This is a genomic window from Crocosphaera sp. UHCC 0190 (genome assembly GCF_034932065.1).
In the GTDB taxonomy this organism is placed as follows: Bacteria; Cyanobacteriota; Cyanobacteriia; order Cyanobacteriales; family Microcystaceae; genus UHCC-0190.
The window spans coordinates 1-57,671 of record NZ_JAYGHP010000001.1; the positions used below are offsets into that span (position 1 = coordinate 1).

Annotated in this window: 55 protein-coding genes (1 of these 55 running past the window's edge); 21 read left to right on the plus strand and 34 right to left on the minus strand. The window is 38.7% G+C overall.

The window, feature by feature from the left end; all coding sequences use genetic code 11:
* Window positions 1–49: 49 nt before the first annotated feature.
* Window positions 50–1,255: an AAA-like domain-containing protein gene (locus VB715_RS00005; protein WP_323299147.1), complete on the minus strand. Its 1,206-nt coding sequence runs from the start codon at window positions 1,253–1,255 to the stop codon at window positions 50–52.
* A gap of 431 nt (window positions 1,256–1,686) precedes the next feature.
* Here VB715_RS00005 and VB715_RS00010 point away from each other — a divergent pair, with 431 nt between their 5' ends.
* On the plus strand, window positions 1,687–2,316 hold the full coding sequence (locus tag VB715_RS00010; RefSeq protein WP_323299148.1) for a hypothetical protein: 630 nt from the start codon (window positions 1,687–1,689) through the stop codon (window positions 2,314–2,316).
* Here the strand turns inward: VB715_RS00010 and VB715_RS00015 are convergent.
* Window positions 2,251–3,036 (minus strand): hypothetical protein, encoded by a 786-nt coding sequence (locus VB715_RS00015; RefSeq protein ID WP_323299149.1) that lies wholly within the window; start codon window positions 3,034–3,036, stop codon window positions 2,251–2,253. The genes VB715_RS00010 and VB715_RS00015 overlap by 66 nt on opposite strands.
* A gap of 400 nt (window positions 3,037–3,436) precedes the next feature.
* On the opposite strand from VB715_RS00015, the gene VB715_RS00020 reads away from it, so the two are divergent.
* Entirely contained in the window at window positions 3,437–3,880 is a 444-nt protein-coding gene (locus VB715_RS00020) for an Hsp20/alpha crystallin family protein (RefSeq protein ID WP_323299150.1), read from the plus strand.
* Window positions 3,881–3,914: 34 nt separating this feature from the next.
* Here VB715_RS00020 and VB715_RS00025 read toward each other — a convergent pair whose 3' ends face one another.
* The 3 genes from VB715_RS00025 to deoC all read right to left on the minus strand — a co-directional run bounded on the left by VB715_RS00025 (window position 3,915) and on the right by deoC (window position 6,715).
* Window positions 3,915–5,477: a glycoside hydrolase family 3 N-terminal domain-containing protein gene (locus VB715_RS00025; protein WP_323299719.1), complete on the minus strand. Its 1,563-nt coding sequence runs from the start codon at window positions 5,475–5,477 to the stop codon at window positions 3,915–3,917.
* Between the two features lie 71 nt (window positions 5,478–5,548).
* Window positions 5,549–5,941 carry a 30S ribosome-binding factor RbfA gene (gene rbfA, locus VB715_RS00030; protein ID WP_323299151.1) on the minus strand — a complete coding sequence of 131 codons (393 nt, stop codon included), beginning with the start codon at window positions 5,939–5,941 and terminating at the stop codon, window positions 5,549–5,551.
* 96 nt (window positions 5,942–6,037) lie between these two features.
* Complete coding sequence (gene deoC, locus VB715_RS00035) at window positions 6,038–6,715, minus strand: deoxyribose-phosphate aldolase (protein WP_323299152.1); 678 nt, start codon at window positions 6,713–6,715, stop codon at window positions 6,038–6,040.
* A gap of 518 nt (window positions 6,716–7,233) precedes the next feature.
* Between deoC and VB715_RS00040 the strand changes: the two genes are divergently transcribed.
* Both VB715_RS00040 and VB715_RS00045 read left to right on the plus strand, forming a co-directional pair.
* Window positions 7,234–7,671, plus strand: coding sequence for a pentapeptide repeat-containing protein (locus VB715_RS00040; protein WP_323299153.1), 438 nt, complete (start codon window positions 7,234–7,236; stop codon window positions 7,669–7,671).
* 127 nt (window positions 7,672–7,798) lie between these two features.
* Window positions 7,799–8,260, plus strand: coding sequence for a VOC family protein (locus tag VB715_RS00045; RefSeq protein ID WP_323299154.1), 462 nt, complete (start codon window positions 7,799–7,801; stop codon window positions 8,258–8,260).
* Between the two features lie 10 nt (window positions 8,261–8,270).
* On the opposite strand, the gene VB715_RS00050 is transcribed toward VB715_RS00045, so the two are convergent.
* Window positions 8,271–8,441: a hypothetical protein gene (locus VB715_RS00050; RefSeq protein WP_323299155.1), complete on the minus strand. Its 171-nt coding sequence runs from the start codon at window positions 8,439–8,441 to the stop codon at window positions 8,271–8,273.
* Window positions 8,442–8,521: 80 nt separating this feature from the next.
* On the opposite strand from VB715_RS00050, the gene yaaA reads away from it, so the two are divergent.
* Window positions 8,522–9,280, plus strand: a complete 759-nt coding sequence (yaaA, locus tag VB715_RS00055) for a peroxide stress protein YaaA (protein WP_323299156.1) — start codon at window positions 8,522–8,524, stop codon at window positions 9,278–9,280.
* A gap of 69 nt (window positions 9,281–9,349) precedes the next feature.
* Here yaaA and VB715_RS00060 read toward each other — a convergent pair whose 3' ends face one another.
* The 3 genes from VB715_RS00060 to VB715_RS00070 form a co-directional block, all read right to left on the minus strand.
* Entirely contained in the window at window positions 9,350–9,886 is a 537-nt protein-coding gene (locus VB715_RS00060) for an NYN domain-containing protein (RefSeq protein ID WP_323299157.1), read from the minus strand.
* A 147-nt stretch (window positions 9,887–10,033) separates the two neighbouring features.
* The gene (locus VB715_RS00065) at window positions 10,034–10,858 is read right to left on the minus strand and encodes a sulfurtransferase (protein ID WP_323299158.1); all 825 of its coding nucleotides are present in this window, start codon (window positions 10,856–10,858) and stop codon (window positions 10,034–10,036) included.
* Between the two features lie 23 nt (window positions 10,859–10,881).
* Complete coding sequence (locus tag VB715_RS00070) at window positions 10,882–11,310, minus strand: anti-sigma regulatory factor (RefSeq protein ID WP_323299159.1); 429 nt, start codon at window positions 11,308–11,310, stop codon at window positions 10,882–10,884.
* Between the two features lie 216 nt (window positions 11,311–11,526).
* Between VB715_RS00070 and VB715_RS00075 the strand changes: the two genes are divergently transcribed.
* Window positions 11,527–12,666 carry a PP2C family protein-serine/threonine phosphatase gene (locus tag VB715_RS00075; protein ID WP_323299160.1) on the plus strand — a complete coding sequence of 380 codons (1,140 nt, stop codon included), beginning with the start codon at window positions 11,527–11,529 and terminating at the stop codon, window positions 12,664–12,666.
* Between the two features lie 14 nt (window positions 12,667–12,680).
* Here the strand turns inward: VB715_RS00075 and VB715_RS00080 are convergent, their stop codons facing one another.
* From VB715_RS00080 to VB715_RS00095, 4 genes are all read right to left on the minus strand, one after another.
* A complete protein-coding gene (locus tag VB715_RS00080) occupies window positions 12,681–13,004 on the minus strand; it encodes an STAS domain-containing protein (protein ID WP_323299161.1) in 324 nt (107 codons plus the stop codon).
* Between the two features lie 29 nt (window positions 13,005–13,033).
* Window positions 13,034–14,914, minus strand: coding sequence for an ATP-dependent zinc metalloprotease FtsH (gene ftsH, locus VB715_RS00085; protein WP_323299162.1), 1,881 nt, complete (start codon window positions 14,912–14,914; stop codon window positions 13,034–13,036).
* Window positions 14,915–15,048: 134 nt separating this feature from the next.
* Window positions 15,049–16,746, minus strand: coding sequence for a DUF3685 domain-containing protein (locus VB715_RS00090; protein ID WP_323299163.1), 1,698 nt, complete (start codon window positions 16,744–16,746; stop codon window positions 15,049–15,051).
* 31 nt (window positions 16,747–16,777) lie between these two features.
* A complete protein-coding gene (locus VB715_RS00095; RefSeq protein WP_323299164.1) occupies window positions 16,778–17,233 on the minus strand; it encodes a Fur family transcriptional regulator in 456 nt (151 codons plus the stop codon).
* A 498-nt stretch (window positions 17,234–17,731) separates the two neighbouring features.
* Here VB715_RS00095 and VB715_RS00100 point away from each other — a divergent pair, with 498 nt between their 5' ends.
* From VB715_RS00100 to VB715_RS00115, 4 genes are all read left to right on the plus strand, one after another.
* Window positions 17,732–20,854 carry a PAS domain S-box protein gene (locus VB715_RS00100; RefSeq protein ID WP_323299165.1) on the plus strand — a complete coding sequence of 1,041 codons (3,123 nt, stop codon included), beginning with the start codon at window positions 17,732–17,734 and terminating at the stop codon, window positions 20,852–20,854.
* A gap of 71 nt (window positions 20,855–20,925) precedes the next feature.
* The gene (locus VB715_RS00105; RefSeq protein WP_323299166.1) at window positions 20,926–23,397 is read left to right on the plus strand and encodes an EAL domain-containing protein; all 2,472 of its coding nucleotides are present in this window, start codon (window positions 20,926–20,928) and stop codon (window positions 23,395–23,397) included.
* A gap of 340 nt (window positions 23,398–23,737) precedes the next feature.
* Window positions 23,738–26,536, plus strand: coding sequence for a protein kinase domain-containing protein (locus tag VB715_RS00110; protein WP_323299167.1), 2,799 nt, complete (start codon window positions 23,738–23,740; stop codon window positions 26,534–26,536).
* Window positions 26,537–26,559: 23 nt separating this feature from the next.
* Window positions 26,560–27,477, plus strand: a complete 918-nt coding sequence (locus VB715_RS00115; RefSeq protein ID WP_323299168.1) for a histone deacetylase — start codon at window positions 26,560–26,562, stop codon at window positions 27,475–27,477.
* A 20-nt stretch (window positions 27,478–27,497) separates the two neighbouring features.
* Here VB715_RS00115 and VB715_RS00120 read toward each other — a convergent pair whose 3' ends face one another.
* Window positions 27,498–28,364 carry a shikimate dehydrogenase gene (locus tag VB715_RS00120; RefSeq protein WP_323299169.1) on the minus strand — a complete coding sequence of 289 codons (867 nt, stop codon included), beginning with the start codon at window positions 28,362–28,364 and terminating at the stop codon, window positions 27,498–27,500.
* Window positions 28,365–28,595: 231 nt separating this feature from the next.
* Window positions 28,596–29,399 (minus strand): PEP-CTERM sorting domain-containing protein, encoded by an 804-nt coding sequence (locus VB715_RS00125; protein WP_323299170.1) that lies wholly within the window; start codon window positions 29,397–29,399, stop codon window positions 28,596–28,598.
* 195 nt (window positions 29,400–29,594) lie between these two features.
* Here VB715_RS00125 and ndk point away from each other — a divergent pair, with 195 nt between their 5' ends.
* The gene (ndk, locus tag VB715_RS00130; RefSeq protein WP_323299171.1) at window positions 29,595–30,044 is read left to right on the plus strand and encodes a nucleoside-diphosphate kinase; all 450 of its coding nucleotides are present in this window, start codon (window positions 29,595–29,597) and stop codon (window positions 30,042–30,044) included.
* A gap of 70 nt (window positions 30,045–30,114) precedes the next feature.
* On the opposite strand, the gene VB715_RS00135 is transcribed toward ndk, so the two are convergent.
* Both VB715_RS00135 and VB715_RS00140 read right to left on the minus strand, forming a co-directional pair.
* Window positions 30,115–30,867: a TerC family protein gene (locus tag VB715_RS00135; RefSeq protein WP_323299172.1), complete on the minus strand. Its 753-nt coding sequence runs from the start codon at window positions 30,865–30,867 to the stop codon at window positions 30,115–30,117.
* Window positions 30,868–30,990: 123 nt separating this feature from the next.
* On the minus strand, window positions 30,991–31,962 hold the full coding sequence (locus VB715_RS00140) for a stage II sporulation protein M (RefSeq protein WP_323299173.1): 972 nt from the start codon (window positions 31,960–31,962) through the stop codon (window positions 30,991–30,993).
* Window positions 31,963–32,043: 81 nt separating this feature from the next.
* On the opposite strand from VB715_RS00140, the gene VB715_RS00145 reads away from it, so the two are divergent.
* From VB715_RS00145 to VB715_RS00155, 3 genes are read left to right on the plus strand one after another with little or no spacing between them, the layout of a single operon-like run.
* Entirely contained in the window at window positions 32,044–32,988 is a 945-nt protein-coding gene (locus tag VB715_RS00145) for a hypothetical protein (RefSeq protein ID WP_323299174.1), read from the plus strand.
* Between the two features lie 33 nt (window positions 32,989–33,021).
* Window positions 33,022–33,810 carry an RDD family protein gene (locus VB715_RS00150; protein WP_323299175.1) on the plus strand — a complete coding sequence of 263 codons (789 nt, stop codon included), beginning with the start codon at window positions 33,022–33,024 and terminating at the stop codon, window positions 33,808–33,810.
* Window positions 33,811–33,826: 16 nt separating this feature from the next.
* Window positions 33,827–34,144, plus strand: coding sequence for a hypothetical protein (locus VB715_RS00155; protein WP_323299176.1), 318 nt, complete (start codon window positions 33,827–33,829; stop codon window positions 34,142–34,144).
* A 10-nt stretch (window positions 34,145–34,154) separates the two neighbouring features.
* Here VB715_RS00155 and VB715_RS00160 read toward each other — a convergent pair whose 3' ends face one another.
* Genes VB715_RS00160 through VB715_RS00170 form a run of 3 tightly spaced genes read right to left on the minus strand, consistent with a single transcriptional unit; the run spans window position 34,155 to window position 37,547 of the window.
* Window positions 34,155–35,657: an Ig-like domain-containing protein gene (locus VB715_RS00160; protein WP_323299177.1), complete on the minus strand. Its 1,503-nt coding sequence runs from the start codon at window positions 35,655–35,657 to the stop codon at window positions 34,155–34,157.
* 3 nt (window positions 35,658–35,660) lie between these two features.
* Entirely contained in the window at window positions 35,661–36,476 is an 816-nt protein-coding gene (locus VB715_RS00165) for a TIGR03943 family putative permease subunit (protein ID WP_323299178.1), read from the minus strand.
* 33 nt (window positions 36,477–36,509) lie between these two features.
* The gene (locus tag VB715_RS00170) at window positions 36,510–37,547 is read right to left on the minus strand and encodes a permease (protein WP_323299179.1); all 1,038 of its coding nucleotides are present in this window, start codon (window positions 37,545–37,547) and stop codon (window positions 36,510–36,512) included.
* 412 nt (window positions 37,548–37,959) lie between these two features.
* Between VB715_RS00170 and VB715_RS00175 the strand changes: the two genes are divergently transcribed.
* Together VB715_RS00175 and VB715_RS00180 are read left to right on the plus strand one after the other, a co-directional pair.
* A complete protein-coding gene (locus VB715_RS00175; RefSeq protein WP_323299180.1) occupies window positions 37,960–38,676 on the plus strand; it encodes a Crp/Fnr family transcriptional regulator in 717 nt (238 codons plus the stop codon).
* 515 nt (window positions 38,677–39,191) lie between these two features.
* Window positions 39,192–39,560: a hypothetical protein gene (locus VB715_RS00180; RefSeq protein WP_323299181.1), complete on the plus strand. Its 369-nt coding sequence runs from the start codon at window positions 39,192–39,194 to the stop codon at window positions 39,558–39,560.
* Here VB715_RS00180 and VB715_RS00185 read toward each other — a convergent pair.
* The 5 genes from VB715_RS00185 to VB715_RS00205 form a co-directional block, all read right to left on the minus strand.
* Window positions 39,557–40,267, minus strand: a complete 711-nt coding sequence (locus VB715_RS00185) for a Crp/Fnr family transcriptional regulator (RefSeq protein ID WP_323299182.1) — start codon at window positions 40,265–40,267, stop codon at window positions 39,557–39,559. The genes VB715_RS00180 and VB715_RS00185 overlap by 4 nt on opposite strands.
* 365 nt (window positions 40,268–40,632) lie before the next feature.
* Window positions 40,633–41,883 (minus strand): precorrin-6y C5,15-methyltransferase (decarboxylating) subunit CbiE, encoded by a 1,251-nt coding sequence (gene cbiE / locus VB715_RS00190; RefSeq protein ID WP_323299183.1) that lies wholly within the window; start codon window positions 41,881–41,883, stop codon window positions 40,633–40,635.
* Between the two features lie 19 nt (window positions 41,884–41,902).
* On the minus strand, window positions 41,903–42,523 hold the full coding sequence (locus VB715_RS00195) for a cobalt-precorrin-8X methylmutase (protein ID WP_323299184.1): 621 nt from the start codon (window positions 42,521–42,523) through the stop codon (window positions 41,903–41,905).
* A 120-nt stretch (window positions 42,524–42,643) separates the two neighbouring features.
* Window positions 42,644–43,438 (minus strand): LysM peptidoglycan-binding domain-containing M23 family metallopeptidase, encoded by a 795-nt coding sequence (locus VB715_RS00200; protein ID WP_416336899.1) that lies wholly within the window; start codon window positions 43,436–43,438, stop codon window positions 42,644–42,646.
* A 70-nt stretch (window positions 43,439–43,508) separates the two neighbouring features.
* Window positions 43,509–44,807 (minus strand): homoserine dehydrogenase, encoded by a 1,299-nt coding sequence (locus VB715_RS00205; RefSeq protein WP_323299186.1) that lies wholly within the window; start codon window positions 44,805–44,807, stop codon window positions 43,509–43,511.
* Between the two features lie 171 nt (window positions 44,808–44,978).
* Here VB715_RS00205 and VB715_RS00210 point away from each other — a divergent pair, with 171 nt between their 5' ends.
* Complete coding sequence (locus VB715_RS00210; RefSeq protein WP_323299187.1) at window positions 44,979–45,542, plus strand: Uma2 family endonuclease; 564 nt, start codon at window positions 44,979–44,981, stop codon at window positions 45,540–45,542.
* Between the two features lie 23 nt (window positions 45,543–45,565).
* Here the strand turns inward: VB715_RS00210 and VB715_RS00215 are convergent, their stop codons facing one another.
* Both VB715_RS00215 and VB715_RS00220 read right to left on the minus strand, forming a co-directional pair.
* The gene (locus VB715_RS00215; RefSeq protein ID WP_323299188.1) at window positions 45,566–46,732 is read right to left on the minus strand and encodes an AAA family ATPase; all 1,167 of its coding nucleotides are present in this window, start codon (window positions 46,730–46,732) and stop codon (window positions 45,566–45,568) included.
* 175 nt (window positions 46,733–46,907) lie between these two features.
* On the minus strand, window positions 46,908–47,822 hold the full coding sequence (locus VB715_RS00220; protein WP_323299189.1) for an alpha/beta fold hydrolase: 915 nt from the start codon (window positions 47,820–47,822) through the stop codon (window positions 46,908–46,910).
* Window positions 47,823–48,063: 241 nt separating this feature from the next.
* Between VB715_RS00220 and infC the strand changes: the two genes are divergently transcribed.
* The 4 genes from infC to VB715_RS00240 all read left to right on the plus strand — a co-directional run bounded on the left by infC (window position 48,064) and on the right by VB715_RS00240 (window position 52,222).
* Window positions 48,064–48,600, plus strand: a complete 537-nt coding sequence (gene infC / locus VB715_RS00225) for a translation initiation factor IF-3 (protein ID WP_323293465.1) — start codon at window positions 48,064–48,066, stop codon at window positions 48,598–48,600.
* Between the two features lie 101 nt (window positions 48,601–48,701).
* The gene (locus VB715_RS00230) at window positions 48,702–49,160 is read left to right on the plus strand and encodes a DUF6174 domain-containing protein (RefSeq protein ID WP_323299190.1); all 459 of its coding nucleotides are present in this window, start codon (window positions 48,702–48,704) and stop codon (window positions 49,158–49,160) included.
* Between the two features lie 16 nt (window positions 49,161–49,176).
* Entirely contained in the window at window positions 49,177–50,898 is a 1,722-nt protein-coding gene (locus tag VB715_RS00235; protein WP_323299720.1) for a diflavin flavoprotein, read from the plus strand.
* A 70-nt stretch (window positions 50,899–50,968) separates the two neighbouring features.
* Window positions 50,969–52,222: a hypothetical protein gene (locus VB715_RS00240; protein WP_323299191.1), complete on the plus strand. Its 1,254-nt coding sequence runs from the start codon at window positions 50,969–50,971 to the stop codon at window positions 52,220–52,222.
* A gap of 183 nt (window positions 52,223–52,405) precedes the next feature.
* Here VB715_RS00240 and VB715_RS00245 read toward each other — a convergent pair whose 3' ends face one another.
* From VB715_RS00245 to VB715_RS00275, 7 genes are all read right to left on the minus strand, one after another.
* The gene (locus VB715_RS00245; RefSeq protein ID WP_323299192.1) at window positions 52,406–52,657 is read right to left on the minus strand and encodes a hypothetical protein; all 252 of its coding nucleotides are present in this window, start codon (window positions 52,655–52,657) and stop codon (window positions 52,406–52,408) included.
* Between the two features lie 25 nt (window positions 52,658–52,682).
* On the minus strand, window positions 52,683–53,159 hold the full coding sequence (locus VB715_RS00250; RefSeq protein ID WP_323299193.1) for a hypothetical protein: 477 nt from the start codon (window positions 53,157–53,159) through the stop codon (window positions 52,683–52,685).
* An 83-nt stretch (window positions 53,160–53,242) separates the two neighbouring features.
* Window positions 53,243–53,533, minus strand: coding sequence for a ferredoxin III, nif-specific (fdxB, locus tag VB715_RS00255; RefSeq protein ID WP_323299194.1), 291 nt, complete (start codon window positions 53,531–53,533; stop codon window positions 53,243–53,245).
* A 16-nt stretch (window positions 53,534–53,549) separates the two neighbouring features.
* Entirely contained in the window at window positions 53,550–55,505 is a 1,956-nt protein-coding gene (gene modB, locus VB715_RS00260) for a molybdate ABC transporter permease subunit (RefSeq protein ID WP_323299195.1), read from the minus strand.
* A 310-nt stretch (window positions 55,506–55,815) separates the two neighbouring features.
* Window positions 55,816–56,067, minus strand: a complete 252-nt coding sequence (locus VB715_RS00265; RefSeq protein ID WP_323299196.1) for a FeoA family protein — start codon at window positions 56,065–56,067, stop codon at window positions 55,816–55,818.
* Complete coding sequence (locus VB715_RS00270; protein WP_323299197.1) at window positions 56,068–57,534, minus strand: nucleoside recognition domain-containing protein; 1,467 nt, start codon at window positions 57,532–57,534, stop codon at window positions 56,068–56,070.
* On the minus strand, window positions 57,500–57,671 hold the 3' end of the coding sequence (locus VB715_RS00275) for a FeoB small GTPase domain-containing protein (protein ID WP_323299198.1). Its footprint extends 455 nt past the window's final position; 172 of the gene's 627 nt are visible here — the last part of the coding sequence; the start codon falls outside the window, past its right edge; it ends in the stop codon at window positions 57,500–57,502. Before VB715_RS00275 ends, VB715_RS00270 begins: the two co-directional genes overlap by 35 nt.

Sequence of the window (57,671 nt, forward strand, 5' to 3'; positions counted from 1 at the left end):
GCTTTAATCAAGTCAGGTTGAGATTATGTCTTGCAACCCCGTCATAAGTTCATTTGTTTGCCCACTGAGTTCTAGCGGGGTTCCAAGCCATAATCTTTTTTGGGACGAAAGATGTGCGGAATGTGGGATAAATATGATTAGGTGACTGAAAATCCGTCTTTAAAATACATTCTAATTTGACATCTTTGCGCCAAACATAATATAGTGCCAGGCGTATTAAATAAGGATGTCCCCCTACCAAATCCATCAATTTATTGACTTGTTGTAATGACCAACTTAACTCGTACCGTTTCGCTAAATCTTGTACTTGTTGAGGCGTTAACATCGGTAATTCAATAGGAATACCCACATTAAAGGGAGAGTGATTCACATTGAGAGGAATATAAACCTCAGAAGAATGTGCAACAACTAACCGTAGTTTTTTCCAAATATCTCGGTTTTTTCCTTCTTCATGCCAAGCTCTTAATAAAGCAAAAAAATCATCCGCTAGATCGGGATATTGAAAGAGACGATCTACATCATCCAATGCTAAAACTAAGGGGGTTTTAAGATTAGCTAAAATGTACTGTTCAAAATAAATTTTACAACTAATTTTACTGCCAAATAAATCATCCCAATAATCAGCAATCTTGTTGGGAATGTGTAAACTAAGACTAATATTTGCACAAAACCATTTAAGAAACTTATCTAAATCTTGAAATAAATTTTTATCTGCCAACTGTAAACTTAAAGAAACAGAAGAACAGCCATTATTAATCCCATAATTAACAATTTTCGCTAATAGAGAGCTTTTTCCCATTCGTCTTGCTGCTTTCAACCGAATTAAGGCCCCAGGCTGTAAAATAGCCTTATAACAGTCTGATTCGACTGGCGATCGCTCAACATAAAATTGTGAATTCAGGGGAACTTGGCCTTCGGGTAATTCGGGTTCAAGGAGAAGGGGTTGCTCTACTTCTGTGCTGGATAATTCAGGACGATAAAAGTCTTGAGCCGTTAAACTGAGATTAAACGCTTTAAAACAGGTTTTCAGGGTTTGTTTATCAACCCCTGATTCACAGGCGAAAACTTTCATTAAAGTATCAACCGCTAACTCCGTTTTAGCACTTAACACTTCTAAAGTGTAGCGATTTCCGTGATTGTCTAGATATTCAGCATCAGATTTAGCCTTTTGGAGTTTTTCTAATCCTTGTTGAGTTAGAATTACTCCCCGTCTGCGTCTACTTTTACTTGACTTTGACTGCGCCATAACCGTCATATAGATTCCTCGGACGCTCTCTCAACGATGGTATTACAGGATGTTAAATTTATTCAAGAGTTTTAAGCAAAATTCCCGAAAACAACCGTCTTTTGTTAAGATTAACTTGTTTATTTTAGCCAATAAGTAGCTTAAATGCACGACAGCCCACCAGATTTCTGTCTAATTTCCCAAGTTAAGCAGACCAAGATCCGATCTTAAGACTTTAAACAATTTAACTGAGTTGCAAGATTAAGAACTCAACTCCTTGAAACGACAAGCATTTAGCCTTTATGGAATTAACTTTCTTAAGTTCTTACTTAAATGCCAAAACTTTGGTTGTTTTCTGGGACTGCTAGAGACACACTTATGGTTAGATAAAGCGTGTTGAGTAATCTCAAAGCTTAACCGCCCTACTTTACGAATCCATTTGAACTCAGGGGGTTACACTGATGGCAAAACAAACACAACAGTTACAATCATTTTGGCGTAAGCGTTTGGTCAAAGAATTGCCTCAGTACAACAGAAATCAACGTCATGGTATTGTTAGCTGGTTGCTTAATTATAACCTATCTTTCACAACAACTCAAGAATTAAGTGTTGATGAATTGACCACACTTAACCAAAAAATAGAATATCGCTACAGTCTTTTACGCAGACGTTATTTAACAGTCAATTATACTGAAGGATATCGGACTTTAATTAGTCGTTTAAGTTCGGTGACAGCAAAATACTGCTCAGTTTTGCGGATGAAATGCTGTCAAAAATCTCAACGGGAAATCGTTAACTTAATTCAACAAGTCATTCAAACATTAATGAATCATGATCCTTATTTAAAAGCACAGTTTGAGCAAATTTCTCAAGAGATTTCAGATCGTCAATTGCGCGAAGCATTAGTTTTGGCTACGGTGGAAGAATATTGTTTACATCCTGTGAAAAACAAGCCTTTCTTCCTTCATTGTTTGCGTCAGCATCTCAGTCAAACACCTTTAACATTAGCTGAGAACTTAATGAATTCAAGCTGTCTTAATGAAGCGAATAATTTCTCTTACTTGGTGGAGAAAGTTGCTGTCTTCGGTTAATTGAGAGATCGCGTTTTTGGCTTGCTGAGCAATCTCTTCATGCTCAATTTGATTTTTGACTTCCAATTGGTCAAACTTGACGGTTATTAGGGCAACCTCTTTTGAGGTTGCTTTCCATTTATTTTGTTGTTGATTAATCCAAGATTCTTCCTTACTTAAATCTAATTTTGCTTCAATTTGTTTGATACTATCTACTAATTGATTAACTTGACTTCGTAATTCTAAGATATCTTCACGGGGATATTTTATTTGTTCTCGAATAACAGAAAGACGATAAGCTAAGTATTGATATGCTCTAATGGCGGGACGTAATGCGGTTAATAATAAGGTAGCAATAGAACTAATATAACCCACTGGACTAATGCCTAAAGAAGCAAGTTTATAGAGTCCGAATGCTGACAAGAAATGTAAGGTGATCGCAGTTAATAATGCTCCTCGACTAACGGTTTTGACATAATTCAATTGTTTATTGTCAACAGGAATTCCTTTATCTTGAGAGGTTGCTGCTTCTGAAATGACTTCTTTTGCATCAAAATAAACATTCCAAGGAACAGTAACAATGACCATTAACCACCAAAAACTCCCTACTCCAATTACCCAATCAATTAAATTTCCGGCAGGAATTTGTAACCATTGTAAAACAAAAAAAGCCACTAAAATTAAGAAGCCAAACCCCGCACTAAAACTAAAATATCCATAGTAACGATAGGAATTAGCCATAATTTTACTTCCTGCCTCTTTTGTAATCCTATTCCTAGTTTGACAGCTTTCTTGTGAGATTAGGCTTGGTTTGTGACGCTTTTTTAACTGTTCTAGAACAAAGGTAAAAGGCAATAGAGACTCTTTGTTAAATAGATATTAACATAATATTTTAGTTCGTAGTAAAGGCTTTAGCCTTGCTTAATAAGCTCTTTAGAGCTTACTACAAACTGAAAAAATGATGGGGAAAACCGAACTTATATTTCTGGTTTTCCTAACTTCTTTTTCTATCTAAATTTAAGGGTGTAAATTACACCATTCTCAGGGGAAAAACCGTATTGTCTGATAAATTTATTGAAGTTAGGATGAAGTCAACAAGCAAAAACAAGGTAACACGCAGATAAGAAAGGAGATAACTATTATGGCACTGGTTCGTTATAACCCTTGGAAAGAAATGAACTCCTTACAACGTCAAATCAATCAACTATTTGATGATGGTGTATTAACTAATTTAGGACGAGACTTAAAAGAACTAAGTTTCTCACCTTCTGCGGAAATTTCCGAGACTGATGAGGTAATTTTTCTCAAATTAGAACTCCCTGGAATTAAAGCAGAAGATGTGGATATTCAGGTAACAAAAGAAGCGGTTTATCTTACCGGAGAACGCAAAGAAACCGCAAAATCTGAGGAAAATGGTGTAACTCGTAGTGAGTTCCGTTATGGTAAGTTTTCCCGTGCGATCGCTTTACCTACCCTCATTAATAATACCAATGTTACCGCAGAATATAAGGATGGAATTCTACATCTAACTTTACCTAAAGCTGAAGATGAAAAGAACAAAGTGGTTAAAGTTAGTTTAGGTTAGGTACTTGTAGGGGTCAACGGCCGTTGGCCCCTGCTTAAATAAAAACATCTCCTAAACTTTCGGATATATTCCCTAATTCTGATGCTGATAAATTAAACAATATTTGACAAGCGATCGCCTGACTTTCTGCCATCTGTCCATAAGAAAATACCCAAGATAATTCCTCATTAATCTGGGTTTTAAACCAGTCTAAAATATAAGGACTTCCATAAATAATTAAGCCATGAACTATTGACTTTTTAAGCAAATTATGGTAAAAACTCTTTGAGTTTTCATTAAATCCTGCACTGCCTCGAAACGGATTACCCCGCAGGAAAATTTGTAATAATGTTGAACGATTATCGTCTAAAACATTATCTAATGTATTTTGGTCAACTAATTGTAAATCATAGCCTAAATATTTAGGAATTATTACCCCTGGCATTTGTCGATCTAAAAAGTCAGCATTGAGTAAATCATCAACAACAATTAAATTACGTTTTGGGGTATTAGATGAAACTTTTTCCAGGGTTTTATTATTGGTTTTGAGAGAATATTTGAGGATGTTTTTAACCGTTTGTCTTGCTGTTGGTTGAGATAAATTATAAATAGATAAATCAGGTTTTTCCTGATTAAAAATCTTTTGCTTAGCTTGCCAAATACGCCTAACAGAAGCTTCAATTCTTTCTCTTGTTAATCTTCCTGACTCCACAGCATTATAAACAGCATTAATTGCTTTTTCAGGATCATCTGGCATTAATAAAACATCTGCCCCTGCTTCAACTGCCTTCACTGCAACTTCTTCAGCATCAGCAAAATTTGCCACCCCTCCCATGACTAAAGCATCAGTAACAATTAATCCCTCAAAGCCTAATTTTTCTCGTAATTTACCTGTTAAAATTGGCTTAGATAAGGTAGCCGGATTTTCATTATCCCAAGCATTAATTAATAAATGAGCCGTCATCACACTATCAACCTTTGCCTCAATTGCTGCTTGAAAGGGCATTAATTCTAAGCTTTCTAATCGCTCATTATCATGATTAATTATCGGTAAATTAAGATGAGAATCACTAACTGTATCTCCATGGCCAGGAAAATGCTTGGCAGTCGTTAAAGCAGGATAGTTTTTCGCCCCTTCAATAAATGCCGTTACTAACGCACTAACAATATCTGGCGTATCCCCAAAAGAGCGAATATTAATGACAGGATTATCAGGATTATTATTAACATCAACTACCGGAGTTAAGAGCCAATTAATGCCAATAGATAAAGCTTCGTGGGCGGTAATTTTTCCCATTTCTTGGGCATAACTAATCCCTAAGTCTAAATCATTTTTAGCAATTTCTCCTAAGGCCATAGGAGGAGGAAACCAAGTAGCCCCAGAAAACCGTTGTCCGACCCCTTCTTCAATATCCGCAGCGATGAATAAGGGGGTTTTTGACCATTCTTGTAACTGTTGAGTTCTTAATAATAATTCTGCCCCACTTCCCCCTAACAAAATCACCCCGCCTAGGTTTAACGTTTCTAACCAACGTTGTAACACTGGGTTAGAGGCTTCCCAAACGGGGTAACGAATTTGATGATCAAACAAATAACCAGACCCACGAACGACGATCATTTGTCCGATCTTTTCTTTTAGGGTAAATTGAGTCCAATCAGGTAATAAATTAGCCACAGCTATTAATGAACTTATTCTTCTTCTGAATTATAGGACTCATCATCTAAGGGCGTAGTTTCCTTAATTTGGTTAAGGAGGTTCAACATTTTATCACCCCTTTCAATGGCAAGATCTTCAAGAAAGACCACTTCTGGGGCGCGTCTGAGTCGCATTCGTTGTGCTAACTCTCGCCGCACATAACCTTCTGATGATTTTAACCCCTGCATAGTTTCTTCTTTAGCTTCTTCTGTGCCATAAATGCTGACAAAGATTTTAGCGTGTTGTAAGTCCCCAGAGACGTTTACATCGGTTACGCTTACCATACCAGCCCCAACACGATCATCTTTGATGTCAAAGAGAAGCATTTGAGAAACTTCGCGTTTTATTAACGAGGAAACGCGAGAAACCCGACGATTGTTAGCCATATTCGCCCTCTTTATTCTTCTACTGTGGGCAATCTTTGGGGTATTAATTCCCCCTTTGAAGTTTAACGCTGATAGTAGTCAATTATCAACTTTTTATCATTCTTTTTCCATAAATTCCTGTTGTTTGATTAAGTCTACCCCGCGAGAAGTGCCTAAACGCTTGGCTCCTGCTTCAATGAGGGCGATGGCTTGCTCTAAGGTACGAATACCCCCAGAGGCTTTAATCCCCACCTGTCCTTTCGATACTTGTTTAAGATAACGCACATCGGCCACCGTTGCGCCGCCAAACCATCCTGTGCTAGTTTTGAGATAATTTGCCCCCGCATCCATACAAATTTCAGCAGCGAGACGTTTTTCGGTTTCCGTTAATAAACTCATTTCTAAAATCACTTTGATGGTTTGTCCTGTCGCTTCACAAATGGCAGAAATTTCGTTATAAATTGCCTCTGATTGTCCGGCTTTAACATAACCTAAATTAATCATAACATCGAGTTCTCTGGCCCCATTTTCTGCCGCTTCTTGGGCTTCATAAAGTTTAACGGCTGAAGTGGTTGCCCCTGTAGGAAACCCAATGACGGTACAGACGGTAATTTTTTTCCCATGAAGTAATTTAGCCGCTTGATTTACCGCACTCGGATAAACACAAACTGTCGGAAACCCATACCGTTGTGCTTCCTCACAACATTGTTCGACTTCTTGAGGGGTAGCTGTTGGGTTGAGTAGAGAATGATCAATATAGGTAGCAATGTCAATATTTGAACCTGTTACTGTCATAATTTGCCTCTCGAAAGGATTCCCGTTCTTATTGTGACAGATTTAAGCCAACAATGACTGAATTTTTATTTTAAAATCGATAACAAGTCTGGCAATTAAATTAAGCAGGGACACACAATATTGTAGAGGCGGGTTTCTTATAAAAAGCTATGGTTCTTATCAGTAAATTAAATAAACTCGCCCTAGACTATTTGAAAACTGTCACAATAATGACTACTTAACGAATTTGCTTGTGTTTTAATAAATTTAATCACTCTGAATTGCAATTAGTCCTTACTTCTTGAGCTTAAGACTCGATCTTCCTTGATGATAACGGAATTTTACAAAAACTTGCTGTCAATCAATTTATCCTCACCAGAAATTAACAATTAATCAATAAAATGTCAACCGTAAAAACTCAGAAAAATAACTAATTAATTGGGGATAACTCATAATTTAATCATGGGAACAAATTCTGAAAAGATTAGGTCTATATTTAGTAAGACTTTCAACTAAAATTAGTCTTGTGGAGATACTTTATGAAACCCCCAATTATTGCCATTTTAGGACTACTGACCCCTTTCTTATTTACCAGTCAAGTCAAAGCAGCCAACCCCGATCATATTGAACAATTATTATCAACAAGATATTGCCAAGGATGTGACTTATCAGGGGCCGATCTCAGTGCGGCTCATTTAATTGGTGCAGACTTAAGAGATGCTAACCTAACAGGGGCAAACCTAACCGATGCTAACCTAGAAGGGGCTGATCTTACAGGAGCCAATTTAGAAGGCGCAAACTTAACGGCAGCTTTAGTCACTAATGCGAGTTTGAATGAGAGTAATCTCAACAGCGTTAACTTAACAAAAGCCATGGTTTTTGATGCTGATGTGACAGGAGCATCCATGATCTCTCTGATTTTAGATGAGGCACAAATCTTTAATACAAAGATTAGTATTGGGGGAGAACAAGAATAAATCCCTCAAGTTTTTTGATTTCCCCTTGACTCCTCCACATTGATCATGACTAATGATAATATCCCCCAGAACCAAAGATTGGGGGATTTGTTTATGATAGAAATGGTAAGGCATTTTTAGGCAAACGATGACGATTAATCAACCTATAGTCACTCAAGGACTGGCGATCGGCAATTTAAGACAAGTCCATCATATCGCATTAAATGTCAAAGATATGGCAATTTCTTGTCACTTTTACGGGAAAATATTAGGACTGCATGAGTTAACAGGAGATGAAGTGCCTAGTACCCTTAAAACTTTAGTTGCGGAGGGAAAAGTCACTAATTTTGTCACCCCTGATGGTACAGTTTTAGATTTATTTTGGGAACCGGATCTCTCACCCCCAAATGCTGACCCCAAGCAACAATTTACCCGTGCGAATCATTTGGCCTTTGATATTGCTCCTGAGTTATTTGAGCAAGCGGTGGAAGTATTAAAAAATAATCAGGTAATAATTGATCATGGCCCGGTTACTCGTCCAACTGGAAGGGGAATTTATTTTTATGATCCTGACGGGTTTTTATTAGAAATTCGTTGTGATCCGAATTAATGAGAATTTATCAGCGAAAATGAATTAAACTTGCCTGTGATTGCTTATTTGAGAACCATGACTGTTGTTGAACAGAGGGGGAAGACATGGATACACTCTGAAGTAAAATTAAGGCAACGGTGAGTCCGATCGCCCCTTGTAAGCTTTGAACAATTGTTAATTGGGATTTCTTCGTCTTCATTACTTTACTCCTCCGTAGCGAGTCCCCATGACTATTCTTCATTGCACCAAACATTGATTCCTGAAAAAAAATCTTGTTAAATGATTTCAATTCTCTCTTCGGCCAAAACATTAGCATTTGATGATTCTCTTGAAGTTCCTCCAATAACCAAGCCTATTTTTCAAGAATATGGTCAGTTTTTAGTCAAGTCGCTCCAGCAACTTTCTGTCGAACAATTAGAGAAATTACTGGGAGTAAGCGAGACTTTAGCGAATTTGAATTATCAACGATTTCAAGAATTTAATGATAGTCAAAAACGAGCCGCTATTTTAGCCTATCGAGGAGATGTTTTTAAACAATTAGAAATTGATAAATTTAATGATGATGATTATTTATTTGCCCAAGAACACCTAAGAATTATCTCAGGACTCTACGGAATTTTACGTCCTCTTGATGAAATTAAACCCTATAGATTAGAGATGAATACTAATTTTCATGTTGAAAAAAATACTAATCTTTATGGCTTTTGGACAACCAAAATTACTGAGAAATTAAATTATGAATTAGCAAAACATCAGAAGCAAGTCTTACTTAATCTTGCTTCTGATGAATATTCTCGCGTGATTAAACGGCAAAATTTTAACTATCCTATCTTAAAAATTTCTTTTAAAGAAATGAGAGAAGGAAAACTTAAAACCATTGGCTTAATAGCGAAAAAGAATAGAGGGGTTATGACGAATTGGATTATTCGTCATAAAATTGATGATCCTGAACAGTTAAAAGAATATTCATGGTCAGGCTATTCTTATTACGAAAGTTTATCTAATGAACAAGAATTTGTGTTTCTGAAACAAGGATAAGCTAAAACCTATCTTCTATTCAGAGATTTTTTACGATTTTTATGAGGAGATTCCATAATCATCTGTCAGTCAGTAGTCTTGTTTTTCAATACTATCTTTGATATCATTTAAGTCAATATAACGATCTGTTGCATTTCTCAATTCTCTGGCAATCATGCCCTCAGTTGAAACAACAGTAATATGGGTATTTTTAGAGCGTAATAATTCAATTGCCCTCTCAAAGTCTCCATCTCCACTAAATAAAATTACCCGATCATATTGTTCAACTGTATTAAACATATCTACAACAATTTCAATATCAAGATTCGCTTTTTGGGAATATCTTCCAGAGGTATCATCATAATATTCTTTAAGAATTTTTGTTCTGACAGTGTACCCCAAACTAATTAAAGCATCTCGAAACCCCCGTTGATCTTGAGAATCTTTTAATCCGGTATACCAAAAAGCATTAATGAGAGAAACATGGGGATCATTAGTAAAATAGTCAAGAACTCGTCTGGGATCAAAAAACCAGCCATTTTTTTGTTGAGCATAAAACATATTATTGCCATCAACAAATATAGAAAGACGATCTTTCTGGCAAAGACAACTATTCGTAGCATCCATAAAATTAAGACCTAGTATAAATAGAAATAAAGGGATAGATTAGTAGCTTAATAGTCTAATTTAGTTAGGTTACTTAACTAAAATTTTACCTTAAAAGTTTACCAATTTGTGAGATAAATGGGATTTGGGTAATTATAGAGACAGAGTTTAGACGAGGTAAGAACACCAATCACTCCATCCTCCAGGATACAACTTGGCCCCATGAATTCCCGCTAATTCCATTGATAAGAGATTAACGCAAGCAGTGACACCCGAACCACAATAAACAATGATTTCCTCTGCTGTTGAACAAGTTTCCCATAACCCCTGTTGTGCTGTAACAGGTAAAATATACCCCTGTTCGTCTGTCACCTGTTTCCAGGGAGAATTAATCGCCCCAGGAATATGACCCGCAATGGGATCAATGGGTTCAATTTCCCCGCGATAGCGATCGCCATCCCGTGAATCAATCAACCGAGTCTGAGGTTGAATTTTACGGTGTTTAACCCCTTCCATATCGACAATCCAATCATGACAAGGTTGAGGAACAAACTGACCTAATTTAGCTTCTGGAATGACGTTACTGGTGGGATAACCCTGGTTTTCCCAGGCAGTCCAACCCCCATCGAGGACAGCCACCTGCTCGTGACCCAAATAACGCAATAACCACCAAAAACGGGCAGCAAAGGCCAAACGTAGATCATCATAAGCCACTACTAAGGTTTCCCCCAAAGTAATCCCCATCCCTGCCAATTTTTCGGCAAAAAGGGACAGATCTGGGAGAGGATGACGGCCCCCATGTTGGGTTACGGGAGAGGATAAATCAGAATCTAAGTTTAAATAATAGGCTCCCTGGATGTGACGGGTCAGATATTGTTCATATCCCCAGTCGGGGTTTCCTAAACGGAAGCGACAATCAACTATAACGAGGTTAGAATGGGTGAGTTGGCCAGCCAGCCATTGCCCGGAAACAACAGAATCAAGTTTAAACATATTAGTATTTTAGGCTGATGAGGTTAGAGAGGGGAAAAGTTTTTCACAATTAACAAACAATTCCTCTGATCATCAGTGCGAGCATAACTCAATTGGGCGGCAATTTTTTGTAAGATGGGAAGACCCTGGCCATGACCAACTAGACGATTCTCTTGAAGGTCTTTAGCTTGGAGAAATCCTTGTAAATCAAAGGATGGCCCTGAGTCCCAAATCCTCATTTCTAGACTGTTTGAGCTTAGTTTGATCTCAATTTCGACAGAAACGTCAGGAGGGAGATTTTTATGGGCATGGCGTACCGCATTGGTAAAGCCTTCTGCCAAGGCCAGCTGACATTGCAACCAATCCTTTTTAGGAATCCAGGGTTGATTGATCTGGTCAAAGTAACCCAAAACTTGGTCTAATGCTTTTAGGTCACTTTCTATTTTGAACGAAATCTGTTTGAGGACGCTCAATGATTCAAAGCCTCTACAGTCCACTAAGGTTGAAATGGTTAGACTAAGGATAAATTTCCTTGATCCATTTACTAGCTCTAGTTTACCTGGATTGTTCTAAGATCGCTTGTAATTCTGCAATTTTGTTTTACCCTGTTTTTAGAAACGTGACTAAAATTTTAGTCCGGTTCATCTAACCTGTTGATTTCCCCTCCTCAACTCCCTAACACAGAGATTATGACTCAAATCCTCTTGATTGATGATGATCACACCATTCGCTTACTGCTAGAACGTACTTTAAAGCGGAGTGGTTATGAAGTGACTTGTGCCAGCCTTGGGGAAGAGGGATTAATCAAAGCACAGGAATTACATCCGGCCCTGATTATCTGTGATTGGGTGATGCCAGGTATCAGTGGGTTAGAGGTGTGTAGTCAGATTAAGAGTATTCCTGCTTTAGCGACGACTTTTTTTATTTTGCTCACCTCTTTGGGATCCGTAGAAGATCGGGTTAAAGGGTTGGATGCGGGGGCGGATGATTTCCTCTGTAAACCCATTGAGATGAATGAGTTAATTGCCAGGGTGAGAGCGGGGTTACGACTTCATCAGTTGAGTCAAGATTTAAAGGAACAAAAACAACTTTTAGAGGCAGAATTGGCGGAAGCGGCTGAATATGTTAGCTCAATTTTGCCGGAACCTCTGCAAGAAAAATCCCTACAAATTAAGGCCCGTTTTATTCCTTCGAGTCAATTAGGGGGGGATGGATTTGATTATTTTTGGTTAGATGATAATCATTTAGCGATTTATCTTTTAGATGTTTCTGGCCATGGACTGAGGGCGGCTTTACCTGCTTTATCCGTGATTAATTTACTGCGTTCGAGAGGATTAAATCGGGTTAATTATCATCGTCCTAATGAGGTTTTAAATGGATTAAACCAAGCTTTTCAGATGACTTATCGCAATGATAAATATTTCACCATCTGGTATGGGGTTTATCATCGTAAAAAACATCATCTTGTTTATGCTAGTGCGGGCCATCCCCCCGCTATTTTATTGACCCCAGATCCCGAACAAGGTTTCATTGAACATCAGCTAAAAACCCCTGGGTTTCCCATCGGAATGTTTCCTGAAGCTAATTATGTTAATGAAAACTTAACCCTGAATAGTTTGTCAACTCTTTATATTTTTAGTGATGGAATTTATGAAATTGAACAAGGGGATAAAACCCTCTTAGGGTTAAAAAATTTTACTGACATTCTCAAAACCTATCAAAGTAAATCCCCAAGAGATTTAGAAACACTTATTCAGTCTCTAAAACATCATAATCATCAAGATCAGTTTGATGATGATCTCTCCATTATCGAAGTTGATTTTACTTGAGGGAAGATGACAACTTAACTGTTTAATAATTTTTGTTCTAATTCTTCTCGACTCGAAAAAATTTCAAAAACCCGATCCATACTGGTTAACTCAAATAACATTTGGATCTGTTCGTTAATGGAACACAAAAACAATTTGGCTCCGGCGGCTCGTACGGTCTTCAATGATAACACCAAAGCTCCCAATCCTGAACTGTCCATAAAGGAAACATCCTTAAAATCAATGACAATGATTTGGATATTCCCTTGCACTGAATGACTAATTTGCTGGCGAAATTGAGCAGACTTTGTCCCATCAAAAATTCCAGAAGGTTGAAAAACTTGAACGTTTTTTTTCATAAATAATCAAACTTAAAGTTAAGGATAAGTTAACGAGAAACGGCTAAGGGTTGATCGGAGGGTTCAGCAAATTTGGCTAACAATTCACGAAATTCTTCTCCCTCGATAGTCTCCTGATCAATTAGTATATCGACTAACTGATCAACAGTGACACGATTTTCTTGAATAACTTTTTGCGCTTCTTGATGACAATATTCCACAATGGAACGAACTTGATGATCAATTTTTGCGGCAATTTCTTGGGAATATTCCCCTGGGGCCTTGCCATTATACCCTGAGTAATTATTATTATCGCTTTCTAGGGCCAGTAATCCCAGTTCCGACATCCCAAATTTGGTCACCATTTGCCGGGCTAAATAGGTCACTTTTTCGATATCATTGCCGGCCCCTGTGGTCACTTCATCTTCCCCAAAAATTAGCTCTTCAGCGGCTCTACCTCCCAATAATCCGGCAATTCTCGCCAATAATTGATTACGGGTGACTAAGCCAGATTCTTCGTCCGGGGTAAACCAAGTTAAACCTTTTGCTTGTCCTCTGGGTACTAGGGTCACTTTTTCCACCGGATCATGGCCAGCCACCAAACTTCCCACCAAGGCATGGCCAATTTCATGATAGGCAATGAGTCGCTTACTCTTACTATCCACTAAGGGGGTTCCTTCCATTCCGGCTACCACCCGATCAATGGCATCGTTAATTTCTAGCATGGTTATGGCTTCTTTCCGTCGTCTGGCGGTGAAAATGGCCGCTTCGTTGAGCAAGTTGGCTAAATCTGCCCCTGTAAAGCCTGGGGTGCGTCGGGCCACGGCTTCGAGGGAAATATCATCACCGAGTTTCTTATTACGGGAGTGAACATCAAGAATGCCGACTCGTCCTTTGAGATCGGGATAATCTACCATTACTTGTCGATCAAATCTGCCGGGCCGTAATAAGGCCATATCCAAGACATCGGGACGGTTGGTAGCCGCAATAATGATAATTCCGGTATTGCCTTCAAACCCATCCATTTCCGTTAGCAGTTGGTTGAGGGTTTGCTCTCGTTCATCGTTGCCTCCACCATAGCCCACACCCCTTTGACGGCCTACGGCATCAATTTCATCGATAAAAACGAGACAAGGGGCGTTTTCTTTCGCTTTTTTGAATAAATCTCTGACCCGTGAGGCCCCAACCCCGACAAACATTTCTACAAATTCTGAACCGGAAATACTGAAGAAGGGAACCCCTGCTTCTCCGGCGATCGCTTTGGCTAAGAGGGTTTTTCCTGTACCTGGGGGGCCCACTAACAGAACCCCTTTGGGAATTTTGGCACCGATCGCCGTAAATTTTTCCGGTTGTTTGAGGAAGGTAACAACTTCTTCCAATTCTTCTTTCGCTTCATCAATACCGGCCACATCTCCAAAGGTGATGCCTGTTTTGGCTTCCATTTGGAAGCGGGCCCGAGATTTGCTAAAGTTCATTGCTTGGCCTGAAGCATTGGCGGAGCGACGGACAACGGCAATGACTATGATTAATACGAGGAATACCACCCCAATTTGAATCACTGATCCCACAGCAGCAGAGTGATCAGTAGAAGGGTTGTAGTCTAAGGGGATATTGTTTTCTCTGAGCTTGTTGATCAGTTCAGGATTATTTTTGAGTAGGGGAACTTCTAAGGAGTCTTCTGGTTTTTCTTGGCCTTTCAAGGTGACTCTCGCTGTTTGCAGTCTGGGATCTATCTCGACTTGACTTACCTTACCCGCTTCGATGTTTCTCAATAAATCACTGTAGCTTGAGTGATCTTGTTCTGTTTGTCCCCAACTGGGGGTAGTCATCAGCAACAATTGCAGGAAAAGCCCACTGCCGATTAATTTACCCCATCCTGGCCGATGACCTTGAGGGCAACGTTTTTGTGCCACAGATGAGACTTGTTTCATCTGTGAAGGGTGTAGAGAGGAATGTTGCACTGAAGTTAGCCAGGAGTAATGTTTCATAACCGATTGGGAAAGAATTTGCTCTTCTTTTATTATGAACGATGAGGTGGTATCTAGGGGAACATTCTAGGGAGAATTTATGATTTTGAGTCTCGCTCTGATCGCTTTTTGGGATAAGATGTTTCTTGAAAGCTATTGCCTACCCCTTGCAGGATGCCACGACCGATTAACCCAAGGCCACGACCAATCACTTGGGTGAGGAGATAAACTAATCCATTGCCCAAGGAAGCTAAGATTGAGCGCAGAATCGGAGAAAAGGCATCTCGGATTTCTAGGAGAATTGTCACACTCCAACGCAGTCCGGTCAGGTTTTCGAGTTGGGTTTGTCGTGGGGCATATATATAGGAACTGTCTAGCCCCTTTTCTTTGAGAAAAAAGAGACGATAACGACTTTCAAAAATATTCTGGGGTTCTCCCCAGTATTGTTCTTGGCGATATTGCCAAGCCAGTTTATTCCGAAAATTAGCGATTTCTCTAGAGGATGCCATTTTGATGCAATAGAGTTTTTGTTTGATCAATTCAACGTCAGAAAAGTTATTTAAAATAAGAGATGTGATCCCATTAGCGACTTGAATGATGAGGTTTTGGAGAAATTTTTCTCCTTGTTCAATGGCTTCGGGTGAGTCGGGACGATAAGAGACTTGTTCGACAATTAAATGACTTTCAAAGAGTAAGTAATCGAGTAATTCTGTGACAAAGGGAATCTTTCTCAAAATTTCTTCTTCGATTTGCATTTCATAATTGTTCAGAATCTCTTCAATCTCTTCTAAACGAAATTTCTGTTTCTCAACACAGTATTTCCCTAGGAATGTTAAGGCAGATTCTCGCCAAATTTTTCCCAAAACAATATCCATATTTTCTGATAGTTGCTTGGCTAAGAGTTCGACAAACTTTAAGTCTTCTAAAATACGTCGAAATTGATTTAAAATAATCCGTAGCAATTCTTGTTTAATTTCTGGTTTGAGAATATCAATTTCTAGGGGGATTTTGGTTAAGTTTTTCAGGTTTCCTTCTAACTTATCAAGGGTATTATTAAAGATAATCAAAGTAGTTGGAGATTCAGTTATTGACCCGGTAATTTCCAGGGAGTCTGACTGCTTTTGCTTGATTCCAGGAGATAAACCAGGGGAAAACGATTGATTCTCAATGACAATTACTTCAACAGGAATTAGTCTTTCTACTATCCAATAAGCCGCTAAAAGCTCCCGTTTTCTTCCCTTCCAAAATAGTTGATCTAATTTCGATAAAGGACTTTCTTGAAGTTTCTGATTAATGATGTTTAGATTAGCTTGAATTTGATCAATCCCTGATTTTTGTAGACGAGATAACCAAGGTTTATGGAAAACTCTTTCAGGGGTTTTGGTCGGGATAATTAAATTTGGCCAAGCGACTTCTCCTTGAATGATTCTCTCTAATTGATTGAGAAAATCTTCAATTGGGATACCTTTATGACAATATCCTTCAATCCCTAAGTCTTTAAAGTTTTGCAGTTGTGAGGGGTAAAAGAGATGACTCAATAAACAAACCTTGACCTGGGGATAAGTTTGTTTAACTTCTTGATAAAATTGAGAAATTGTTAGGGTTCTATCTGCAATATTTGGCTCTAAAATTATCAGTTCTACTCTCTGACTCGATAACTCGGTCAAGCTGTCGGTAAAATTATCTGTTTGAGCTATAATTTCCCAACGGGAATAGTTGCTTAAGGCCGTTGATAGTCCTAAGCAAAAAATGGGGTCATCATCAACAAGAAGGAGATTTATGGGGTGATCGCTCACGAATTTTTCGGGGTGAGGGCTTACTTGATTCCTAGTTTAGTTTAGACGAATTTGGCTGTTTATAACCATAAAAATCAATGCGATAATCAGTAATTTTTATACCAGTTTGCATTTCGATTTGTTGTATGATTTCTGGCGGGAGTTCAATCTGAATATCCAAAATTTGTTGCGTATCAAGGCAGTTGACATGACTATGGGAATGACTAATATTGCCATAGAGTCTCCCGTCACATCGCTCTAAACATTCAATAATTCCTTGACTCGATAAGGCCTCTAAATTCTGATATACTGAAGTGTGGCCGATCTCCTTCCCTTCTAAATTCAGCCGATCATAAATCTCTCTGGCCGATAGGTGTTCCTGGGCTTTCCAGAGTAATTCTAGGATATAACGACGCTGACGACTGACACGCATTCCTAAGGTTTGGCATCGATCTAGGGCATCTTCTAGCGATCGCAATGGCTGAGTGGTTCCTCCCTGATTAGTCATACTACATATACTACTGATTACTACTAATACATACTCGTTACCAGTTTAGCTTAGAGAGACAAAAATTGTCTAGTTAGGGTTTATCTTTTATTTTCTTTTTACTTAAAAATGTAAGTTATTCTGGCTCTAGCGAACCTAGTATGTAAAACGATTAAAAATTACAGGCTTAAACCCGATCGGGTTAAGCTATAGGAACTAAGCCTGGCTACCCAGGCTGAAAATTAGGCTGTGTAGACAGCCTTTGTGCTTATAGAATAAGGCTTTAGCCTGTATTCATTTATTGATTTTACATGGCAAGTTCGGTAGAACCGTTATTCTTTGAATAATTCACATTATAGGTTCGGTAGAATCGGATTTCTTGGTTTTTGTTATCATAAACTTAATTCGTGGATAAGTCTATTATAATACAAATTAAATACCAACTTGCTCCAATATTATTGTTAACTTTCTAGGAAAAGATTCAGTCTAAAATTTAGATAAAGATATCTTAACTACACCATGAATAAACGGATTATACAGATTGCGAGTACCTTTACTATTCTAATCGGAACATTCGTTTTGCTTGGATGGCAATTTGACATTGACTTAATAAAGTTCGGTTTTCCTAATAGCCCTTCAACCATGAAACCGAATACTGCTCTATGTTTTATCTTAGCAGGTATGGCCCTGGGACTATTACAGTTAGAATTAAGAATTAAAAAAGCAAAGATTAAAAGATCACTAAATTTTTTGAGCTTAAATCTTTCAGGTTTAATTATTTTAATTTCATTACTCACCCTCAGCGAGTATCTCTGGGGTTGGAATTTGGGGATTGATGAGAGCTTGTTTCTGGATATTACACCATCACCCACCACCCTTTATCCAGGAAGAATGGGAGAAGGCACCGCATTTAACTTCTTGTTAGTGGGGATTAATCTCTTACTGTTGCGAAAAAAAGCGAAATGGGCAGATTGGTTGGCTCAAATGTTGAGTATTTTGATGATTGAGATTGCTTTGCTCGCTGTGGTTGCGTATCTGTTTAAGTCAGATATTCTCTACCAATTAGTAGCACGAATAACTTCCACTGCTCCTCATACGGCGATAACCTTTATTGTCTTGAACATTGGTTTACTGGGAACTTGTTATCGTCAGGGATTTATGGAACCCCTAACTAGCCCATTAGTAGGAGGCATAATGGCAAGGCAGTTATTGCCTTGGTTAATTGTCTATCCCATTTTAGTCACTTGGCTGACATTTCAGGGACAACAATTGGAATTGTTCGATGCTGCTTTTGGTTACGCCCTTGGGGGAATTGTGATAGTGCCGACATTCATTATTTTAACTTGGTGGACAGCGCGATCGCTTAATAAATTAGAATCAGATCGCCAACAGGCAGAAGTTCTTATGTGGCAACTTGCAGCTATCGTAGAATCCTCTGAAGATGCCATTATTAGTAAAACCCTAGAGGGGGTGATTCTGAGTTGGAATGTTGGCGCGGAAAAACTATTTGGTTACAAAGCCGAGGAAATCATTGGTCAATCCATACTTCAGTTAATTCCAGAGACTCAACAGCAAGAAGAAGGGGAAATTCTCGCAAAACTCAAACAAGGAGTCAATGTAAAGTCTTTCGAGACAGTGCGACAACATAAAGATGGCAGCTTAATCAATATTTCTTTGACTGTTTCTCCTGTTAAAGATAAGCAAGGCAAAATCGTTGGTGCATCAAAAATTGCCCGTGATATTAGTTTTCGGAAGCAAGCCGAGAAAAAACTCCAGGGAATGCAAAAGCTACAAAAAGAACGCCAACTTCTTGAAACCATTCTCGAAACCATCTTAGCTGGATACTGGGACTGGAATATTCGAGATGATCACGAATACTTAAGCCCCACTTTTAAGAAAATGTTTGGTTATGAAGACCACCAGTTGCCCAATACTCCAGAGTCTTGGCAGCAAATGATCGTTCCAGAAGATTTACCAGGAGTCTTGGAATGTTTCGAGCAACACATTAAAAGTCGCGGTCAAATTCCCTACTACAACGAGGTAAGATATCGTCATAGGAATGGTTCTATCATTTGGGTGATCTGTTCTGGCCGTGTCATTGAGTGGGATAGCAAAGGAAATCCCCTCCGCATGGTGGGTTGTCACATTAACATTAGCGATCGCAAACACATCGAACAGCAACTTGAACTGCAAGATACAATAGTGAGAACTATGGCAGAAGGGGTGTGTTTAGTGAAAGCAGCAGACGGGACTATCGTCTATGCTAATCCTAAATTTGAGCAGATGTTTGGTTATGAAACAGGGGAATTAGTGGGTCAATTTGTGGCCATTCTTAACCATCAAACGGACACCATGGACGCTCAAGCAATTGGTAAAGAAATTATGACAAGGATTGGGACTTTAGGGGAATACTCTTACGAAATTTATAATGTTAAAAAGGATAGCACCCCCTTCTGGTGTCGGGCAACCACATCTCAGTTTCAACATCCAGAATATGGGATTGTTTATGTAGCAGTGCATGAAGACATCACTCAACGCAAAACCCTAGAACAAGAATTAGCCAAGTATCAGCAACGAATTGAGCAAGAATTGGCTCATAGTCAACAACTGTTGAATGCCTTTGTTGCCAGTGCGCCTGTAGGTATGTGCGTTGTTAATCGTCAATTGTGTTATACCTTAGCTAATGAAGCCCTAGCAGAGATTAACGGTATTTCTGTCCCTGATCATCTAGGCAAAACCCCTTGGGAAATTGTACCTGATCTAGCTTCAACCTTAGTAGAAATGTTTCAACAAGCCTTTACCAGTGGCGAAACTATTTTAGAAGCTGAAGTGATAGGAAAAACACCAAAGTTTCCTGGGGTAACACGAACCTGGTTAGTTTCTAATTTCCCGATTCTTAATAATGTTTCTGGAAATGACGAACCGCGTTCTGAGAACAACAAAGAGACAATTGATCGCTTGGGTGTTATTTTTACAGAAATTACAGAGCGAAAAAAAGCGGAAGAACAAATTAAAGCCTCACTGCGAGAAAAAGAAGTATTGTTGCAAGAAATTCACCATCGTGTTAAGAATAATCTCCAGATAGTAGATAGCTTGCTACAATTACAAGCTCGGCGAACCAAAGAAGAAACAGTGGATAGTATTCTCCTCAAAAGTCGGCAGCGAATTAAGACCATTACCTTAGTTCATGAAAAACTGTATCTCTCGGAAAACTTCGCCAAAATTGATTTTTCTGACTACATCCACAGTTTGACTTCTACCTTATTGGAGTCCTATAAAATGAGTTCTCGTCAAACTGCTTTGACGCTCAATATTATTCCTATTGCCTTAGATATTAACACTGCTGTTCCCTGTGGCTTAATTCTCAATGAATTGATCTCCAATGCAATTAAGCACGCATTCCCTAGAGATCATCAGGGACATATTTGGATAGAGCTTCATGAAAATCCACCGAATCAACTTATCTTGAAGGTTAGGGATAACGGTATAGGTATTCCTAAAAACATCAATCTGCAAACTACTCGCTCTCTAGGATTAACCTTGGTTCAAGGTTTGGTGGGACAATTAGAAGGAAACCTTGAGATTGACAGTGATCAAGGAACCCTCGTTACCATTACTTTTCCCATGCCATCTGAAAATTAAAGTATAATTGATTTTATTTAGTTTTACCAATTATTTTACAGTCCAAGTTCTTTTAAGTTGCTAATAGTAATATGACATTCTCAAAAAAACTTGATTCTCAAGAACAAGCAATACCAACCCGTATTCTTATTGTAGAAGACGAGAGTATTATTGCTTTCAACTTACAGGAGATTTTAGAGTTTCTGGGATATGATGTGGTTTCTACTGTCGTCTCTGGGGAACAAGCCATTGACAGAGCGGCTCAGTTGTCTAGTGACCTTATCCTTATGGACATTCGACTTAAAGGGAAAATGGATGGTATTGAGGCAGCCCATCAAATCTGGGAGCAGTTTGAGATTCCCACCGTTTATCTTACTGGTTATTCAGACAAAACCACTTTAGAAAAAGCTTTGTCGAGTTCTCACTTCGGTTATCTTCTTAAACCTATTAATGAGAGAGAATTGTATGTTGCCGTCGAATCTGCTTTACAGCGAGCCGCAAGAGAACGCTGGATTAGTGGCATCATTAAAAACATCGGAGATGCGCTGATTGTTGTTGATATCGAAGGGCGTATTCAGTATCTAAATCCCCTAGCGGAAACCCTGACGGAGTGGAAACTCAATAACGCAAAAGAGCAACCCTTGATGGAAGTTTTTAACGTTATTCAACAAAAAACTGGTTTGCCGATTGAACATTCTGTCAAGAATGTCATTGAGGAGGGCAACCCGATTTATTTAGATAGTGATCTTTTATTAGTGACCAAAAAGGGTCATTCCCTTGCTGTATCTATTAGTATGTCCCCTTTTCGGGATAATAAAGACACATTGACTGGTGTTATTCTAGTCTTTCAAGACACTACGGCTCGGCAAAAAGCGCAAGAGACGCTACGAGAACAAGCTGAACTGATTAATCTGACCTATGAAGCCATTTTTGTCTGTAATGCTAACGGAGAAATTATTTTTTGGAATCGCAGTGCTCAATTCCTTTATGGTTGGACAAGCAGTGAAGTTGAAGGAAAAATCGCGGATGAACTGCTCAAGACCGAATTTCCTTTTGATAGCCCTGATGTACAACGAGTGATACAGGAGAAAGGACAGTGGGAAGGGGAACTCACTCACACACGACAGGATGGGACAAAAATCATAGTGGAAAGCCGTCAAGTCTTGGTACGACAGGGAAGTGAGGGTAGAATAAAAGGAGTTCTTGTGGTTAATCGAGACATTACAGAGCGCAAACTGGCCGAGACGAAATTACAGTATCAAGCATTGCACGACGCTTTAACTGGATTGCCCAATCGTTTGCTTTTGACAGAGCGCATTGAAGGAGCGATTAAACGCTCTCAACGCAAACCTAACTCTCTGTATGCCCTTCTATTTATTGATCTTGACCGTTTCAAAAATATTAATGATAGTTTAGGTCATCTGGTCGGCGATCAGTTATTGGTAGCGATTTCTCAACGATTGGCTCTTTGTGTTCGTGAAAGCGATACCGTATCTCGTTTGGGAGGAGATGAGTTTGTTATTTTTCTAGATGAGCTTCAATATGAGCAAGAAGCCCTAAAAGTTGCTGAACGTATCTTTGAGCAATTAAAAGACCCTATCATCATTGACGGACGGGATATATTAGTTACTGTTAGTATTGGCATTGCTTTCAATACAGATCACAATTCTTCCGCGACAGAGCTTTTGCGTAACGCTGATTTAGCGATGTATCGTGCGAAAGAACAAAATGGGTCTGCCTATGGGATATTTAATCCCAGTATGCACGAGCGGGCCCAAACCTTGTGGGAATTAGAATCGAATCTTCGCTTAGCGGTGGAACGTCAGGAATTTTTTTTAGTCTATCAACCTATTTTTTGCCTAACGACGGAAACCCTCATTGGGTTTGAAGCACTTGTACGCTGGCAGCACCCACAACAGGGTTTAATCTCTCCTCTTGAGTTTATTCCCATGGCCGAAGAAACGGGATTAATGGTTCCCCTCGGAGAATGGATACTGCACGAAGCTTGTCAACAATTAGTCCTATGGCAGCAACAATATTCTCAAGCTCATTCTTTGAAGATGAGTGTCAATGTTTCCAGCCAACAAATGGAAATGGCGAATTTTTTGGATAGATTTGATCAGATTCTTGAAGCGACAAGACTGCCAGCAACTAGCTTGGTATTAGAAATCACAGAAACTTTGCTAATGCGAAATTTAGAGGCAGCGACAGCGTTGTTATTAGAACTCAAAAAACGTCAAATTCAGATCAGTATTGATGATTTTGGCACAGGTTATTCTTCTTTGAGCTACTTGTGTTATCTGCCTGTTAATTCTTTAAAAATAGATCGCTCTTTTGTCACAGAAATTGATGCCAAAAGTGAGAATTTAAAAATTGTTCAAGCTATTATCAGTTTAGCTAAACAGTTGAATCTTGATGTTGTTGCTGAAGGAATAGAAACCCAGGAAAATTTATGGCAACTCCAAAAACTAGACTGTCAATATGGACAAGGATATTTCTTTGCTGAACCTCTAGAAAGTTCCCAAGTAGAGCAATTAATTCAGCAATCTTGTCTACAATTATAGATAAACTGAAATTTTGCTTCAGGGACTTCCAGAGCATAAAAGGCCCAAGGAAAAAATTATTATTTTTGGCTAGAGATTTATTTATCAATTAGAGAGACTTTTTAGAATAATATTAAAGATTTGCAAAGAAATCGACAGCCATGTCGTCACAAATACCATACTTGCCTTATTCTAAAGAATAGTGTTTTCAGTAGAGATTGGAATTTAAAAGGTTTCTATTCATTGATATTCTCAAGAAAAGAGAGTGAGACAATCCTTCTTTTTAAGGGGTATAAGAATCCTGAGTTATTTGATTTTGCTTACCCCACATATTAAACACTGATAACCCATAATTGAATAAATGCGTTGTTTAAACTGTCACCTTGATGATCTTCCCGACAAAACCCAATTGTGTCCCAACTGTGGGGCGCAGGTATTATCATTGTTACAGGAAGTCTTACCCAAGGGAACCCAACTGCGATCGCACACTTACTGTCTTGATGATGCGATGGGAAAAGGCAGTTTTGGGATCACCTATCGGGCCCATCATAGCGCATTAAATAATCCTGTAGCTATTAAAGAATTTTATCCCGTAGAATACGCGTCAAGAAATCCCGAAACCAAGCTATTAATTATTCCTCAAAAATATCAAGATGCTTATCAACGAAGTTTATACCGTTTTTTAGACGAAGGAAGGATTTTAGCCAAGTTACAACATCCCAATGTTGTGAAAGTAAGGGACTTATTTGAAGAAAGAGATACAGCTTATTTAGTCATGGAATTGGTGCGGGGAAAAACTCTATTAAAAGAATTAGAAAACCAACCAGAAAATAAACTATCTCCAGAAAGAGTAGAAACCTTAATAGGACAGTTAGTTGATGCTTTAATGACCATTCATGAAGCGGGTATTTATCATCTCGATTTAAAACCAGAAAACATGATATTAACTCCCGATGATCAACTAATTTTAATTGATTTTGGGGCAGCGACTTTAGCGACGGATGCTAGACGAAAAAGAACCCGTTCCTTTACGGAATGCTATGCGGCCCCAGAAATCATGTCAGGGGGAGAAGTTGGGCCAGAAAGTGATATTTTTGAAGTAGGGATGATCCTCTATGAAATGTTAACTGGAAAGTTACCCCCACCAGCCATGACTCGCGTCTTAGAAAATGATACTTGGCAACCAGAAGGCTTAGACTATCCCTGGCATATTTTGATCACAAATGCGTTAAAAATACAAAGAAAAGATCGCCCACAAACTGTAAAGCAATGGTGGCAACAAAGACAAGAAAATGATGAAAATTACATTTCTATTGAAATTAAAAATATTGAAACCCTACAAGGACAATTTATTTTACCATTACTAAAACAACAGGGTATGACCCAAAGACTTGGTAAAGGATGTATCAAAAAAGTTATTCCTATTAATAATAATGAAGTGTTAGTTTTGTCCGCAGGAGGTGCATCTTTACTTGATTTTAATACCCGTATTGCCCATTGGGAAATTGACTGTCCTACCCAGGGTGGTACTATCAGTCACAATCAAAAATTATTAGCCTTAATTTGGCAACAAAATATTTATCTTTGGGATCTCACCCAAGGAAAATTATTAAGACAATTACAAGGCCATTCCAAAAAAATTAATGATGTTGCTTTTAATAAAGATGGGTCATTATTAGTTTCTGGCAGTCGGGACGAAACCTTAATCTTATGGGATACAAAAACCGGAGAAAAACGCCATGAATTGTCGGAACCGATGGGTTGGATAACAGCAGTTGCTGTCAGTGAAGATGGTCAATTTGTCGCTTCCGGTTGCTATGATGGAAAAATTAGAATTTGGGGGGCTATATCTGGTCAAGAATGGCGATGTTTAGAAGGTCATTCTCAGGCCATAGAAAGTTTAATCTTTAGTCATAATGGCAAATTATTAGCATCAGGAGGACGCGATCGCCAGATCCGTTTGTGGGACGTAACCTCTGGTAAATTGCAACAAATATTAGAAGGACATACCGACTGGATAACGACCTTAAGTTTTGCTAAAAATGATCAATATTTAGCCTCTGGTTCCAGTGTCGGTGATAAAACAATTCGGGTTTGGTCTTTAGCAGATAGACAAGAAACGCAACGACTAGAAGGCCATTGGAATTCAATTACGGCGATCGCCTATTGTCCCGATAACAATTATCTAATATCTGGGTCTGCGGACTATACCGTACGTCTTTGGGATCTGATCAAGGGGGAAACTGTCGAACAACTCCATCAACATACGAATTGGGTGTATAGTGTGGCTTGTAGTCCTGATGGTCGCTGGGTGGCCACGGGGAACAATGACTGGACAATTCGTCTTTGGGACATCATAGAACGGCGAGAAGTTCATATTCTCCAAGGTCATGAAGATGCGGTGTCTAGCGTCGCTTTTTGTCCTGATAGTTGCTGTTTTGTATCGGGAAGTTGGGACGAAACCCTACGGTTATGGGATGTCCATAGCGGAAAATGTTCCCGTGTGTTGCAAGGTCATCAAAATTGGGTGAGGAGTGTTGCGGTGAGTCCCAATGGTCAATGGGTTGCGTCAGGAGGTTGGGATAAAACGGTTTGTCTGTGGGATATTTCCTCAGGGTGGCCGAGTTTTAAGGGCAGTAAACCTACTCGTATACTTCAAGGCCATTTAGATGATATTGAAGGGGTTGCCTTTAGTCCTGATAGCCAATTAATTGCCAGTGCAAGTGATGATAAAACCATTAAAATATGGGAAGTAAGTTCAGGGCAACAAGTGCAACAATTAGAAGGTCATAAGTACAATGTAGAAGGAGTCGTCTTTAGTCCTGATGGTCAATTTGTTGCTTCGATTAGTCGGGATAAAACTGTCAGGTTATGGCATATTATTTCTGGGAAACAAATTCACAAGTTTCGGGGCCATTTGAGTTATGTTAAATGTGTGGCCTTTAGTCACGATGGTCATTATATTGCTTCGGGAGGAAAGGATAATATGATTGCCCTTTGGGATTTGGTTTCGGGGGAGTTAATTCAGTTAATTCAAGGTCATACTAATTGTGTTAATAGTATCGCTTTTAGTGGGGATGGTTCTTTCTTAGTGTCTGGGGATAATGATGGAGTTGTTAGGTTGTGGAAAGTACAGTTAGGGAATTCAGAAGTTGAGTAGGGGCCAGTTTTTAAGAAAAATATATGATTTTCCCGATTGTTTATCATCCTCAATATGTTGTCCCCCTTCCTGATGGCCATCGTTTCCCGATGGAAAAGTTTCGCCTACTCTATGAATTATTATTAATTGATGGTCTGGTTAAACCTGAAAATATTTATATTCCAGAATTTCCTGAATTGTCACTATTAGAATTAGTTCATACCCCGGATTATGTGAGAGCGTACTGTCAAGGAACCCTAGATAATAAAGCACAAAGACGCATTGGTTTGCCTTGGAGTGAGGCATTAGCAAAACGGACTTGTATCGCTGTCGGTGGGACTATTTTAACCGCTAAATTAGCCTTAAAGTTTGGCTTAGCTTGTAATACCGCAGGTGGAACCCATCACGCTTTTCCAGGTTACGGTTCGGGGTTTTGTATCTTTAATGATTTAGCGATCGCTGTCCGTGTTTTACAACAATTAAAGTTAGTAAAAAAGGTTCTTATTGTCGATCTTGATGTTCATCAAGGGGATGGGACAGCTTGGATTTTTAAAGATGAACCGACGGTGTTTACTTTTTCGATGCACTGTGAGGCTAATTTTCCTGCTAAAAAACAACAAAGCGATCTCGATGTTCCCTTAGCAGAAGGGTTAGATGATGATGGTTATTTACAAATATTATCCCAATATTTACCTGATTTACTATCACAATTTAAACCAGATTTAGTATTATATGATGCGGGGGTTGATACCCATGTTAATGATCGTTTAGGAAAATTATCCTTAACAGATACGGGAATTTATCGCCGAGAAATGCAGGTATTAAGTATTTGTATTGCGGCAGGTTATCCGGTGGCTAGTGTTATTGGGGGAGGCTATGCTAAAGATATGAAATCGTTAGTTTATCGACATTCTTTATTACATCGTGCCTCAAAAGATGTTTATCAATTTTATCGCTTATAGTTAATTAAAATAACTATCAACTATAAGCCTAAATGTTGTTTTAAAGCTTGACTCATCACTTCGGTAGGAACTGGTTGTTGTAACCATAATTCTAAGGCAGAGGCTCCTTGATAAACTAACATATCTAATCCATCAATAGTCATTAAACCTTGTTGTTGTGCTTCTTTGAGAAATTGGGTGGGACTAGGAATATAAATGAGATCGTAAGCAATAGCATTTAAAGGAAGTTTTTTCCATAAATCACTTTGAAGGGGAGAATGATTACTATGAGGAAACATCCCAATAGGAGTGGTATTAACTAACAATTCTGTTTCTGATAATATCCCTGGTAATTCATCCCAAGAATACACATCAATAGAAGCTTTAAGCTCACTATTAGACCAACTTTGTTGAAATTGCCTTAACTTATCCTGATCCCGTCCTACCACTCGAATTTTAGGACATCCTAGTTCTGATAATCCTACTAAAACTGCTCTTGCTGCACCTCCATTTCCTAAAATTATAGGAACGATATTTGACCATTTTTTTGTCAAGGATTTTAAAGGAGATAAAAAGCCAATGACATCAGTATTTGTTCCTTTCCATCCTGTTTCTGTGTACCAAACAGTGTTAACTGCACCCACTAATTTAGCAGTTGTGGTAATTTCTGATAGCAAAGGTAAGATGGCTTGTTTATGAGGAATTGTAACATTAAATCCCTGGACTCCAATAGTAGCAAATCCAGCAAAAGCAGTAGCTAAATTTTGCTGTTTGACAGGAAAAGGAATATAAACATAATCGACACCTAATTGACTAATTGCTGCATTTTGCATCACAGGGGATAGAGAATGTTCAACAGGATCGCCAATAATACCGAGGAGCTTTGTTTTGCCAGTAATTGTCTGCATAGGGAAGATTCATGATTAAGAGATCATTCTTTATTTTAATCTAATATAATCAGCATACTCAATTTTTTTCCGCCTATACCTTATGATAATTTATTCTCGAAAATCCGTAAAAATTTGTAGAGACGCTTTGTATAACGTCTCTACATCAATCGGTCTATCTTAATCTGATTTGGGATAAATATGAGGTCGATAGGGTGAAAATTATAGCTGTCATAATGTTGACGGTTGCTATCATTTTTTCTTAAATCTTAACGTCCCTAATCCTAGGGTTATAATAATACCAAAAAGATTGTTAGGTTCAGGAACTTTTGCCGTATTAAAATCTAGTTCCACACTAATTTCTGTGTCAGTACCTTGTCTTAACCAAATGGAATAATCTCCAGGCCCTAAAGGCAACTTAAAGCCAGTTGCCCCAGGAAACCAGCCGATGGTGCTTCCTGATGTTCCAATAACCCCTAGATTACGGAGATTTTGCTTTAATTGATCTTCTGTAACTCCTGATGGAAACTGAGCAATTTGTTCAGGTGTATAAGGATTATTGTCAGCTTCTTGATTAACAACAATATTTAATCCTGAAGTGATTGGATCTAAATTAGACAGTGCCATCTCCGTTAGAATTTTGTTCGTACCGACTTGTGTACTGCGGAGATGAGACCAACCTAAAAGACCCTCTGCTGGATTAGAATTAGCAGTATTAGAAAAAACAAAGTCAAAACTTGGCCCTTCCTCTATAGCAATGAAAGCAATGTCTTCAAAAAAAGGCGATGTATTCCAAGACTTCAGGAAGATTTCTGTGAGGACTTGTCCTTGGGGAATATTAAAAGTAAAGTAGTCAGGATCTGGATTAGAACCCCGATTAAAGGTTGCTTTGAGGGTATTTTTTCCCAGGTTGAGGGAACCCAGTGATGTCGGTGTTGAACCCACATCTGATAAATCTCCATCTGAGACTTCATCATAGAAAGAAAACCCTTGAGCAGCCGTCTCTATACCAAAACTAGCGATAAAAATGAATGAGCTTATGAGAATATTTTTCATGATCCTTAACTTAACTTTTGGCAGTCATTCCCACCTACAAATACTATCAGAAGACCCATATTTTAGGTAGGGATAAATGCTTACTAGAAGTTAAGGTATGGTTAACCATTTATTGAGCCTTTGTCCCGACATTTTTGGTAAAATCTTGAGGGGATAAAATTTACCCTCATTTGTTACAGCAAAAAGGAGTTCGCTTTGGAACGCACATTTATAATGGTTAAACCCGATGGAGTACAGCGGGGATTGGTTGGTGAAGTTATTCGTCGTTTTGAAACCAAAGGATTTACGTTAATCGGACTCAAGCTGATGCAAGTCTCGAAAGAATTAGCTGAGGAACATTATGACGTTCACAAGGAACGTCCTTTTTTTGGCGGTTTAGTTGAGTTTATTGGCTCTTCCCCCGTTGTGGCTATGGTATGGGAAGGGGATGGAGTGGTTGCGGCCGCCAGAAATGTCATTGGCGCAACGAATCCCCTAACAGCAGCCCCTGGAACGATTCGGGGGGACTATGGGGTGAGTATTGGACGGAACCTAATTCATGGTTCTGATGCCATTGAAACTGCCCAACGGGAGATTAGTCTCTGGTTTAATGAAAAAGAATTAGCCAGTTGGCAACCAACAATTACCCCTTGGCTATACGAATAATTTAAAATCGGTGATGGGGTGAGGGAATGAGGGAATGAGGAAAGTTTTGATTTCCTGTTCCCTGTTCCCTTTACGAAGAAATTTTTTCCGGTTCTTTACTCAGGGAATTGTCCACAGATTCTAAGGGAATTTCCACCATTTCTAGGGGCTGTGGATTTTGTTTAGAAAAGCCCCAAACAAATATTAGGGCGATCGCTGTAATCATTAACCATTCTGGGGGAACCCATTCCGCATTGATTACCCGAATTAGTAATCTTAATCCTACCAGTCCCACGGTAATAAATCCCGCATCTTCGAGATAAGTATAAACTTTTAGCCAACGGATGAATAATTCTGCTAAAAATCGCAGAGTAATGACCCCAATAGTTCCCCCGATTAAAATCAACCAGATTTCGTCCGATAAGGCGATCGCGGTGGTAACACTATCGAGAGAAAAGGCGAGATCTGTCACCGCAATTAAGGGGATCGCTTGCCAAAGAGAGGTAAATTCTGGGCCATGATGATGGTGTTCTGCATCTTCTTGGGAGTTAAAATAATTAAACACCAACCATAATAAATAAACGGCCCCTAATAGTTCAAATTGCCAAAATTTGACTACCCAGGTTGCGGTTAAGATTAAAGACATTCGCAATACATAAGCCACAACTAAGCCTAAATTCAAGGCATATCGTTGTAATTTAGGGCCTTGTAACCCTTGAGCAATGGCCGCTAAAGCGATGGCATTATCGGCCGATAATACAGCTTCTAGGGCGATTAGTAAGAGGAGAAGTAGGGGAGTTTTCAAGCTGAGAGTGAGGGAAGAGTCAATAATCTGGTCAAACATTCAAAGATCAGGATGAATAAGTGCAATAATGCAAACAACGACAAAGAAATGCCGTCACCATGCTGCTGTATAATAATTCCGTTAACTTAATGATAATGTATTTAACTAAATCTTGTCAGACTTTTACAAATCTGTTGACTTAACTATTTTTGTTTGACTACAATATCTGATTAAGAAAGTCAATAGAATCATTCCGATTAAATATTTTAAAGGATTAGGAATCAGAGGATTTGGGGAAATAAAGCCTTCAATAATACCCGCTATCACTAACAAAGGAACGATACCAAAGACTAATTGTGCCGCTTGAAATCCATAATATTTTAAGGCATCGACTCGGCGATATTGACCAGGAAAAAGTAAGGCTCTGGCAATTAATAATCCTGATGCTCCAGCGAGAAAAATAGCAGGTAATTCCAGGGAACCATGGGGAAAAACAAAAGCCCAAAAAGGATAAGCTAAGTTATTGAGTCCCACTAAAGCACCAATTGCGCCGATTAATAAACCATTGTAAAATAGGAGATAAAGGGTTAAAATTCCTGCGGTCATTCCGCCAGCAACAGCATTAAAAGAAACCTTAATATTATTGATCATAATATTACTAGAGGCTAAGGGTTCTACCCCTAAAATTGATCCCATCCACAATTGATGTTCGTCCCGTACCATCTTAATCAGGTCTTCTGGCACAATTAAAGATATAAAGGTGGGATCTTGCCAAGCATACCACCAAGCAATTAAAGCCCCTAGCACAAACATTCCTGTTGAGACAGCAATGTACCCCCAGGTTTGCTGTACAACCCCAGGAAACCCCCAGAGATAAAACTCAGTGACAGCTTGCCATTCTTGACGACGGGAACCTTGATAAACTTGACTGTAACTGCGAGAAGTTAATTGTTGTAATTCCCGGATCAGAGTTGGCCCTACTTGGTGGGTTTTGGCCCGGGCCAAGTCAGCAGAGACAGAACGATATAAACTGGCTAATTCATGGATTTCTGAGCTTGCAAGGGACTTTAAGCCTCGTTTTTCGATTTTTTGTAAAATAGCATCTAATCGCTTCCAGTTGGCTTCTCGTCTTCCGATCCATCGTTGAATATTCATAACATTTCCTGGAAATCTCTCTAAATCTAGCTTAAGATATCGACGGAGGTAATATTTTAAATAATTTGGAGAAGTTTCCAGGTGAATAATAATCCCAATTTTCCCCAACCGATGGGCCCCCTTAGCGTTGGTAATGTAGCAAGTGCAGCATTAAGGTTATATCGAGATCGCTTTAAACCCTATTTTGGGGTTTCTTTCCGAGCAAGTTTATGGTCAATTTTTCCCTTTATTGTTTTGATTCCTTTGGCTGTAATTTTTGGATTATTAGCAGGAAATGATCAACCTAATGTTGGAATTTTGCTGTTGATTATTCCTGTTTGGTTGGTCTTCGGTACTTATTGTTGGTCTCATGCTTTAAAAAATGCAGCATTGATTTCTCGGTTAGCATTTAAAGAACTCATTAATCAACCAGAAACTGTTCAGCAAGCACGAAAAAATATCTCCAAATTATGGTCATTTTTTTGGTTACAATTTTTGGTTAATCTGATTATGTTTGTGATTAGCCTCTTATTATCAATGGCACAAGGTTTAGTTATTGGGTTGCCTGCTTCCCTAATTAAAGGAGGATTTGCTGCATTTTTAATACTGGTAGGATATTTATTATATTATGTTGCTTATTTTTGGTTTTATGCTCGTTTCTTTATCTCTGAAACGCCTTTTGTCATAGAAGAAAATTCTACTGTGTCTCAGGCTATTGGTCGAAGCTGGACATTAACTAAAGGGTTTGTTGGACGAATTTTATTAATTATTACCGTTGCTATTTTAATTACAATTCCAGTCTACTTACTGGCTTTGATTCCGATTTTTAGCCTAATTCCAATCCTCTCATTGATTGATCAAAATGATCCAACTCAAATGATGATTTTAGGGGGAAGAATTGTTTTTTCTATCCTGGGATCATTTCTACTTTTTCTCTTACTAAATATTGCTGCTTTACCATTTTGGCAAATTGTTAAAGGCGTTGTTTACTATGATCTTTGTGCGCGAAAAGAAGGGCTAGGATTAGATTTGAATGACTCTCTCTAGCAATAGTAACATTTCAGAATTTATTGTATTATTATGGCATTTTTTAATAATTTTAAGTTACAGACACCGGAAAATGTCGAACTCGATTTTACTTTGGCAGGGATTGGAAATCGAGCTTTAGCTCTGATTATTGACTATTCTATTTTGTCAATTGTTCAGATTTTTTACTTGCTTATACTTATTATTCTGCCAAATTTAATTTCAAATATTATTGCTAATTTTATTCAAGATATTGCCGCTATTCAAACTTGGATTATAGCAATTTTCTTGTTAATTTTTTTCGTTACGAATACAGGATATTTTGCTTTTTTTGAAACCCTATGGCAAGGACAAACCCCAGGAAAACGTTTTGCTAAAATTCGCGTTATTCGTGATGATGGTAGACCGATTGGCTTACAACAAGCTACCTTAAGAGCTTTACTACGTCCTCTTGATGATATCTTATTTATTGGGGTTTTATTAATTATTTTTAGTGAATCCGAAAAACGTATCGGAGATTGGTTAGCAGGAACTTTAGTTATTCAAGAAGAAAGCGAAAAATCTTCAGCTAATTTTCTGATTTCAGAAGAAGCTAAAACCTTAGTTAGCTACATTAATAATACAGCAAATTTAACTAAATTATCTCCTGAAAACTTTGCGGTTATTCGAGAATATTTACAACGAAGAGAGGCAATGTTATTACAAGCAAAACATGAATTATCCCGTAAATTAGCTTATCAGGTTAAGGATATTATTCAGTTAGCAGAAATACCCGAAGGCACAACAGCTAATCATTTTCTAGAAGCGGTTTATCTCGCTTATCAACAACAAAATTTATCTTAATTTGGAGAATAACACAATGAGTCAAACACCTGTAACCGTAACCTATTCATTAGAAGAAATTTTAAAGCAGATTAATAGTAAGTTAGATAAGATTGATGAAAAGTTTGAGGCTAAATTAGACAACCTTCAAAAAGATGTAAGTGACTTTAGAACTGAAACAAAAGTCTCCATTGAATCACTCAAAGGAGAAATTAAAACTCTTGATGCTGAAGTTAAAGGAATCAGTAAACGGTTAGATACTCAAGAATTTATCAATCGTTCAGTTGTGGTTGGCTTTATTTTAGCCATTGGGACGGGGGCTGTCAAATTGTTTTTCCCAAACTTCCCCCATTAACCCTGAATATTTAAGGCAACCATTGAGGACGAAAACCCACTAAGGGTAACTCTTTTAAGTCAGCTTGAACATCAGGCTTATTTCCATTTGGGGGAATTAATAACCATAATTGTCCCCCCACAATTGCCTCCCCTGAATTACTGGTTAATTTATCAGTTAAATTAGGATTATTACTGGTGATAACTTGATCAAAAAGCAATGCCAACCCATCAGGAGCTAAACTAATTTTAATATCTTGATAGTCTGATAATTTGGCTAAGGGTGTCATCTTACCCGTCTTCAAATCAAACTTAGCAAAGTAAGGTTGTTCTTCATATTCATCCCCAGATAATAATTCTGTTAATAAACAATATAGTTGAGTTCCCATGGGCGTAAATTGACAATCAATAATTGATCCTTGTGTATTTAATAATTCCTTTTGTATGCCCTGATTATTAACATAAAACAGCGATCGCGTATACCGTAAATTAGCATCATCCGTATTAAAATCGACCATTGCTGCTCCATCTCCCGTTTGGGTAAAATTCAGTAATTGACCGAATTTTGGTAAAAAATCCAAGGGTTCTGCCTCTGGTTTTAAGGGTAAAATACTAATACCTTCCCCTCTGGCCACCGCTACGGTTTGACTATCGGGGGTAATTTCAAATTCTCCCCCTGTCACCTTCAATCTTTCCGCTTGACTACCCTCTTTTAGTACCCAAAGATCAAAATCAGCCGGATTTTCTCGATTTACCCTTTGTACAACGATAATTTTGCCATCAGGAGATAGATCAAATTGATTATTTTGATAGGTTTTATTATCTAAAATTTGTTCGATTTTTCCTGCTGAATTACTTTTAAGATCTTCAACCCCATTATTCACCCCAGTGGTGACAGTATAAAGCTGTAACTGTCGTAACCCATCAACCCCAGTCCCTTGTTCGGCCGCTGAAAATAAAATGCGATCGCCTTGGGGATAAAACTCAAAGTTCATCACCACTAAATCAGGAGGTGTCAGAATACGCTTGATCTGTTGGGTGACATTATAAAACACTAATCTCCCTTCTTCTTCTCCTTGGGTTCCAATATAAGCCAAAGCGCGATCGCGGCTTTGAAATTCCCCCACAAAAGACTCCATAACCTGGCCGGGTTTTTTTTCGTGGCGAAATCTTTCTGTCCCTTGACTTAACTTTACTTGATAGGTTTGACCGTAAGGAATAGGGGTTTCTAGGGTGTAAGCAAGTCTACGACCAGCCCAGCTAATTTTCCCCGGTAGAGGGGGCTTAATGACTAAATTTTGCTCCACACTGGCTTTATCCATCGGTCGGTCAAAGGTCAAAATAAAGGCCCGATCTTTTGCGCCTACTTGTTGATTTTCCCAGCTAAAATGCTCAACCCTGGGGCCATTTCGGAAAAAACATTTATTGCCACACACTTTGTCCCCAATAACCAGGCCACCAATGACCACAGTAAAGGCACCAATGAGGAATAAGGAAACTTTATCGATAGGTTCTTGTAATAGTAGTTTATTCATAGACTAATACCCATAGGGATCATCAGGAGTGGGAATGGTGGTTATAGAATTAGCAGATAACACTAATTGCCGTTTTTCTGTCGGGGTTTCTTGCATAGTTTGGGTATCAATCGGAAGGGTTTCAGTCATCATTTCCCCTTCTACTTCTAACCAACTATCGGCGGGGTAGGCACTGCGATCGCGGTTTAATTTTACAGGAAGGCCCACCGGATAAGCATCTACGGCACAACAAGTCAAAATAAAACGACTTAATAAAATATAATTTTCGGGGAGAATGGGCGAATGTACAACAAATCCGGTAACTTTGGCCTTTTGTCCTTGGTAAGCGTCGGGTTCAGGATAAGCATTGAGGGTTCTGATCCAATCAATCAGCGATCGCTCTTCAGGTTTCACGTTAGCACTAAAGCTTTCGGTTTGGGCTTGGGTGACGGGTAAGGATTCAGAAATGCCTCGTTGTAGGGCTACTTGACTATTAAAGACGGTGGGAGGGATAATAAACCCCGCCACAGCAGTGATAATTAAGAGTCCACTACCCCATCCTGGGGGAAATAGGGTGATATGTTGTACATTTTCCTCCCTATTAGATTTTTTTTGGAATTCTTGGCCCCATAACCAGGCTTTAACTGCGCCTAACAAGACTAGCAGAATACTGGTGACGAAAACTAGCCAAAAGTAATTAGGATGAATCAGTAATCGTAATTGGCCACTGATCCAATATTTAAACAATAATGCACCCCAGAGCAAAATTGCCAGTACGTCTAACCCTGGCAACAGGCGTTTTAGCTTAGGGGAGGGTTGGAGTCTGGATAATAGATTCATGGGTAATTCACTGACTTTTCTCTCACAGCCATTCTAGAAGAAATAACTATGACATAAGACCAAAATAAAGGTTAATTGCGCTGCTAAGGCAAAAAGATAGAGGATCATTCGGGGTTTGAAAATAGACAACATTAAACCAATGGCTTTAATGTCAATCATTGGGCCAAACACGAGAAACGCTAACAGGGAACTGGTGGTAAAGGTAGAGGCAAAAGACAAGGCAAAAAAAGAGTCAACGGTGGAACAAATAGAAACAATGGCCGCTAACAGCATCATTGCTATGATAGAACTAATGGTGCTTTGTCCCAAGTTCAAGATGATTTCACGGGGAACAAATACCTGAAGACAGGCGGCGATCGCACTCCCCAGAATCAGCATTCCGCCTAATTCCCGTAATTCTTGGCTAACATTCTCTACAAATAGCCCTAAGCGTCGGGTAAATTCTCCTGACTGCTTGCTAGATAAACTGATGCCCCCGGCTGACATTTCCTCCATTTTTAAGGGTGTTCCTGCTGTACCGAGTAAAAATGTGCCTGACTGTAATAACATCGAATCCGTTTCAGTTTCTGCTTGGCCAGAGTAACGGGAAAATCGGGGACGACGGGAAATCATGGCCACCCGTTGGGCTAACAAAGGCTGTAACATGGGACGGGGATCTTTTTGGACGCTGAAAATCCAACCAATGGTAATGGCGATTATCAAGGAAAACACCACCCGAAAGACCACAATTTCTGGTTGATCTCGAAAGGCCACCCAGGTTGACCAAATTACAATCGGATTAATGGTCGGGGCGGCTAATAAAAAGCCAATGGCCGCTGAGTTGGGCATTCCCTGCATTAACAGTCGTCGCGCTACAGGCACGTTACCGCATTCACACACCGGAAAGAGAAAGCCGATACAACTGCCAGCGACTGCCCCTAATAAGGGATTTTTCGGTAGGATAGCGATTAATTTGCGCTCGTCAATAAAAATAAGTAAGGCACTGGAAAGGGATACCCCTAACAACAGAAAAGGGAAAGCTTCTACCAGCAGACTGAGAAACAAAGTAAAGGCGTTGTGTAGTTGAGTCATTAGATTATTGCCCGATCAGGCTGGTTAGGGTATTATGACGCAATTTCGGAGGATAAAGATTCTGGGTTGCCTAGGTTGAGGAAAAGATTGTTCATTATAACTGATCGGTTGTCCGAGTCTGCCCCGAAAATGAACTGAGGTGATGGACAAAACTGGACAAATAGAGAAAAGATACGGTAATAATACCTAATTTTGCTTATTTGTGTACGTTGGCGTACCGACAAAACCGTTTCATTTGTAGGAGGATATACAGTCATGCCCAAGCAAAGCAAAATACCTCAGTATTAGCTTGTGTCTTGGGTTACATTTGTTCCCTTTGCCCTAATGATTGCTGTCTTCATCAGACACAACAATTAGTAATAATTTCAATCATGTTTACATTTTATAGCTTGCATCAAAATTTTAATAATCAGTGCTACCAAATCAATCAAAATCAGGTAATCAACTCATTGACGCTTTGCCTTTGGAGGAATCTAAACGGTTAGCTCCTTATTTTAAGTTGGTGTATCTCCAAAGTTCAACAATTTTACATGAACCTGGGGAATTTATTGACTTTGCCTATTTCCCTATCGGGGCGATGATTTCTCTGGTGTCTATCATGGATAATGGCGCAACCACGGAAATGGGTTTAATTGGAAACGAAGGATTTATTGGTCTTCCTATTGTTTTAGGGGGAGAACATAGCATCAGTCGAGCTATTGTGCAAATGGAAGGGGATGCCTTGAAGATTAAAGGTTCAATCTTGAAACAAGAGTTTCAGCGAGGGTTAAACCTACAAAAATTGCTGCTTATTTACACCCAAGCTCGCTTGACTCAAGTGGCACAAACATCAGCTTGTAACCGCCAACATAGTATCAGACAGCGTCTCTCCCGTTGGTTGCTCTCCGTTTATGACGGTGTTCTTAAAGATGAGTTGCCCCTAACCCAAGAATTTATGGCGAATATGTTAGGCACAAGAAGGGCGGGGGTGACGAATGCGGCTAATGAATTACAAAAGGCGGGTTTAATTAGTTATAGTCGGGGTAAAGTGCATATTCTTGATCGTGAGGGATTAGAAGAAAATGCCTGTGAATGCTATCGGGTTATTCAAAATGAGTTTATCCGTTTACTTGGCTCAAAACGCGGATAAGTATGTCGGCAAAATTAATTGTAGGCCGATGCACTGCCCACCAAAAGCCTAAAATCGTTGTAGTGTTTCCCTGACTCATGAGGTACTAGCAACCTGAACACCTGCCTTCTGCCATAAGATGGGTTTGAGAACCGGATTTGGTATCAGACGGTTGTTGTGGGCAATGCCCACCCTACGGTTTTTATCCAATTAATTTTGCTCACCTACTTAGTATCAGGCTGAAGTCTGTGCAATATTTTTGATAAATTAGACAATTCTAGACAGTCAATTTGCCTTAATTTTTGAGGTTTAGATTCATATTTTCTCATTTTTATTTCAGAATTAAATTCATAAGAAATATTAATTTGAATTACCTATGTACGAAATCGTACTGTAGTTTTTTTGATTTATCAATATAATTAATAGTAGGATAAAAAAGCTTCACTTTCTTAGCAAATTCAAAAGGCTTTGGGACAGTAAATTTTATTTTTTCTTTGCTTAGGTTGTTTATTGATTGCTTAAGAAGCATTAACACAATGGTTTATACAATTGTTAATTTGACCTCAGTTCTTGTCATTAGAGAAGTCGAGGATTTTTTGGCAGAGTATCCCCTAGATCATCCTTATCAAGTCTTTTTTTCTCGTTCCTATTTTCGACACAAACTAATTGCTCATATCCTCTGTAAAATTCCCAATCGTCATATTGTTGTTGAGGATGTTGAGAATCTACCGAATAATAGTAATTATCTTCGTTTTTCCTTAGAAGAAAGACTGAAAATAGAAAACCTAATTGCCAAAGAAATTCCCTATATTCTCAATGGAGATTCTACCATCAGGTGTCGAGAATTTGTTACGCCAAAAGCCCCCATTAATCAGGGTTTTGTTTGGGAGGAAAACTATAATTAAGTTGCTCCTAGTAAGCGATAATAATCATTTTTCATAAAATGATAACATTCACAAGTATTATTTTCTAAGGCTCGCCGATTGATGATTGTAATGCGTCCCCGTTGATAATTAATTATTCCTTGATTCCGCAATTGTTGAGCAACCTGAGTCACACTAGCACGACGAACTCCTAACATTTTAGAAATCAAGATTTGGGTGAAACAAAACTCATCTGATTGGACAGAGTCTTGTACTGATAATAACCATCGGCAAAATTGTTGTTTTATCTGGTGATTAGATTTGCAAACGGCAGTTTGTGCAATTTTATTTAATCGTATTGCCGTGTACAATAAGAGAATGTTGTATAAAGTTTTTTGTTGTTGAAACTCCTGTTTAAGCACCTTAGAACTAATTTTTATAGCCGTTCCAGTCCACTGTACAATTGCTTGGTGAGTCGCCTCCTTTACACCTAAAATAATCGGTAATCCGACCATCCCTTCGTTACCGATTAACCCAATTTCTGTCATGGAATTGTCAGATAAAATAGAAACCAGAGAAATCACACAGTTTTCAGGAAAATATACCCATTCCATTTGTTGATTGGGTTCATAAAGAATCTGTCCGAGAGGGATATCAATGAATTCTAGGTGAGGTTTAATTCTTTGATATTCAACTTTAGGTAAATTTCTTAAAAGTTGATTGTTAACAAGATGAGAAGTTTGATTCATTTACTTTTTACACTTTGTTAAAATTATTTCTCAATAAGGACTAAAAAAAATTGTCAGTATAAAACGATTTATCCCTACAGTAAAATTAATAAATGAATACAGGCTAAAGCCTTTTTCTATAAGCACAAAGGCTGTCTACACAGCCTAATTTTGAGCCTAGGTAGCCAGGCTTAGTTCTTATTGCTTAACCTTTAAGGGTTTAAGTCTGTAATTTTTAATTGTTTTACATCCTAGGTTCGGTAGAGCCGATTTTCTTTGAGAGTAAGCATGGAGGAATTGCCCTTGAAACTGATACTATTGCGTAATACTTATCTTCTTACACATTGACTCTATTCTATCATTGTTTATCAAATATTGGGTAAATCTTAATATAAACGAGATCCTGTAATTAAAGTCACTGGATTTAAGGGAGAAAACCGTGTTAAATTAGACAGAGAAACTGAACGGGATATTTGAAGATCCAGTAATTGGTAATGCCAAGCCTGATTTTTTAACCAATTTAAGCTGATCCCCAAATTTTCTAGGGTTGCAACCGCAATAATAATCAATCCTTCTTGAGTTAATTTATGTTGACAAAAGTTTAAGATTTCGACTAAGTTTCCTCCACTTCCTCCGATAAATATTCTATCAGGATTTGGCAAATTATTTAAAATAGCTGGGGCTTTTCCTTCAATAGAAATTACATTATTTACGTTGAATCTTTGTGTGTTTTTATTGATTAAAGTGATACCTATGGCTGTTTTTTCAACAGCATAAACTTGAGAAGTTGGACATAAACGGGCAATTTCCACCGAAACTGAGCCAGTTCCTGCGCCAATATCCCAGATAATTTGGGGTGGTTTGAGACATAATTCTCCTAAAATAATCATCCTAATTTCGCGTTTTGTCATCAGTCCAGGACGATCTTGAAAGGTTAAAAAATAGCGATCTTCTATCCCGAATAAGGGTAATTTGTCAAGAATATTTTTATCTAATTTAATGGGATTTTTACGCCGTAAAATCACCACATTAAGGACAGCAAATTGATCAGGGTTAAGCTTAACTAAATCTTGAGGAGAAAAAGAGCTTATTTTTTCTTTCCTATCTCCTAGATTTTCACAAACCCAAATCTCATAATTTGTTGGTAGATTTAAACTTAAATAAAGACTAGCGATCGCTGGAGGGTTATTAATATTATCCGTGAGAACAGCAATTTTTTCAATGCCCTGTTGCAAACTAGAGATCAACTCATCTAAATGACGACCATGACCACTAATCAGTTTAGCATCATGCCAAGGTATTTTAACACGACTAAAGGCTAATTGAAGAGAAGTAAGATGGGGATAAAATTCTAAATTTTCTGGTTCAAAATGTTCTAAAAGTAATCTTCCTAACCCAAAAAATAAAGGATCACCACTGACTAAAATAACAACTGACTGATAGGATTGATAAATTTGTTTTAGGGTGTTAATATCTTCAATAAAATTGTTTAAAATTAGTTTTTTTGCTGGATGGTTAGGAAAATAACTTAAATGGCGATCACTTCCCACCAATAAGTCAGCATTTTCGGTTATTTTTCGACAATTTTCGGTTAAACTTTCTTGTCCATTTAAGCCAATTCCAACAACTTTAATCATTATATATTTACAGTAATGGTTACTTATTTTCCCACCCTAAAACTAATAAGGCATTAACAATAGCTGCTGCTACAGATGAGCCACCTTTTCTTCCTTCTACTAGAATTTTAGGGACATCAATCTTGGCTAATGCTTGTTTAGATTCTAACACAGAAACAAAGCCTACAGGTGCGCCAATAATTAAGCTTGGTTTGCTGTTTTTTTCGGCAATTTGTTGACACAAAGCAAGTAAAGCAGTGGGGGCATTTCCAATTACATAAATTCCATTAGGATAGGTTTCAAAACAAGTTAATAAACCTGTTTCTGTACGAGTTTTTCCTGGTAGGGGTTGAGATGCTGCTTCAACAGCAGTTATGATCGGGTTATTAAAAGTTTTATTAACTAGGGTGATAATGCCCTGTTTTACCATTGTTACATCAGTGATAATGGTTTTTTTTTGTTGAAAGGAATTAATACCTGATTTAATAGCATCAGGACTAAATTTTAAGAGTTTTATAAAGTCAAAATCTGCCGTTGAATGGATGACACGACGAGCGATCGCATATTCTAATGAATTAAGATTATGTTCTCCAATTTCTTGATCAATGATGGCAAAACTTTGTTCAACAATGGGGTGATTTAGGGGAGAAGATTGAGTCATTATAAATTTAGAAAATAATTCGAAATTGTTCATCATCAAGTTTACAGATAGGGGAAAAATCAATCCTATAAGCATTCATATTAGAAACTAATAATTAAGGTTGTAACTTTTCTCTTTGTTTTAATTCTCTTTAACTGATAGGTGGGTCATGGGGTCTTGTGCTACCCAGCCTACGGGGAATTTATAACGAACTTCAAAATGTAAATGAGAATTTAAGATATCAGGTCGTCCCGTTGCCCCCACATACCCTAACACATCCCCCACTTGTACCGATTGACCCATTTTTGCCGCAAAACGACTCAGATGAGCATAACGAGTTTGTCGTCCATTGCCATGATCAACAATCACTAAAAAGCCATAATTCCCCTCTTGGGCTACAAAAACCACCGTTCCTGCATCTGCTGCTAAAACAGGGGTTCCCACCTCAGCTAAAAGATCAACTCCCCCATGAAAAAAATTTTGTCCCGTCGTCGGGTCAGTATGCCATCCATAAGACAGCCCCACTGGGGCCACAGCAGGTAAAGGATACCCTCTCAACCCCGTATAATTATTGGGCCGAACGTTCGTTCCAGATTCCCAATTAACCCCCGGAATAAACACCACTTTCGGAGTTTTCACACAGCCATTGATCTCAAATAAGACATCGGCCCGTATACCATAAGCCTTAGCCAAGTCATTCCAGGTTGCCCCATTGGGTACAGTCACCCGAATACCATTAAAAGGCGGAATTGAAAGAGACTGCCCCACTGTCACCGTTCCCCCCTGTAAACTCGAATTAAATTGAATTAAGGTTTGGGGCAATAAATTATAAGTCTGGGCGATACTTTCAATGGTTTCTCCTGGGGCAACCGTATGACGTTGTAAACGAGATAAGGCAGGAGTCTGACAAATTTCTGACATTGGACTTTGGGCCATGACAGAAACAGAAGAAAATAAGGGAACAAAGGAGAAAAATAAGACCAATAACCGTTCACTACTCACTGATCTATAAAACCCGTAAAATACTCGGAATATCTGCGATCGCCTCTAGATTCCGAATTTCATCTAAGGCAGTACGGAAGTTGCCTTCACAAACATTGTGAGTGACGACGACAATTTCTGCTTGTTCCCCTTGAAAGCCAATTTGTACCACCGACTCTAAACTCACCTGATGATCACCAAAGGCAGTTCCTAAATGGCCGATGACCCCTGGTAAATCTTTGGTGAGAAAACGGGCATAAAAGCGAGTTTCAATCTGTTCTATGGGAGTAATTTGGCAAAAATGCTGATGAACACAACTTAATAAGGGATCAAGGCCGTTATTCGGGCCGCTACTTTGAAGGATAGCCACAATATTCATGATATCGGAAACCACCGCGCTGGCTGTCGGCCCCGCCCCGGCCCCCGGGCCATAAAACATCACTTGTCCCAAGGGGTTCCCTTCCACTAAAACCGCATTGTACACCCCATTAATACTGGCTAAAGGATGGGTTTTAGAGACGAGGGTAGGATGTACCCGCAATTGTAATCTATCGGACGCTTCTCCCCCTGTTCCTTTGGCAATGGCCAGGAGTTTAATCACAAATCCTAGTCTATCGGCATAGGTGATATCTGCCGCGCTAACCTTACGAATACCTTCGCAATAGACATCTTCCCGTTTTACCCTTCCCCCAAACCCCAAAGAGGCTAAAATGGCGATTTTATCGGCTGCGTCTAACCCATCTACGTCGGCCGTGGGATCAGCCTCAGCATAGCCTAATTTTTGGGCCTCGGCCAAGACTTCCCCAAAATCTGCCCCCTCTGTGGTCATTTGGGTCAAAATATAGTTAGTCGTGCCGTTGATAATGCCGATAATACTGGTGATACGGTTGGCCCCTAGAGACTGTTTTAGGGGTTTGATGATGGGAATACCTCCCCCCACAGCAGCCTCTAAGAGAACGTAAACCCCGGCTTGATTGGCTGCTTCGTAGATTTCATCCCCATAACGGGCAATAACTGCCTTATTGGCCGTGACAACGTGCTTTTTCTGGGAAATGGCTTGTAAAATTAGCGATCGCGCGGGTTCGAGTCCCCCTAATAATTCCACCACAATGTCAATGTCAGGATCATTGACTACTGCTTCTAAGTCAGTGGTCATGATACCTGGTAAGAATTGCACTTGACGGGGTTTATCCAGCGATCGCACACCCACTTTATGGATCGTAATATCTTGCAATAGGGGGTTACGTCCCGCAGGATCTAAGATAATTTGTGCAGTTCCCGTTCCCACTGTTCCCAAACCGAGTAAACCGATCTTGAAGGCCACTTCTGTTACTCCTGTTGTCGTCTTCTTGATCTAGATTAGCGGTTTGTTGTCCCTAGTTGTTGCGAATCTCTATTTTTTTCTTTTTTTAATAATTATATTTAATAAATATTGGTTAGGAATATGGATTATAATTGACTTATCAATTAACCTCAAATATATTTAAACTTTTTTATGATACAAACCTCTAATAAATCCCTAACATTAGACGAGTTTTTGCAACTTCCAGAGACTAAACCCTCAAAGGAATACATCAATGGTCAAATTATTCAAAAACCCATGCCCCAAGGAAAACATAGTCGCATTCAAGGTAAATTAGTCAGCACCATTGAAACTTTAGCAACTCAGTCATCTCTTGCCATCGCTTTACCAGAATTACGCTGTAGTTTTGGAGAAAGATCAATTGTTCCTGATGTGGTTGTTTTGAAATGGGAAAGAATTCCTCGTGATGAAGATGGAGATATTGCTAATATTTGTTTAACCTATCCCGACTGGACAATTGAAATCTTATCCCCCAATCAAAACCCCATTAAAGTAACCGGAAATATCCTTTATTGTCTCAATCATGGGACTTGTTTGGGTTGGTTAATTGATCCGGAAACTAAATCAATTCTTGTCTTTCTTCCTCAACAGCAACCCTTATTTTTAGAAAATTCAGAAGATAATTTACCTGTCCCTGAATTTCTAGCTGAATTAAAATTAACTGTTGGGGATGTTTTTAATTGGTTAAAACTCTGAAAGTTGGGCAAAAATAGAGTAATTTATGAATTTCTAAAAATGCCTAACCCTGCTTTACTTTCAATGTAATCAGCTAATCTAATAAAATCATCCCTAGGATAACATCTTCCACCAATTAATTTAAACGCTAATTCACTGCGAGGGTTATTCGGATCTTCCAGCAAATGAATTCCCCAGTAATACAAAAGATCGCTAGAGCGAATACAAACTTCTTCAGGATCAATACAGTGGAATTTATCATCTGTTTGACTAATATCTTGATAAACATTTAAAAAACTGTCTCGCAGTAGCTTAAATCTATTAACACCAATATTTTTATGGTTATTAATCAAAATAAATAGATGAGCATTTTGATTGATTTTGCGAATTTCTTCAACCGTTTTTTTTAATACTCCTCCGTGTTTATTAATTCCTAGAGGATTTAAGGTAGTCGGAATGATGCAATAGTGTAGTTTTTTGATTAAAGATTCATCATTTCTTTCTAAAGCAGGAGAGCAATCACAAATCACTATTTTACAGTTTCGGGCTGATTCTTCATTCCAAGTTTTTCCATTAAAAACCTCAATGGTATTACCAACACCACCAGGGTTAGGCACATAAACCCCATCCCCAACTAATTTATGTAAGTTTTGTTCTGGATCTAAATCTAATAAAGCAATATCAAATCCTTGAAGGGCTAAAGCCCCTGCTAAATGGGCTGCAACTGTTGTTTTTCCTACACCTCCTTTACAAGTAAAAACACCAAAATAAATCTTTTCTGGTTGCTCAATTTCAGAGCTATTTTCTTGATTATTTGCACCATCTTCTGGCCCTCGTATCCATTTAACCGTGTTTTCTTCAGCAACTCCACAAAAAAACCTCGAATTTTCTCCCAACCCTCTAATAACAGCAAGAGCAGGGCCACCAAAACCTTTAGTTGTAATAAAAAAGCCACAATTAAACTTTTTACCTTGTGGAGATGCTAAAAAATCGATAAACTTCAAAAGTTGTGGAGCCGATACATTATTGTTAAGCCATTTTACTTGAACGGCTCCAAAATTGTTATTTTTTTTTACTGTTAAATCATATCCAACTTGATTGGGTTTTGCGGTTTCTACGTCCCATTGATAATGACTAAAAAGCTTAGCGACGTGCTGCTCAAAATGAACAAAGTCAGCAACAAATTTAGGATTAGTTTTAGTTAAAGACATTTTTTTATCCCTATATTAATTATTTAATTGGTTGAAAATATACAGTCACATTTGACCTTATGTTTTCATTTTAATCGTTTTAAGATTAATTGAGATCCTTTTCGTCAAAAAACTTCAAGAAAAAACTCTTTTCTTAACATAATAGAAAGAACCGAAAACAAATAACCATTAACTATTAACTATTAACTAATTTCAACCAATCCAATAAAATAGAATTAAACTTATCAGGGCATTCATCATGAGGACAATGGCCAGCCTGCTCTAATTCTACTAAAGTAATCTTATGATTTAATTGAGAAAATTGAGCAGCTAAAGAAAAAGGAACCAAACGATCTTGACGACCCCAAACTAATAATATCGGGATTTTTAAACTAGGTAAAACATCCTTAACAGCAGGAGCATAACCAGGCTTTCTCAACCCTTCAAATAACAAACAAAATGTCCTAGCGGCCCCTTCATCTTGGGGAGGAATAGTAATAATATCAACTAATTCATCGGTTACTTTTAATTTATCATAATAAGCTAATCCGATCCAAGGACGAATAATCTCAGGACGACGAATAATCTTAAACAATCCTTTTAATAATAAAGGCGGCGCAAATAATCCCTCAAGCGCATTAACAATAGGGCGCAAAACTTTGGGAATTACTTCCTGTCTTAAAGAAACATCCGGTAAACTTAACATGGCAATACCTGCCACCATTTCAGGATATTTAAACGCTGCCGTTAAACAAACTAAAGAACCGATAGAATTTCCCACTAAAATAACAGGTTTACCTATAAAAGTTTGCCAAAAATCATGGATTTGTTCCACCCAAAGATCAACCGTGTAATCCGCCGCCGCTTTTTTTGACCCCCCAAACCCCAATAAATCTAGGGCATAAACCCGATAATCCTGCGCTAAAATCGGCATATTATGCCGCCAATGTTCGATCGCCGCCCCAAATCCATGTAAAAAGATCATAGATGGTTGAGATTCTTTCAACTTTCCTCCGGCCGAGGGTAAGAAAGTATAACGGATTGGCCAACCGCGCCAAATCCAGTGCCGTTGCCGTCCAATTCGCATTTCCCAAGGTTGTTGGTAACTCACCCAGTTCGCCTGTTTATAAATCTTTACACCTTTTCATTTTACGATAGTCCTAGGAAGGATTAAACTAGGGAAAAGATGGGGGCGATTATCCCTAAAAAAGATAACTTCCCCAAACTTAAAAAATAAAATTAATAAATTCAGACAGAACCTGGTAGAAAATCAGTAAAATAAAACAAGCTACTGAAAAAGCCTTAATCTACTACAGTTCATTCATCCAACCGAGAGACATTAACAAACGCCTGTGATAGATAAAAGACGCACACAACGCGATCTCCCCAAAATCAACGAAAGAATCCGCTTCCCCGAAATTCGAGTCATCGATAGTGATGGTTCACAAGTCGGGGTTGTCACTCCTGAAGAAGCCTTAAAAATCGCTCAGGAGAGAGAATTAGACCTGGTTTTGGTCAGCGAAACCGCTAAACCTCCTGTTTGCCGCATTATGGATTACGGCAAGTACAAATTTGAACAGGAGAAAAAAGCCAGAGAAGCGAAGAAAAAACAGCATACTGCTGATGTTAAAGAAGTAAAGATGCGTTATAAAATTGACGAACATGATTATCAAGTGCGAGTCAATCAGGCCCAACGCTTTCTTAAGTCTGGTGATAAAGTAAAAGCAACGATTACCTTTCGGGGTAGAGAAATTCAACACTCTAATTTAGCTCAAGATTTACTCGATCGCATGGCTAATGATTTGAAAGATTTGGCTGATATTCAGCAGGCCCCAAAACGGGAAGGAAGAAACATGATGATGTTACTCAGTCCCAAAAAATTAAGTTAAGCTAATTGAAAGCTTAAATCTAGATTGACAGGCGTGCTATGGTACGTCTGTCTTTGTATGAATAGTTAGGAGAGTCAGAATTGATCACAAATAAGATAAAAATGGGGTCTTTTTGCATCTTAACTCTGATCGGATTAGCAATGGTCATCGTCTTAAATATAATGCCGGTTCAGGCTAATTCTCAACTAATCACAGAATTACAAGAAAATCGTGAACTATGGCGATCGCAACCCATTAATAACTATCAATATACCTATCAACAACAGTGTTTTTGTCCCTCTCCAGGAAATACTCCTCTCAAAGTCTCGGTCAAAAATGGTAAAATTACTCAAGTTATCGACCTAAAAACCAATCAAGCGATCGCTGATTTAACCTACCCTAAAACCATTAAACAACTATTTCAAATCATAGCAGAGGCAATTGAAAAAAAAGCCGATGAAATCTTAGTCACCTATCATCCTACCTTGGGTTATCCCACTCGTATCGCCATTGACTATCGAAAAATGTTAGCCGATGATGAAGTCACTTACACGGTAGAAAATCTCAGTAAACTTAATTAATGAGTCAAAAAAAATGATGATTAAACCGAGAGATGTTCAAGTTTGTCCCATTGGTGTTGAAACCCTTGTTTTGCGATCGCGTACCTGGGATCGCTTAAAATTTGAAATTGAATATGGACTACAACGGGGAACTACAGCTAATTCCTATCTCATTCAAGCAGATAAAATTGCTTTATTTGATCCCCCTGGTGAATCTTTTACCGAGATTTTTTTAAAGGCAATTAAACAGCGCATTGATCCAAAAACCATTGATTATGTAATTCTCAGTCATGTTAACCCCAACCGAGGGGAAACTATCAAAGCTTTATTAGAAATTGCCCCCCAAATTACAATTGTTTGTTCTAATCCAGGGGCGATGTTATTGCCGAATATTTTATTACCCCAATTTCCCAATCAATTAAAAGTCGTTAAAGGAGAAGATACCTTAGATTTAGGGCAAGGACATGAATTAGAATTTATTCCTACCCCAAACCCCCGTTATCCAGCCCAACTCTGTACCTATGATCCCAAAACAGAAATTCTCTACACCGATAAATTATTTGGGGCCCATGTTTGCGGTGATCAAATTTTTGATGAAGGGTGGGCAGTTTACGCTGAAGATCGACGCTATTATTTTGATTGCTTAATTGCCCCTTATGGTAAACAAATTGCCACAGGATTAGAAAAATTGAGCCGAAAACCTGCGAAAATTTATGGTACAGGTCACGGCCCCTTAGTTAGATATGGGTTAACAGAATTAACCGCCTTCTATGAACAGTGGTTAAAAGCCCAAAAATCTCAAGAATTGAGTGTGGCCTTGATTTATGCCTCTGCTTATGGCAATACGGCTGTTTTAGGCCAAGCGATCGCCAGTGGGATCACAAAGGCAGGAGTGAGGGTAGACTCTATTAACGCAGAAGCGGCCGAACCCGACGAAATTAAAGAAGCAATTCGTCAATGTTCAGGCTTTATTTTTGGTTCCCCTACCCTTGGTGGCCACGCCCCGACTCAAATACAAACTGCATTAGGCATTACTTTGGCCAATGCTGATAAAACCAAACTGGCCGGGGTTTTTGGTTCCTATGGCTGGAGTGGGGAAGCGATCGACCTCTTAGAAGGTAAAATTCGGGATGGGGGGTATCAGTTCGGTTTTGACCCCATCAGGGTTAAATTTACCCCCACAGAGGGGACTTTGAAAACCTGTGAAGAGGCCGGGACAGATTTTGCCCAAACCATCAAAAAAGCTCAAAAAAGCCGCAAACCTAAGTCCTCGGTCAATGAGTCCCAAACGGCGCGAACAGAACAAGCTTTAGGGCGCATTGTGGGGTCTTTATGTATTGTCACCTGTCAACAGGGAGAAGTAAACGGGGCGATGTTAGCTTCTTGGGTATCTCAAGCAACCTTTAACCCTCCTGGTTTTACGGTTGCGGTGGCCAAAGAACGGGCCATCGAGTCTTTGTTACATAAGGGTAGTTCTTTTGTTTTAAATATTCTCAAAGAGGGGAATCATTTGGGGTTAATGAAACAGTTTCTTAAGCCTTTTTCTCCTGGAGAAGATCGCTTTGCCGGGGTGAAAATTGAGACGGCGGAGAATGGCTCTCCCATTTTACAAGATGCTTTGGCTTATTTGGAATGTACTGTCGGCGATCGCATGGAATGTGGGGATCATTGGGTAATTTATGGCGTGGCGAAAAAAGGTAAAGTTTTAGAAGAAGGGGTGACGGCGGTTCATTATCGAAAATCTGGTAATCATTACTAAGTTTGTCGTGAGGGCTTTAGCTCTAGAATAAGCCCTTGTCGTTTTTTCTATTTTTTGAGATCTCAATAAAATGAACGTAAAAGTCAATCACCAGAAAGTTTCTATTATTTTAATAGGAATTCAATTTTTAGCATTTTTCATCGGCATTTTCTGGATAAATCAAGACAAATTTCCTTTCCGAGTTCTAGGAGATGTAAAGCTTTACTATGATTATTCCTTTAATCTTATGAATGGAAAGTTACCTTACCGAGATTTTTCTGTAGAATACCCTCCACTCGCTTTAGTACCGATGGTATTGCCCCAAGTAATTAATTTTTGCAAATCTTTATTCGGATTAGTCCCTAATATTCGTGATTATACTAGACTTTTCTGGTTAGAAAATGCCTTATTTAGCACTTATGCTGCACTGATACTTGCCAAAATAGCGATGATTAATCAATTACGATATCGCTATAAACAAGTGTTGATTACTTATGCTTTGATGGTATTAATTGCGATTCCTTTACTACCTTGGCGTTATGATTTATTTCCTTCCCTTTTAACCCTTCTCTCATTTTATTCCTTACTCTTAAATCAACCAATCATTGCTGGAATGTTTTTAGGATCTGGAATCTTAGCCAAATTATATCCAGTGATTTTGATGCCGATTTTTTTTCTTTATTGGTTTGTTCAACAAAACTATAAAGCCTGTTATCAATTCTGTCTATCAACAATTAGCTTTATTAGCATAATATCTTTACCTTTCTTATTAATTAGCCCTGAAAATTATCTATCTTTTCTAACTTATCATAAACAGCGAGGTTTACAGATAGAAACTTTACCAGCTTCTTTGATTTTACTGGCTGAGAAACTTGGATTGATTAAGAATCAAGAATCTTTGATACAATACAATTATGGAGCTTTTCATGTAGCATTACCTCTGGCTGATTTCATAGCAAAAATCTTACCAATACTATTTTTATTACTTTTTATTATAGGAATAATAAAAGCCAAGATTAGTTTTCAAAAGAATTATCATTCAACGGGTCAAATTAGTATTCAAATTCTTAGCAGATATGTTGTGATAGTCTTATTAATATTTATTTTGTGTAATAAAGTGTTTTCTCCACAATACATTATCTGGTTATTACCTTTTATTCCTTTGCTAAAATTAACAGAAACTATGATTTGGTGTTTGATATGTATTTTAACAATTATAATTTATCCCTTCAATTATCAGTTATTGTCATCTATGGATTACGTCATGATATTACTATTAAACTTACGAAATTTTTTATTTGCTTTTCTAACATTTAGATTAATGAAAAGAGATATCATTACCTAAGCTGTTAAGCATCTAAGTTGCTACATTAGAGTGACACCGGAGAAAGGGGGACGGGGAGAGAGTTTACTAATTTATTGCTTAACTTAATCATGTATCCTTTAAATGCACAACAGCTTAACCCCACCTTTGAGTAGGATAAGCTGTTGTATATTTAAACAACTTATTGTTAATGAAAATAAACGTTTAAGTATTAGCAGGAGCTTCAGGATATAACCCTAATTCTTTCGCTAATTGACGAGCAACATGAATCAAAAATTTAGCCCCATCAGGGTTATTTTCATGGGCCATCATTGTCGCTACTTGCATCAAAGACTTAATAAAACCAGCATCCAGTAATTCTGTGTTAGAATTCAAAACATCAGGTTCAGAGCCATTGGGACAACGCATCAATTCATCAATAAGATTAAAATATTGTTCTTGACGAGGCTGTGTCATGATTTTTCCTCAGATAGCAAATGAATTAGTCATCATCCTCATCGGAATCTTTGGTTAATACTTCAAAAACCGTTGTGGCACAAGATTCCCGATGTTCATCAATCGTTTTCACTCTTTCTGTAATCAATTTTGCTGCTTCTACCTGACCCAATTTTGCCAAAATAAAGCCTTGAGACGCATAAGCATTAAGATACAGTCGAATGGACGATTCATTTTGACGCTCGACTAAAATGAATTTAAGTTGCTCCCATTCTAGCGGTAAGTTTTCGGTTTCCTGGATAATTCTTAAGACTTTTTTCGCAATCTTGAGAGCAATTTCCGGTTTATTTTTATAAAAAAAGAAGCGATAGGCCCCAATCAAAACATCTAGATTATTTCCCTCTTTCTCTAAAGCTTGATTAATGTATTGTTCTGATAAAATAGTATTTTGCCAATTATCTGTGGCTAAAATTAATAATTGTTTGACATCTTCTGAGACATCGTACCAGGAGAGTTGGTTCATGATGGTGTGGAGAAAAATTATTACTTCTGACTTGAAAAAGGGGGAGGTTGCGCCGGAGCGCAACCCCAACCAACAGATCAGACTTACGCAGGTAAAGGTGCGTGAGTATAGCAGTTTTTGGGGCAGATGCGGGCGCAAGCTTCACAACCAATACAATTGGCTTGATTAACAACAGCCATTACTTTGCGCTCGATTTCATCTTCATCTTCATCAACGAATTCACCCTCTTCGTTCAGGGCCAGCAAAGATAATACATTCTGACCACAGACTTTGAAACAACGTCCGCAACCGAGACAGGTTTCTTTGTTGATAGACTGAACAAATTTAGGAATCCAGTCGAGTTTACCGAAGGTGAGACCAGTTAAACTTGCCATAAGTGTTCTCCTTTATTTAGGATAGACGTTGATTGGACTGATCGTTGCTAGTCATTCTAGGAGAGTGACTAACTTGGTATCCAAGGGGATTTGAGCCGCTTGAATTCTGTAGGAACATGAGGCGCAGGGGGTGAAGTTGTATCCGCCAAGGAAGGGGAAGCTCTTTGAGGGCATTCCACTTATTTTTAAACACTTCGACCTGTAGGTGATAGTCGAAAGGGCTGGTAGGGGCGGAATTTAACTTCAGGTATAAAGTCATCCGATGTTGGGTTTCACTGGTAGTGGTTAACCAACAAGGGAAAATATTGTCGCTGTGGTCTTCTGTTGAGCCTTTAAGGTCAGGAAACAGCAATTGGTGGGCGCGGATGCCAATATGGGCTAAATTTGGGGGGATGGGTTCATAAACCTTGAGGGTACATCCCCAGTCAAGGGCCGTAATTTCATTGGCAGCAAGAGGAAGGGCGCGAGAGAAATTCTTACAACCCGTGAGTTGTGCCACCCGAAAGTAATGGGGATAGTCGAAAATCTCTTGTTTTGGCCCTTGGATCAAAATGTTACCCTCTTCCATAATTAAGAGGTTGGGACAAAGACGATAGGCTTCTTCTAGGTTATGACTAACAAAGAGGGTAACGCCGGGATAACGGGTTAAACTTAGTCTGAGAAGTTTTTCGAGTTGATCCCGTAAATAGGTGTCTAGGGCGGAAAATGGCTCATCTAGGAGTAATATATCCGGTTCACTGGCCAAAGCTCTGGCTAGGGCTACCCTTTGCTGTTGTCCCCCTGATAATTCCTGGGGATAGCGATCGCCTAATTCCCTTAACTGGACAGCAATCAGTTGTTTTTCCACCCGTTGACGAATGGCCTTAGATGAGAGGCCTTTCGGTAGGCCAAAGGCGATATTTTGGGCAACAGTGAGATGGGGAAACAGGGCATAATTTTGGAATAAAAACCCAATCCGGCGATCGCAACTTGGTAAATTAATACCCTGTTGGGAGTCAAATAATACCCGGCCGTTTAAGACGATGCGGCCCTGATCAGGGGTTTCCAAGCCAGCAATACAGCGCAAAATCATGCTTTTTCCCGCCCCTGATGCCCCTAATAGCCCTAGAGGTAATTGATCCGTTGTAAAGGAGACATTAAGCAAAAAGGTAGGGAATTGCTTTTGAATGTCCACGATCAGTTCAACGGAAGCTTGGGGGAAAGCCGGGCGGGAATTTTCCCAGGTTAAGGGAACAACTGGGGGATCGACGGTTAACAAGGTTTCATCGACTAGGGTGGGTTGTCCCTCTTTGGCCTTGCCCTTAACCCGTCGGCGGGGAGGGTTTTCTGTCCAATGGTTAACGGCCATCACTGTACTTAAGGAGACAACTAAAATCACTGTCACCCAGAGTAACGCTTGATCCATGGCCCCACTTTCTGCGGCGAAAAAGATGGCAATAGGGATGGTTTGGGTTTTCCCTGGAATACTCCCGGCTAACATGAGAGTTGCGCCAAATTCTCCCAAGGCACGGGCAAAGGCTAAAAGTCCCCCCGCAATTAGGCCGGGTTTGGCTAAAGGTAGCAAAATTAGCCAAAATACTTGCCATTCTGAGGCCCCAAGGGTTCTGGCACTGGCTAAGAGGTTGCGATCAATTTGACGAAATGCCCCCAAAGCAGTTTTGTACATCAAAGGAAAGGCGACAACGGTGGCCGCAATAACGGCGGCATACCAAGTAAAAACTACCGTCACATCAAATATTCCTAAGAGTTTCCCCAAGGGGCCATGTTTGCCTAATAGTAATAACAAAAAGAAGCCAACAACCGTTGGGGGAAGCACCAAAGGGGAGGTGAAAATGCCATCAATTAACCCTTTCCCTTTTCCTTGATATTTAAACATCCACCAAGCGGCGATCGCTCCCCAAAAAAAGGCGATCACGGTGGCCATGGCGGCGGTTTTTAAGGAAATCCAAACAGGGGAAAGGTCGAGAGTCATTTTACTTCCTTTGATTTGATAAAAAGCAACTATTTAGGCTGAACATGAAGAAAGACTTTCAACGCAGCTAGGTTTAAGATTATACCTAAAATAATCTTTAGGGTAGCCGCTGGAATACTGCCTACTAAAAGTTAACTTAAAATGGCTCCAATCAATGAACCAAAACTCATCGGTAGAACAGTTTTCTTGAGGAACAAACTCGTTTCAATGTACAGATTTTTGAGTTATTTTCCTACTATAAATACTGTACCACAATTCACTTAAAATCATCCAAATAAATTGTGAAAACTTTAGAATCATCTCATAAAAATCACCTAGTTTTTCTCACATAGATTGCCCTCGCAATTGACCTATCTAATGCAATTCTTGTCCCACCAACTTTAACCACATAAGAGGGAAATCGTTGTTCTAAAGTAATAGAAAGTCCAGGCATAATACCCATCGCAATTAATTTCCTAAGAAGGTTTTCATCATTTTTGCGGAATTGAGTAATGATGCCCTTTTCTTTTTCTTTCATCAAATTTAGAGCAGAAGATTCTACGGTAAAACTTTGAGTAAACATTTAAGGATTAACCTCCAAAATTAGTAAGAATTGATTGAGTAAATAACCCATAAAAAACGCAAAAAATGTCACAAAGCTACTAATCATAATGGTCTTTTTAATTCCCTGTTCTTTCACCATAAATTTAACTTGAGAAAAACAAGGAATAAACAGGGTTAAGGTAACGGCTGCCACCACTAATTGTCGTCCCATTAAGATGCCAGAATGATGTAAATCAAACATTCCTGCCGCCCCATAATCACGGCGAAAAAATCCATAAAGAAAGACAAGAGATGCTTCAGGTGGCAGCCCCAAACTAATCATGAACGGTTCTAGTGCTTGAGTTAATATTGTTAATAAACCCGTTAACTTTCCTATCCAAATTAGAACAGAACCAAAGATAAATAGGGGTATAACTTCACTCAAATACCAGCGAACACGACTATAAGTTTTCGTCAAAATTGAGCGAGGATGGGGCAACCTTAAGGGAGGAATTTCCATATAAAAATAGGACAGACTTCCGGGTAATGCTTTAGACATTAATACCCCGACAATGGCAAAAATTACAGTAATCACACCACCCCAAATTACTAGGGCAGTCGTATCTTGAGAAAGCAAGCCAACAATTACCCCTAATTGCGCCGAGCAAGGAATCACTAAAGCGAGGAGCAAAGAAACAATAAATCTTTCTCTTTTACTTTCAATTGTACGGGTAACTAAGGTTCCCACACTACCACAACCTAAGCCTAAAATTAAGGGAATAATAGAGCGTCCAGACAGACCAATAAGTTTAAATAAATGATCAACTAATAAAGAAATTCTTGGCAAATATCCACTATCTTCTAAGAGAGTAAACATTAAAAAGAAAGTAGTAACAATTGGCAAAATAATCGAAATTGAATAGCGAATTCCTAGGGTGAGTATGCCATAATCATTGGCAACTAAATCCTGTAACACAGTCCAAGGTAATAATTGAGCCGTGACAAAGTTAATAAAAGGATTAATTTTCTCCAGGAATAAGCTGTCTAAATTCTTCGCTAAAATCCCAGAGCCAAAACTACCAACTAATTGATAAATTCCGAGATAATGAATGAGAAATAATAGGGGAAATCCTGTAATTGGATTAACGGTTAACTGATGAAAAAATTCCTCACTTTCCGTTGACTTTTTCTTAATTTTAACAATAGCAGATTCTTCGAGCTTTCGAGCAGCTTGATGACGGGTTTTAGCAATCACCAAGATCAAGGGATCACTAAATTGTGACTGCACAGAATTGACGGCAGTTTCAATGTCTTCAAAACTGGGTTCTTCCTCTCGTACTTTTTCCCAAAGTAAGGGATCTTTTTGGAGGAGTAAAAGAGCTAAACATCGCCGAGAAATTAAAGGCTGAATCGCTGCTTTAATGACATTTTTATCGGAGGAAAGAAGGCACTCGATTTTAGTAATTCCTTCTTCAATAGCTGTAGGATAGCGCAGGTTGGTGGACATAATTAGCCATCTTAGCTGTTAAACTTTGAATGCCCCGTTTTTGAGCAGCAGACAGGGTAACAACTGGGATACCAAGAGAGGCTTCTAACTGCTTTTCATTGACCCAAATACCTAACTTTTCAGCTTCATCAACCATG

Bases quoted from the DNA above. Each gene is read 5' to 3' on its own strand.
- VB715_RS00235 (WP_323299720.1), top strand. From the start codon at position 49,177: ATGATTAAACCGAGAGATGTTCAAGTTTGTCCCATTGGTGTTGAAACC.
- VB715_RS00100 (WP_323299165.1), top strand. From the start codon at position 17,732: ATGAATAAACGGATTATACAGATTGCGAGTACCTTTACTATTCTAATC.
- VB715_RS00020 (WP_323299150.1), top strand. From the start codon at position 3,437: ATGGCACTGGTTCGTTATAACCCTTGGAAAGAAATGAACTCCTTACAA.
- VB715_RS00250 (WP_323299193.1), bottom strand. From the start codon at position 53,159: ATGAACCAACTCTCCTGGTACGATGTCTCAGAAGATGTCAAACAATTA.
- VB715_RS00265 (WP_323299196.1), bottom strand. From the start codon at position 56,067: ATGTTTACTCAAAGTTTTACCGTAGAATCTTCTGCTCTAAATTTGATG.
- VB715_RS00230 (WP_323299190.1), top strand. From the start codon at position 48,702: ATGGGGTCTTTTTGCATCTTAACTCTGATCGGATTAGCAATGGTCATC.
- fdxB (WP_323299194.1), bottom strand. From the start codon at position 53,533: ATGGCAAGTTTAACTGGTCTCACCTTCGGTAAACTCGACTGGATTCCT.
- VB715_RS00125 (WP_323299170.1), bottom strand. From the start codon at position 29,399: ATGAAAAATATTCTCATAAGCTCATTCATTTTTATCGCTAGTTTTGGT.
- VB715_RS00080 (WP_323299161.1), bottom strand. From the start codon at position 13,004: ATGAAAAAAAACGTTCAAGTTTTTCAACCTTCTGGAATTTTTGATGGG.
- VB715_RS00155 (WP_323299176.1), top strand. From the start codon at position 33,827: ATGAGTCAAACACCTGTAACCGTAACCTATTCATTAGAAGAAATTTTA.
- deoC (WP_323299152.1), bottom strand. From the start codon at position 6,715: ATGACAGTAACAGGTTCAAATATTGACATTGCTACCTATATTGATCAT.
- VB715_RS00135 (WP_323299172.1), bottom strand. From the start codon at position 30,867: ATGTTTGACCAGATTATTGACTCTTCCCTCACTCTCAGCTTGAAAACT.
- VB715_RS00150 (WP_323299175.1), top strand. From the start codon at position 33,022: ATGGCATTTTTTAATAATTTTAAGTTACAGACACCGGAAAATGTCGAA.
- modB (WP_323299195.1), bottom strand. From the start codon at position 55,505: ATGACTCTCGACCTTTCCCCTGTTTGGATTTCCTTAAAAACCGCCGCC.
- VB715_RS00245 (WP_323299192.1), bottom strand. From the start codon at position 52,657: ATGACACAGCCTCGTCAAGAACAATATTTTAATCTTATTGATGAATTG.
- rbfA (WP_323299151.1), bottom strand. From the start codon at position 5,941: ATGGCTAACAATCGTCGGGTTTCTCGCGTTTCCTCGTTAATAAAACGC.
- ftsH (WP_323299162.1), bottom strand. From the start codon at position 14,914: ATGAAACAAGTCTCATCTGTGGCACAAAAACGTTGCCCTCAAGGTCAT.
- VB715_RS00040 (WP_323299153.1), top strand. From the start codon at position 7,234: ATGAAACCCCCAATTATTGCCATTTTAGGACTACTGACCCCTTTCTTA.
- VB715_RS00050 (WP_323299155.1), bottom strand. From the start codon at position 8,441: ATGAAGACGAAGAAATCCCAATTAACAATTGTTCAAAGCTTACAAGGG.
- VB715_RS00045 (WP_323299154.1), top strand. From the start codon at position 7,799: ATGACGATTAATCAACCTATAGTCACTCAAGGACTGGCGATCGGCAAT.
- VB715_RS00240 (WP_323299191.1), top strand. From the start codon at position 50,969: ATGAACGTAAAAGTCAATCACCAGAAAGTTTCTATTATTTTAATAGGA.
- VB715_RS00120 (WP_323299169.1), bottom strand. From the start codon at position 28,364: ATGCAGACAATTACTGGCAAAACAAAGCTCCTCGGTATTATTGGCGAT.
- cbiE (WP_323299183.1), bottom strand. From the start codon at position 41,883: ATGATTAAAGTTGTTGGAATTGGCTTAAATGGACAAGAAAGTTTAACC.
- VB715_RS00140 (WP_323299173.1), bottom strand. From the start codon at position 31,962: ATGAATATTCAACGATGGATCGGAAGACGAGAAGCCAACTGGAAGCGA.
- VB715_RS00200 (WP_416336899.1), bottom strand. From the start codon at position 43,438: ATGGCCCAAAGTCCAATGTCAGAAATTTGTCAGACTCCTGCCTTATCT.
- VB715_RS00065 (WP_323299158.1), bottom strand. From the start codon at position 10,858: ATGTTTAAACTTGATTCTGTTGTTTCCGGGCAATGGCTGGCTGGCCAA.
- VB715_RS00170 (WP_323299179.1), bottom strand. From the start codon at position 37,547: ATGACTCAACTACACAACGCCTTTACTTTGTTTCTCAGTCTGCTGGTA.
- VB715_RS00005 (WP_323299147.1), bottom strand. From the start codon at position 1,255: ATGACGGTTATGGCGCAGTCAAAGTCAAGTAAAAGTAGACGCAGACGG.
- VB715_RS00185 (WP_323299182.1), bottom strand. From the start codon at position 40,267: ATGAATCAAACTTCTCATCTTGTTAACAATCAACTTTTAAGAAATTTA.
- VB715_RS00095 (WP_323299164.1), bottom strand. From the start codon at position 17,233: ATGACTAATCAGGGAGGAACCACTCAGCCATTGCGATCGCTAGAAGAT.
- VB715_RS00195 (WP_323299184.1), bottom strand. From the start codon at position 42,523: ATGACTCAATCTTCTCCCCTAAATCACCCCATTGTTGAACAAAGTTTT.
- VB715_RS00165 (WP_323299178.1), bottom strand. From the start codon at position 36,476: ATGAATCTATTATCCAGACTCCAACCCTCCCCTAAGCTAAAACGCCTG.
- VB715_RS00010 (WP_323299148.1), top strand. From the start codon at position 1,687: ATGGCAAAACAAACACAACAGTTACAATCATTTTGGCGTAAGCGTTTG.
- yaaA (WP_323299156.1), top strand. From the start codon at position 8,522: ATGATTTCAATTCTCTCTTCGGCCAAAACATTAGCATTTGATGATTCT.
- VB715_RS00075 (WP_323299160.1), top strand. From the start codon at position 11,527: ATGACTCAAATCCTCTTGATTGATGATGATCACACCATTCGCTTACTG.
- VB715_RS00025 (WP_323299719.1), bottom strand. From the start codon at position 5,477: ATGATCGTCGTTCGTGGGTCTGGTTATTTGTTTGATCATCAAATTCGT.
- VB715_RS00015 (WP_323299149.1), bottom strand. From the start codon at position 3,036: ATGGCTAATTCCTATCGTTACTATGGATATTTTAGTTTTAGTGCGGGG.
- VB715_RS00110 (WP_323299167.1), top strand. From the start codon at position 23,738: ATGCGTTGTTTAAACTGTCACCTTGATGATCTTCCCGACAAAACCCAA.
- VB715_RS00180 (WP_323299181.1), top strand. From the start codon at position 39,192: ATGGTTTATACAATTGTTAATTTGACCTCAGTTCTTGTCATTAGAGAA.
- VB715_RS00160 (WP_323299177.1), bottom strand. From the start codon at position 35,657: ATGAATAAACTACTATTACAAGAACCTATCGATAAAGTTTCCTTATTC.
- VB715_RS00115 (WP_323299168.1), top strand. From the start codon at position 26,560: ATGATTTTCCCGATTGTTTATCATCCTCAATATGTTGTCCCCCTTCCT.
- VB715_RS00105 (WP_323299166.1), top strand. From the start codon at position 20,926: ATGACATTCTCAAAAAAACTTGATTCTCAAGAACAAGCAATACCAACC.
- VB715_RS00215 (WP_323299188.1), bottom strand. From the start codon at position 46,732: ATGTCTTTAACTAAAACTAATCCTAAATTTGTTGCTGACTTTGTTCAT.
- VB715_RS00270 (WP_323299197.1), bottom strand. From the start codon at position 57,534: ATGTCCACCAACCTGCGCTATCCTACAGCTATTGAAGAAGGAATTACT.
- VB715_RS00210 (WP_323299187.1), top strand. From the start codon at position 44,979: ATGATACAAACCTCTAATAAATCCCTAACATTAGACGAGTTTTTGCAA.
- VB715_RS00060 (WP_323299157.1), bottom strand. From the start codon at position 9,886: ATGGATGCTACGAATAGTTGTCTTTGCCAGAAAGATCGTCTTTCTATA.